Source organism: Paenibacillus sp. sgz302190, from assembly GCF_059820445.1.
The window spans coordinates 1-57,671 of record NZ_JBZYAO010000013.1; the positions used below are offsets into that span (position 1 = coordinate 1).

At 53.1% G+C, this 57,671-nt stretch carries 51 protein-coding genes (1 of these 51 running past the window's edge); 31 read left to right on the top strand and 20 right to left on the bottom strand.

Annotated features, from left to right (window positions below; translation table 11 throughout):
* The first annotated feature begins 883 nt into the window (after positions 1 to 883).
* Positions 884 to 1,228: a hypothetical protein gene (locus tag AC6RNO_RS15940; RefSeq protein WP_474684040.1), complete on the top strand. Its 345-nt coding sequence runs from the start codon at positions 884 to 886 to the stop codon at positions 1,226 to 1,228.
* 550 nt (positions 1,229 to 1,778) lie between these two features.
* Here AC6RNO_RS15940 and AC6RNO_RS15945 read toward each other — a convergent pair.
* Entirely contained in the window at positions 1,779 to 2,189 is a 411-nt protein-coding gene (locus AC6RNO_RS15945; protein ID WP_474684116.1) for a DUF2621 domain-containing protein, read from the bottom strand.
* Positions 2,190 to 2,325: 136 nt separating this feature from the next.
* On the opposite strand from AC6RNO_RS15945, the gene AC6RNO_RS15950 reads away from it, so the two are divergent.
* Positions 2,326 to 3,453 carry a deoxyribonuclease IV gene (locus AC6RNO_RS15950; protein WP_474684041.1) on the top strand — a complete coding sequence of 376 codons (1,128 nt, stop codon included), beginning with the start codon at positions 2,326 to 2,328 and terminating at the stop codon, positions 3,451 to 3,453.
* A gap of 53 nt (positions 3,454 to 3,506) precedes the next feature.
* Entirely contained in the window at positions 3,507 to 4,406 is a 900-nt protein-coding gene (purU, locus tag AC6RNO_RS15955) for a formyltetrahydrofolate deformylase (protein ID WP_497106021.1), read from the top strand.
* Positions 4,407 to 4,484: 78 nt separating this feature from the next.
* On the opposite strand, the gene AC6RNO_RS15960 is transcribed toward purU, so the two are convergent.
* The 3 genes from AC6RNO_RS15960 to AC6RNO_RS15970 form a co-directional block, all read right to left on the bottom strand.
* A complete protein-coding gene (locus AC6RNO_RS15960) occupies positions 4,485 to 5,720 on the bottom strand; it encodes a DUF1501 domain-containing protein (RefSeq protein WP_488434376.1) in 1,236 nt (411 codons plus the stop codon).
* 18 nt (positions 5,721 to 5,738) lie between these two features.
* Positions 5,739 to 7,043, bottom strand: a complete 1,305-nt coding sequence (locus AC6RNO_RS15965; RefSeq protein WP_474684044.1) for a DUF1800 domain-containing protein — start codon at positions 7,041 to 7,043, stop codon at positions 5,739 to 5,741.
* A gap of 131 nt (positions 7,044 to 7,174) precedes the next feature.
* The gene (locus tag AC6RNO_RS15970; protein ID WP_474684045.1) at positions 7,175 to 7,762 is read right to left on the bottom strand and encodes a TetR family transcriptional regulator; all 588 of its coding nucleotides are present in this window, start codon (positions 7,760 to 7,762) and stop codon (positions 7,175 to 7,177) included.
* A gap of 281 nt (positions 7,763 to 8,043) precedes the next feature.
* Between AC6RNO_RS15970 and AC6RNO_RS15975 the strand changes: the two genes are divergently transcribed.
* The 8 genes from AC6RNO_RS15975 to AC6RNO_RS16010 all read left to right on the top strand — a co-directional run bounded on the left by AC6RNO_RS15975 (position 8,044) and on the right by AC6RNO_RS16010 (position 19,446).
* Complete coding sequence (locus tag AC6RNO_RS15975) at positions 8,044 to 8,922, top strand: NmrA family NAD(P)-binding protein (RefSeq protein WP_497106022.1); 879 nt, start codon at positions 8,044 to 8,046, stop codon at positions 8,920 to 8,922.
* A 364-nt stretch (positions 8,923 to 9,286) separates the two neighbouring features.
* Positions 9,287 to 11,308 carry a transketolase gene (gene tkt / locus AC6RNO_RS15980; RefSeq protein ID WP_474684047.1) on the top strand — a complete coding sequence of 674 codons (2,022 nt, stop codon included), beginning with the start codon at positions 9,287 to 9,289 and terminating at the stop codon, positions 11,306 to 11,308.
* A gap of 67 nt (positions 11,309 to 11,375) precedes the next feature.
* The gene (gene ppnP / locus AC6RNO_RS15985; RefSeq protein ID WP_474684048.1) at positions 11,376 to 11,693 is read left to right on the top strand and encodes a pyrimidine/purine nucleoside phosphorylase; all 318 of its coding nucleotides are present in this window, start codon (positions 11,376 to 11,378) and stop codon (positions 11,691 to 11,693) included.
* A 270-nt stretch (positions 11,694 to 11,963) separates the two neighbouring features.
* Complete coding sequence (locus AC6RNO_RS15990) at positions 11,964 to 12,836, top strand: ABC transporter permease subunit (RefSeq protein ID WP_497106122.1); 873 nt, start codon at positions 11,964 to 11,966, stop codon at positions 12,834 to 12,836.
* Positions 12,836 to 13,723 carry a carbohydrate ABC transporter permease gene (locus tag AC6RNO_RS15995; protein WP_474684049.1) on the top strand — a complete coding sequence of 296 codons (888 nt, stop codon included), beginning with the start codon at positions 12,836 to 12,838 and terminating at the stop codon, positions 13,721 to 13,723. Before AC6RNO_RS15990 ends, AC6RNO_RS15995 begins: the two co-directional genes overlap by 1 nt.
* A gap of 32 nt (positions 13,724 to 13,755) precedes the next feature.
* A complete protein-coding gene (locus AC6RNO_RS16000; RefSeq protein WP_497106023.1) occupies positions 13,756 to 15,294 on the top strand; it encodes an extracellular solute-binding protein in 1,539 nt (512 codons plus the stop codon).
* Between the two features lie 81 nt (positions 15,295 to 15,375).
* Entirely contained in the window at positions 15,376 to 17,703 is a 2,328-nt protein-coding gene (locus AC6RNO_RS16005) for a helix-turn-helix domain-containing protein (protein WP_497106024.1), read from the top strand.
* A 27-nt stretch (positions 17,704 to 17,730) separates the two neighbouring features.
* Positions 17,731 to 19,446, top strand: coding sequence for a glycoside hydrolase family 2 TIM barrel-domain containing protein (locus AC6RNO_RS16010; protein ID WP_497106025.1), 1,716 nt, complete (start codon positions 17,731 to 17,733; stop codon positions 19,444 to 19,446).
* Positions 19,447 to 19,494: 48 nt separating this feature from the next.
* On the opposite strand, the gene AC6RNO_RS16015 is transcribed toward AC6RNO_RS16010, so the two are convergent.
* Complete coding sequence (locus AC6RNO_RS16015) at positions 19,495 to 20,787, bottom strand: NAD(P)-binding domain-containing protein (RefSeq protein ID WP_497106026.1); 1,293 nt, start codon at positions 20,785 to 20,787, stop codon at positions 19,495 to 19,497.
* Between the two features lie 136 nt (positions 20,788 to 20,923).
* Here AC6RNO_RS16015 and AC6RNO_RS16020 point away from each other — a divergent pair, with 136 nt between their 5' ends.
* From AC6RNO_RS16020 to AC6RNO_RS16030, 3 genes are all read left to right on the top strand, one after another.
* Positions 20,924 to 22,279, top strand: coding sequence for a glucose-6-phosphate isomerase (locus AC6RNO_RS16020; RefSeq protein ID WP_497106027.1), 1,356 nt, complete (start codon positions 20,924 to 20,926; stop codon positions 22,277 to 22,279).
* A 157-nt stretch (positions 22,280 to 22,436) separates the two neighbouring features.
* Positions 22,437 to 23,075, top strand: a complete 639-nt coding sequence (locus AC6RNO_RS16025; RefSeq protein ID WP_474684055.1) for a YigZ family protein — start codon at positions 22,437 to 22,439, stop codon at positions 23,073 to 23,075.
* A gap of 66 nt (positions 23,076 to 23,141) precedes the next feature.
* Positions 23,142 to 23,780 (top strand): TetR family transcriptional regulator, encoded by a 639-nt coding sequence (locus AC6RNO_RS16030; protein ID WP_497106028.1) that lies wholly within the window; start codon positions 23,142 to 23,144, stop codon positions 23,778 to 23,780.
* Between the two features lie 1,009 nt (positions 23,781 to 24,789).
* Here AC6RNO_RS16030 and AC6RNO_RS16035 read toward each other — a convergent pair.
* Positions 24,790 to 25,305, bottom strand: a complete 516-nt coding sequence (locus AC6RNO_RS16035; RefSeq protein ID WP_497106029.1) for a YfiT family bacillithiol transferase — start codon at positions 25,303 to 25,305, stop codon at positions 24,790 to 24,792.
* A 249-nt stretch (positions 25,306 to 25,554) separates the two neighbouring features.
* On the opposite strand from AC6RNO_RS16035, the gene AC6RNO_RS16040 reads away from it, so the two are divergent.
* The 4 genes from AC6RNO_RS16040 to AC6RNO_RS16055 all read left to right on the top strand — a co-directional run bounded on the left by AC6RNO_RS16040 (position 25,555) and on the right by AC6RNO_RS16055 (position 27,196).
* Positions 25,555 to 26,124, top strand: a complete 570-nt coding sequence (locus AC6RNO_RS16040) for a DJ-1/PfpI family protein (RefSeq protein ID WP_497106030.1) — start codon at positions 25,555 to 25,557, stop codon at positions 26,122 to 26,124.
* Positions 26,125 to 26,196: 72 nt separating this feature from the next.
* Entirely contained in the window at positions 26,197 to 26,364 is a 168-nt protein-coding gene (locus AC6RNO_RS16045) for a helix-turn-helix domain-containing protein (protein ID WP_497106031.1), read from the top strand.
* Between the two features lie 123 nt (positions 26,365 to 26,487).
* Positions 26,488 to 26,712: a DUF1128 domain-containing protein gene (locus AC6RNO_RS16050; protein WP_474684064.1), complete on the top strand. Its 225-nt coding sequence runs from the start codon at positions 26,488 to 26,490 to the stop codon at positions 26,710 to 26,712.
* A gap of 190 nt (positions 26,713 to 26,902) precedes the next feature.
* On the top strand, positions 26,903 to 27,196 hold the full coding sequence (locus AC6RNO_RS16055) for a hypothetical protein (protein WP_474684065.1): 294 nt from the start codon (positions 26,903 to 26,905) through the stop codon (positions 27,194 to 27,196).
* A 222-nt stretch (positions 27,197 to 27,418) separates the two neighbouring features.
* Here the strand turns inward: AC6RNO_RS16055 and AC6RNO_RS16060 are convergent, their stop codons facing one another.
* Positions 27,419 to 27,874, bottom strand: a complete 456-nt coding sequence (locus tag AC6RNO_RS16060; RefSeq protein WP_497106032.1) for a hypothetical protein — start codon at positions 27,872 to 27,874, stop codon at positions 27,419 to 27,421.
* A gap of 320 nt (positions 27,875 to 28,194) precedes the next feature.
* On the opposite strand from AC6RNO_RS16060, the gene AC6RNO_RS16065 reads away from it, so the two are divergent.
* A complete protein-coding gene (locus AC6RNO_RS16065) occupies positions 28,195 to 28,437 on the top strand; it encodes a spore germination protein (RefSeq protein ID WP_474684067.1) in 243 nt (80 codons plus the stop codon).
* An 11-nt stretch (positions 28,438 to 28,448) separates the two neighbouring features.
* Positions 28,449 to 28,715: a hypothetical protein gene (locus AC6RNO_RS16070; RefSeq protein ID WP_497106033.1), complete on the top strand. Its 267-nt coding sequence runs from the start codon at positions 28,449 to 28,451 to the stop codon at positions 28,713 to 28,715.
* A 107-nt stretch (positions 28,716 to 28,822) separates the two neighbouring features.
* On the opposite strand, the gene AC6RNO_RS16075 is transcribed toward AC6RNO_RS16070, so the two are convergent.
* The 8 genes from AC6RNO_RS16075 to AC6RNO_RS16110 all read right to left on the bottom strand — a co-directional run bounded on the left by AC6RNO_RS16075 (position 28,823) and on the right by AC6RNO_RS16110 (position 34,818).
* On the bottom strand, positions 28,823 to 29,170 hold the full coding sequence (locus AC6RNO_RS16075) for a hypothetical protein (RefSeq protein ID WP_474684069.1): 348 nt from the start codon (positions 29,168 to 29,170) through the stop codon (positions 28,823 to 28,825).
* A gap of 3 nt (positions 29,171 to 29,173) precedes the next feature.
* Positions 29,174 to 30,577 (bottom strand): hypothetical protein, encoded by a 1,404-nt coding sequence (locus AC6RNO_RS16080; RefSeq protein WP_497106034.1) that lies wholly within the window; start codon positions 30,575 to 30,577, stop codon positions 29,174 to 29,176.
* A gap of 5 nt (positions 30,578 to 30,582) precedes the next feature.
* A complete protein-coding gene (locus AC6RNO_RS16085) occupies positions 30,583 to 30,801 on the bottom strand; it encodes a hypothetical protein (protein ID WP_474684071.1) in 219 nt (72 codons plus the stop codon).
* Between the two features lie 107 nt (positions 30,802 to 30,908).
* Complete coding sequence (locus AC6RNO_RS16090; RefSeq protein ID WP_497106035.1) at positions 30,909 to 31,355, bottom strand: Hsp20 family protein; 447 nt, start codon at positions 31,353 to 31,355, stop codon at positions 30,909 to 30,911.
* 134 nt (positions 31,356 to 31,489) lie between these two features.
* Positions 31,490 to 31,783 carry a small, acid-soluble spore protein, alpha/beta type gene (locus AC6RNO_RS16095; protein WP_497106123.1) on the bottom strand — a complete coding sequence of 98 codons (294 nt, stop codon included), beginning with the start codon at positions 31,781 to 31,783 and terminating at the stop codon, positions 31,490 to 31,492.
* Positions 31,784 to 31,931: 148 nt separating this feature from the next.
* Positions 31,932 to 33,359 (bottom strand): glycan biosynthesis hexose transferase WsfD, encoded by a 1,428-nt coding sequence (wsfD, locus tag AC6RNO_RS16100; RefSeq protein WP_474684073.1) that lies wholly within the window; start codon positions 33,357 to 33,359, stop codon positions 31,932 to 31,934.
* A gap of 2 nt (positions 33,360 to 33,361) precedes the next feature.
* Positions 33,362 to 33,811 carry a GtrA family protein gene (locus tag AC6RNO_RS16105; protein WP_488434391.1) on the bottom strand — a complete coding sequence of 150 codons (450 nt, stop codon included), beginning with the start codon at positions 33,809 to 33,811 and terminating at the stop codon, positions 33,362 to 33,364.
* Positions 33,808 to 34,818, bottom strand: coding sequence for a glycosyltransferase (locus AC6RNO_RS16110; RefSeq protein ID WP_497106036.1), 1,011 nt, complete (start codon positions 34,816 to 34,818; stop codon positions 33,808 to 33,810). Before AC6RNO_RS16110 ends, AC6RNO_RS16105 begins: the two co-directional genes overlap by 4 nt.
* 271 nt (positions 34,819 to 35,089) lie before the next feature.
* Here AC6RNO_RS16110 and AC6RNO_RS16115 point away from each other — a divergent pair, with 271 nt between their 5' ends.
* Positions 35,090 to 36,349: a mannosyltransferase family protein gene (locus AC6RNO_RS16115; RefSeq protein WP_497106037.1), complete on the top strand. Its 1,260-nt coding sequence runs from the start codon at positions 35,090 to 35,092 to the stop codon at positions 36,347 to 36,349.
* A 56-nt stretch (positions 36,350 to 36,405) separates the two neighbouring features.
* Here AC6RNO_RS16115 and AC6RNO_RS16120 read toward each other — a convergent pair whose 3' ends face one another.
* Positions 36,406 to 36,510 (bottom strand): YjcZ family sporulation protein, encoded by a 105-nt coding sequence (locus AC6RNO_RS16120; protein WP_474684077.1) that lies wholly within the window; start codon positions 36,508 to 36,510, stop codon positions 36,406 to 36,408.
* A gap of 170 nt (positions 36,511 to 36,680) precedes the next feature.
* On the opposite strand from AC6RNO_RS16120, the gene ytfJ reads away from it, so the two are divergent.
* Entirely contained in the window at positions 36,681 to 37,085 is a 405-nt protein-coding gene (ytfJ, locus tag AC6RNO_RS16125; RefSeq protein ID WP_474684078.1) for a GerW family sporulation protein, read from the top strand.
* Here the strand turns inward: ytfJ and ppk1 are convergent.
* The 3 genes from ppk1 to AC6RNO_RS16140 all read right to left on the bottom strand — a co-directional run bounded on the left by ppk1 (position 37,079) and on the right by AC6RNO_RS16140 (position 40,135).
* Entirely contained in the window at positions 37,079 to 39,202 is a 2,124-nt protein-coding gene (ppk1, locus tag AC6RNO_RS16130; protein WP_474684079.1) for a polyphosphate kinase 1, read from the bottom strand. The genes ytfJ and ppk1 overlap by 7 nt on opposite strands.
* 207 nt (positions 39,203 to 39,409) lie before the next feature.
* Positions 39,410 to 39,814, bottom strand: a complete 405-nt coding sequence (locus tag AC6RNO_RS16135) for a glycine zipper domain-containing protein (protein WP_474684080.1) — start codon at positions 39,812 to 39,814, stop codon at positions 39,410 to 39,412.
* Between the two features lie 111 nt (positions 39,815 to 39,925).
* Entirely contained in the window at positions 39,926 to 40,135 is a 210-nt protein-coding gene (locus tag AC6RNO_RS16140) for a hypothetical protein (protein ID WP_474684081.1), read from the bottom strand.
* A gap of 170 nt (positions 40,136 to 40,305) precedes the next feature.
* Between AC6RNO_RS16140 and AC6RNO_RS16145 the strand changes: the two genes are divergently transcribed.
* The 3 genes from AC6RNO_RS16145 to AC6RNO_RS16155 are packed head-to-tail and all read left to right on the top strand — an operon-like array spanning position 40,306 to position 45,521.
* Positions 40,306 to 44,976: an HAD-IC family P-type ATPase gene (locus AC6RNO_RS16145; protein ID WP_497106038.1), complete on the top strand. Its 4,671-nt coding sequence runs from the start codon at positions 40,306 to 40,308 to the stop codon at positions 44,974 to 44,976.
* Positions 44,977 to 45,019: 43 nt separating this feature from the next.
* Positions 45,020 to 45,283: a DUF5132 domain-containing protein gene (locus tag AC6RNO_RS16150; protein WP_474684083.1), complete on the top strand. Its 264-nt coding sequence runs from the start codon at positions 45,020 to 45,022 to the stop codon at positions 45,281 to 45,283.
* A gap of 13 nt (positions 45,284 to 45,296) precedes the next feature.
* On the top strand, positions 45,297 to 45,521 hold the full coding sequence (locus AC6RNO_RS16155) for a hypothetical protein (RefSeq protein WP_474684084.1): 225 nt from the start codon (positions 45,297 to 45,299) through the stop codon (positions 45,519 to 45,521).
* Positions 45,522 to 45,575: 54 nt separating this feature from the next.
* On the opposite strand, the gene AC6RNO_RS16160 is transcribed toward AC6RNO_RS16155, so the two are convergent.
* Complete coding sequence (locus tag AC6RNO_RS16160) at positions 45,576 to 45,713, bottom strand: hypothetical protein (RefSeq protein ID WP_474684085.1); 138 nt, start codon at positions 45,711 to 45,713, stop codon at positions 45,576 to 45,578.
* A 165-nt stretch (positions 45,714 to 45,878) separates the two neighbouring features.
* On the opposite strand from AC6RNO_RS16160, the gene AC6RNO_RS16165 reads away from it, so the two are divergent.
* The 6 genes from AC6RNO_RS16165 to AC6RNO_RS16190 form a co-directional block, all read left to right on the top strand.
* On the top strand, positions 45,879 to 48,986 hold the full coding sequence (locus AC6RNO_RS16165; protein WP_497106039.1) for an ATP-binding protein: 3,108 nt from the start codon (positions 45,879 to 45,881) through the stop codon (positions 48,984 to 48,986).
* Positions 48,961 to 50,082 (top strand): response regulator, encoded by a 1,122-nt coding sequence (locus tag AC6RNO_RS16170; protein WP_474684087.1) that lies wholly within the window; start codon positions 48,961 to 48,963, stop codon positions 50,080 to 50,082. The genes AC6RNO_RS16165 and AC6RNO_RS16170 overlap by 26 nt, the downstream gene beginning before the upstream one ends.
* A 1,137-nt stretch (positions 50,083 to 51,219) precedes the next feature.
* A complete protein-coding gene (locus AC6RNO_RS16175; protein WP_497106040.1) occupies positions 51,220 to 55,821 on the top strand; it encodes an S-layer homology domain-containing protein in 4,602 nt (1,533 codons plus the stop codon).
* A 467-nt stretch (positions 55,822 to 56,288) separates the two neighbouring features.
* On the top strand, positions 56,289 to 56,891 hold the full coding sequence (locus AC6RNO_RS16180) for a TetR/AcrR family transcriptional regulator (protein ID WP_474684089.1): 603 nt from the start codon (positions 56,289 to 56,291) through the stop codon (positions 56,889 to 56,891).
* 106 nt (positions 56,892 to 56,997) lie between these two features.
* Positions 56,998 to 57,552 (top strand): hypothetical protein, encoded by a 555-nt coding sequence (locus tag AC6RNO_RS16185; protein ID WP_488434398.1) that lies wholly within the window; start codon positions 56,998 to 57,000, stop codon positions 57,550 to 57,552.
* Between the two features lie 3 nt (positions 57,553 to 57,555).
* Positions 57,556 to 57,671: the start of a GNAT family N-acetyltransferase gene (locus AC6RNO_RS16190; RefSeq protein WP_497106041.1), read on the top strand. It continues 523 nt past the right edge of the window; 116 of the gene's 639 nt are visible here — the first part of the coding sequence; it begins with the start codon at positions 57,556 to 57,558; its stop codon lies off the right edge, out of view.

The window sequence follows — 57,671 nt, forward strand, 5'->3', positions numbered from 1 at the left end:
TCGAAGTGAGGAGCCGTATGCGTGAATTGCGCACGTACGGATCTGAGAGGGGTATGGGGCACAATCCGAGAAGGAAAGGCCCCGCCTACTCGACCAGGCTTTTCCTGTTAATATGGTCCATTTTGGCAAAAAGCCTGCGAAAGTGCAGGAATTTTCGACGAAAATGAATCGGAGGCCGTGTGTCCGGCAAAAAGCCTGCACAATTGCAGGAATTTTTCGCTGACAGCGTATCGACGAGCAAAAAACTGCACTTTTGCAGGTTTTTGCTCGTTTCCAAGTAAATGTGTGACCTTCCAGCGTGAGAGTATTAACAGTCTGACTCGGTTTTCTGCGCGTTACCTGGCAGATGTGCTGCTGGCTCCGGCGTGTGACTTTCTCAAGCAGCTTGGAAAGTGCAGGCTGTTTCGAGGAAACCGACTTGTTGGAGGAAAAGCCTGTGATTGTTGTGCAGGAATTCCTGAGCAAATGGAACTGAGCCCGACTGGGCCCCGCGCATGAGCGGAGAAGCCTGCAGATTTGCAGGAACATTTCAAGGCATGCGGATCGGGGAGGAGCAAAAAGCCGCACTTTCGCAGGCTTTCTGTGGACAACCGGTTTATGCGTAAGAGATGCCTCCCGCCACGAAAGCGGGATCTCCTCAGCTTTCGGAACTGCGCCGAAGGGATATGAAAATTTTAAACTTTCCTTTCCATCTGAAATCCTGAATAGTTAAGAAAAGGAATATTGTATGCTATGCTAACTAGGGGATATTGATCAGCAATTAGTATGGAGGTAAGTTTTTCTGTTTACAATTGATAATCGAAGTATTAAACGTGAAACTAAGAGTTCAATTGTAAAAAGCGTTACAGGTAAGGATAATGCATTTGTTTTTGATCAGTATAAGTTGAAAATATGGAATCTAATTGATCATGTTCCTAATCTTTCGGTGCATGATTTAGGCCATTGGATTCTTTTTCATGAACGATGGTTGAAAAGCCTTGCACATGGGGATAGGACAACTTACTATGCTCCCGGTACAATCTTAATGGCGGATCTTGGTGCTACAAATTTTGGTCATGAACCTCAGTTTGAGCATCCATGTGTCGTGCTCATCATTGATTTTAATAGTATTTTAGTTGCTCCTTGTAGCTCGAAAAAATACGGTCGAGGATACCCCAATGTTATTGATGCAACACCAGCTGACGGGTTTCAAGTAAACACTGGAATTCAAATGAGAAACTTTCGCTAGGTTGATAAAAAACGTGTAACCAATAATATGGGCTCGATAACCATTCCTTTACTTTTGAGTGAATTAGAGGACTATGTGCTGAATTTGTTTCCGAGCTATAGTAGAAATTTACAGGCTGACAGGCTGATCCAACTACTTAAGAGCCTTTCAGAGCAAAGTGGAGTAGAAGCAATGATTCAAGAAGCAGCCGCAGCAGCTGGTGTTGATCTTTCAAAGCTCTAGATTATGTAGATATATGTTGCGTATGCAGTACATACGTGATATAGCATTAATAATAGGAATAATGGATTCAATTGCATATATGTTTATTCACCGCAAGGTGAAATCACGTGTTGAGAAAAGCTTCTGTGAAAACGGGGCTTTTTTCGTTTTTATAAAGTTTTTTGCTAGTGGGCCTGCTTTCGATCTAATATGCCCAGTTGTGTTTCCTTATACAGAGGACATTTTGTTTTTGCCTTTGCTAAGCTGCAGATGGCCCTGGACAGCTAGTACCGGCGCAAAAAGCTGCTCCCTGAAGCCGATTCGGGCTTGGCGGGGAACAGCTTTTCGCTTAATTCAACAGATGTTTGTATGCGCTGTAGTCGATCTGATGTTTATCCAGGAAGTTGGTCAGGCTCCGGTAATCTCTGCGCGGAGTTGCCAATATGTATCCTTTGATGCAGTGGTCGCGCGTCACTTCCTTGGCTTGCTCCTCCAAAGCGACTTCGCCGATCTTGGCGGCGATGGAATGCTTGGCGATATCGCGGAACGCCGTGGGCACAGGGGAGACCAGTTGGTCGAGGAATGCTTTCGAATCGTCGGTCCACAGGTGGCGGGAAGATTCGACGTAATGATTTTGCCAGTCGAGCTTGGATTTGCCGTCTTCTTTGGGCAGCACCTTCAAAAACTTGCGGAACATGAAATACCCGCCCACCGACATGAAAAACAGCAGAACGAATACCCAGAAAATAATAAACCACATAAACGCGGAGTTGTTCACGATACTTTTCACCTCTGTTACGAGTCGTAGCTATATAAATTATATATCATTTCTAGATTTCTTGCGACTTTCTTAGTAAAATAGACAAGAACTAACCAAAAGCAAAGGAGCAAGAAACATGCCGAAAATCGGGTCGCACGTTTCGTTCTCGGATAAAGGACTGCTGAATGCCGCTGAGGAAGCCGTTACCTACGGTTCTTCCACATTTATGATTTACACGGGTGCACCGCAAAATACACGGCGCAAGCCGATAGAATCGCAATACATCGAAGAGGGCAAGGCATTGATGGACAAGCACGGGATTGACGAAATCATCGTGCACGCTCCGTACATCATCAATTTGGGATCATATAAAGAAGATACTTTTGATCTCGCGGTGAATTTCCTGCAGGAAGAAATCCGCAGAACCGACTATTTGGGAGTGCGCAATATCGTTCTGCACCCCGGCGCTTATACGGACAAGGATGCCGAATACGGCATAAACCGCATTGCGGAAGGGTTGAACATGGTTCTTGAAGGGACCAAAGAGACGAAAGTGAATATCGCTTTGGAGACGATGGCGGGCAAAGGCTCGGAAATCGGCAGAAGCTTTGAGGAAATTGCCGCAATTATCGAAAAGGTGCAGGATAACGGCCGTCTGACCGTATGTCTGGACACCTGCCACGTGCACGATGCCGGATACGATATCATCAACGATCTGGACGGGGTTTTGGAGCAATTTGACCGCACCGTCGGTCTGGACCGCATTGCGGTTATTCATTTGAACGACAGCAAAAATCCGCGCGGCGCTTCGAAAGACCGCCATGCCCCTGTAGGGTCGGGCTGGATCGGTTATGAGGCCATGAGCAGAGTTGTAAATCACGAGAAGCTCAAATCACGGCCGATGATTCTGGAGACGCCGTGGATCGGGAAGGAAGACAAAACGCAGCGTCCGATGTACGAAGCCGAGATTGCGCTGCTGTCAGGCAATTTGAGCGGGCGTTTCGGGGGCGAGTTCCTGGATCATGTGGAGCGCATCGATCATTTGCTGACGAAGAAAGACATTCATCACCGCGATTATATTTTAAAAACATGGGATCTGCTCAAAACGGATGCCAAAGCGAAAAAAGCGGACGGCCGCGAGCCGATGGAACGCTTGTACGATTTGCTTCATGAGGAGGGGTTATTCCCTGAACTCAGCGAAGAACAAATCAACCAAAGGCTGACTGTTTGGTTGGCCGGCAAAGAGGCGCTGAAGCAAGCTTAATCCAAGCCGCAAACAACACAGCACAAGCGCCGCTTTTACTTGAGGAGGATAAGATGGAACGGGTAACAGGCAATTCCTTGACAAAACCAGCAGCAGAACAAAACAATCGGGCCAGGATGCTTATCTCTTGTCCGGATCAGCCGGGCATCGTGGCTGCGGTATCGCAGTTTTTGTTCGAGCACGGCGCAAACATCGTGCAATCGGATCAATATACGATGGACCCGGAAGGCGGGCTGTTCTTTATCCGGATCGAATTCGACCTTCCGGAGATCGAGCGGAAAGTCGGCGGCTTTCGGCAGGATTTTGCCGCGGTGGCCGACAAGTTTCAAATGGATTGGAATTTGAGCTTGGCGAGCAGAAAGAAGCGCATCGCCATTTTCGTTTCGAAGGAGGACCACTGTCTGCTTGAGCTGCTGTGGCATTGGCGTTCGGGTGATCTCGACGTCGAGATTGCGATGGTGGTCAGCAACCACCCGGATACGAAAGCTACGGTGGAATCGTTCGGCATTCCGTTCCACCACATCCCGGTGACCGCCGACACGAAGCAGCAGGCCGAAGAGCAGCAGCTCTCCGTACTTGGCGACAATGTGGACGCGATTATTTTGGCCAGATACATGCAGATCATCTCGCCGTCCTTTATCCGGCATTACGCCGACAGAATCATCAATATCCACCATTCGTTCCTTCCGGCGTTTATCGGCGGCAAGCCGTACGATCGCGCGCATAACCGCGGCGTGAAAATTATCGGGGCGACGGCACACTACGTGACGGAGGAACTCGATGGCGGACCGATCATCGAGCAGGACGTCCAGCGCGTCAGCCACCGCGACAACGTGGAGGATCTGAAAAGAATCGGTCGCCAGATCGAGCGCAGCGTTTTGGCCAGAGCCGTCGCTTGGCATGTCGAAGACCGCATCATCGTGCACAACAACAAAACGGTCGTGTTCTCCTAAATATCTATTTTTCCAGCCACAAAAAGAGGCTGATCCCGGCGCGAATCGGGGTCAGCCTTTTTGCCGTCAGCGAACGGATCAGATGAAGGGGATTTTTTCGTAGGATTTGAAAAGAACGCCCTGTGCATCCCCCTTGAGCCAGGAATCGATCAGCGTGTAGTAGATGGACCGGAAATCCACGGAGTATATAAGGTCCCCGTTGTCAAGCTTGCTGAGGCTCGGATAGGAGCCGTACAAGCCGCCTTTGACGCTGCCTCCAAGCACGAATACGGGAGCCGCCGTGCCGTGATCCGTCCCGCCGCTGCTGTTTTCCTTGAGGCGCCGTCCGAATTCGGAAAAAACCATAACGACGACATCGTTTTGCAACTGATGCAGCTGCAGATCTTTGTAAAAAGCGCTCAAGGTGCCGTCCAGATCACTCAAAGTCCGGTTATGCTGCTGCGCCTCGTTCGCATGATCGTCAAACCCGCCCAGCTCGGCATAGTAAACGCGAGTGCCGGATTTGCCGGAAATCAGCTTGGCGATCAACTGCATGCGCTGGGCGAATTTGGAGTCCGGATAGGCCGTCAGCGGCTGATACTTGCTGGTCATGGCCTCGATCGCCTCGGCGTATTCAAAGGCGCTCCTGCCTCTTTGGGCGGAGACGCGGAGATATTCCGGCTTGCCGGGAGCATTGTAAATGTCCTTCAAAATTTGCTCGAGCTTGCCGTTCTCCGCGGCACTCTGCTTCGGATTGAAGGCGCGGAACTGCCCTAGCGATTGGACGACCGGCACATCGTAGTTTTGGGTGTACAGCGCTTTGTTCGCCCTATCCCCGATCTGAATCGCCGGAAGGGGAGCGGACGGCTTGGACAAATCCACATAGCGGCCCAGCCACCCGCTAATGTACTGTTTCGCGGGCTCGGCGGTCTGCCAGATGTCCATGGAGCGAAAATGCGAGCGGTTCGGGTTCGGATAGCCTACGCCCTGAATGATTGCCAGCTTGCCTTCCTGATACATTCGATGCATCTCCTCCAGCTTCGGATGGAAGCCTAGCTGGTTGTCGATGGCGAGCACCTGGCTTTGCTTGAAGCTTAACTTAGGCCGGGTATCGTAATATTCGCCCGCCCCGTAGGGAATCAGCGTATTCAGGCCGTCGTTACCCCCCGAGAGCTGGACCACGACCAGTACGGGATTTTTGACTTCAGGCTTGGAGGCCGCCGAGTTCGCATAAAGGATGGAATCGGCATCCGCGCTCAGAAAGGCGCCGCCGAAGCTGAGGGTGGCCAGCAGACCGGTCCCTTTTTTCAAAAATTGTCTTCTCGTCAGTTTCACTTTAAGCTACCTCCCTTCCTATTTGAGCTGGGCTTCGGGACACATGAGCAGCAGCTGCAGCAGCTTTCGTTTGGCATGTTCCTTCAAATCGCCGGGATCCGGAGCCTCGCCCGCATAACGAAGCAGCCCTTTCAAGGAGACGTCGCTCAATTTGCCGATTCCCAAAAGGCGGCACCACGCTTTGATCATCGTTTCGGCCTGAACCGGCTCTTCCCACTGGGCGAAAAATTTCGCAGAAGCGCGAGCCGCGGCATACTCGGCAAACTGGAAGCGGGCCAAATAATAGTTGGTCGTCAGCCATTCGGCATGCCCGGGCCATCCGGCTACATTCGGCGGAGCGTACAATTCCTGCCCCATTTCCTTGATCGCATATGCAAAATGAATATCCGTAGAAAGCGAGAGGGTTTTGATAATAGAGGTCATGTATTCGGGAGGGGATTTGACCAGCGACATCATTGTGGAATCATGGTAAAACTCATCGGACGTCAGCAGAAATTTCATCGTTTCTCCGATATTTTTCGCTTTGGTCAGGTGGGAAGCAAGCTTATGGACCCACGCATCCGAAGGATTTTCCACGGCGAACGCCTGCAGCAGCTTGCGGGCCAGAAAAGCGTACAACGCTTTTTGTTTCAGCAGAACGTCGATCACCTCGACAAGGCCCAGGTTGCCGGTTTCGCCGAGATACGTTTTCGTGCCGCTGTCGAAATGTTTGGCGTCAAAGACAACCTTGAAAGTTTCGGCATTGTAGCTCCAGCCGGTAAGAGCGCGGGCTCCTTCGCGAACGTCCTGTTCGGTATAATTGCCGATTCCCAGTGTGAACAATTCCATAAGCTCGCGCGAATAGTTTTCGTTGGGGTTTCCTTTTTTGTTATAGCCCGCATCGAGCCAAAGCATCATGGCCGGATCTTTGCTGACGGCAATAAGCAGGTCGCGGATGGGGCCGAGGGCGTGGGTGCGGAGTGTCTCGATTTGCTGCAGCATAAGCGGCATGCTTTGGACTTTGTAAAACGATGTGGCAAAATGCCCATGCCAAAACAACGTCATTTTTTCGATCAGGGGAGCTGTGGAATTCATCATCCGGTACAGCCAGTACACAATCTGGTCGTCCAGCAGCTTTGCTTGCAGCGTTCCGTCGCCCGATTTCAACTCATTGATGGCGGACAGAGGGGCTGCCGCGGAGACCAGCGGTTTGCCGGCGATAAGCCGCTTTACGGTTTCCTCCTTGCCGAAGGACAAGCAGGCTTCGATGGCTGCCGGGTTAACGCTAAATGCGGTGCGGTTTAACAAATGAATCACTTCACGTTCCGTCCAGGCGGTCGGCACGATGGGCACCTCCTAAGGCACATTTAGGGTATCTATAGTAATTAGACGCGTGGGCGATACGTTTTGTTTCGAAAATTGACGAAAAATTTGGCTCTTTTTTCCGAAAATGAAGTTCTATCTTCATTGAGGGGCTATGCCATTACGGGTGCCAATCCCGCCGCCACAATCACCAACACGTCTCGCACCATCTCTTCAGCCAAGCGATTTTGAGGACTTCGACTCCACTGTACGGCTGTCCCCAATATGCCCCAACTTATGACGAGGGCTGTGGATTCAACCATCTCTTGTGAGACGGAATCATTCGACTCTTCACTCAACCATTTGAACAGAAGCTGATAAAGTTCTTTTTGCATCGCGATTTCAAACAGCGGTTCATACTGACTGTTCTCCGGAGTCCGAGTCATGTACTGCCTGGTAAGGGCAAGAAACTCGAAAACGGTTAAAATGAGGGTTCGCAAGCTACCCATATTTGATATTGAAGAATTAGGCAATGTTTCCGCCAATTTTCTTTGGAATTTTTCCCTCATCCAACACTCAAGGAAAGCATATTTATCTTCGAAGTGTGCATAAAACGTGGCGCGATTCACTGTCGCTCGATCAGTAATGTCTTGCACTGAAATGGAGTAGATATTCTTCTTTTGTTCAAGCAGTTCCATAAAGGATCGTATTAACAACTGACGCGTGCGTTTCACGCGGGGATCGTTTTGGTTTACCGGCATGTTCAACCTCGCTCCTCAAATTAGGAATACTCAGGATTCCCCTTCGGACATGAAATCAAGATATATTTGTTACTCAAAGTCAACAAAAAGGCAAAGATGTTGTCTATACAACGATAACGGCCGTTTGCTGATTGCTCGGATCGCTCGAACTGTTTATCATTCATTATACAGTATAGTTTACACGAAATTGTTGTTTAAACAACACTGTATTGTTTCTAAATTGGCCGTTCGAACGAGTTCATTTAATTCCAGCAAAACACAAGAAAGGATGATTGGTTTTCATGATGGTCATAACCACTCCCACCGGCCAGATCGGCCGCCAGGTCCTTGACATTGTCCTTGATAGCGCAGAGGCAATTCGCTTGATCGCGCGCGATCCCTCCCGTCTTTGCCCGCACGTGCGCGAGCGCGTCGAGGTCGTGCAGGGGTCGCATGACGACATCGATGTCGTCACCAAGGCGTTTGCAGGCGCTGACTCCGTATTTTGGGTGGTGCCCCCGAACCCACGCGCCAAGAGCGTCCAGGACCATGTTCTGAACTTCATCCGGCCGGTGTGCGAAGCGATCAACAGCCAGGGCGTCAAGCGCGTCATCGGTGTCTCGAGCCTGGGCCGCGGGATATCCAAGAACGCCGGACAGATCTCAGCGATATTCGCCATGGACGATCTGATCGAGAGCACGGGCGTGAGCTACCGCTCGCTGTGCATGCCGGGATTTATGGAGAATATGCTCTGGCAGGTCGAGCCGATCAAACGCCAGGGGATGTTCTTCTATCCGATGTCCGGGGATCGCAAGGTCCCGCACTGCGCTACCCGCGACATCGCCGCCGTCGCCGCCAAGCTGCTGCTCGATCACTCCTGGAGCGGGCAAGATAGCATCCCGGTATGCGGTCCCGAGAACCTGTCCTTCAACGACATGGCACAGATCATGTCCGAGGTGCTGGAGAGGCCGATTCGCTTTCAGCAGGTCCCCGGCGAGGCCTACAAGGCCACGATGGTGCAGCATGGGATGACCGAATCGTGGGCGCAGGGGCTGATCGATATGGCGGCCGCGGTCGACCGGGGCATATACGACGCCGAGATTCGCACCCCGCAGTCCGTTACCCCCACCAGCTTTCGCCAATGGTGCGAAGAAGTGCTCAAACCAGTCGTTCTGGCTTGAGCGCCGTCTCGGCGGAGCATGCATTCATTCGCAATGGGGGCGGAACGATCCGATGGGAACCTCTCGCATCCTTCGTTGCAATGCTGCGAAATATATGGCGTCTATAGCGTGAAATAAAAAATTAATGAGCGGATCCCAAAATATCTAGGGGGTCCGCTTTATATTTTCTTGGAACAAATCTGCCCGTAAGCTTAACTCCGCTGCCAGTCTGCAATATTATTTTCATCTGACGCCAGAAGATTTTAACGGTTTATTGTGGCAATGCCTCAAAGCAAATGGTACAATAATTCAAGTGAGAAGACTGACTTGTATGTACAAGTAGGGGAAACAAGCAGAAAGAACCACATATAGGAGGGAAACTTTGATGACAGTAACGAACCAAAACATCGACCAGCTTGCTGTAAACACGATCCGCACACTCGGTATCGATGCGATTGAAAAGTCGAAATCCGGACATCCCGGCATGGTGATGGGCGCCGCACCGATGGCCTACGTGCTGTGGACCCAGCATATGAAGCACAATCCGGCGAATCCGAAATGGGTCAACCGCGACCGCTTCGTTTTGTCCGCGGGACACGGCTCCATGCTGCTCTACAGCCTGCTTCACCTGTGCGGGTATGACCTGTCGATCGACGATATTAAAAATTTCCGCCAATGGGGAAGCAAAACTCCAGGGCATCCCGAGTACGGCCATACGGCCGGCGTAGACGCTACGACGGGTCCTCTCGGACAAGGCATCGGCATGGCTGTCGGTATGGCTATGGCTGAAGCTCACCTGAGAGAAACTTACAATAAAGATAATTTCCCTGTCATCGATCACTATACATATGCGATTTGCGGCGACGGGGACATGATGGAAGGCGTATCTTCCGAAGCGGTATCCCTGGCCGGGCACCTGAAGCTCGGCAAGCTGATCATGCTCTACGATTCCAACGACATTTCGCTGGACGGCGAGCTGAACATGGCTTTCTCCGAAAACGTGCAAAAGCGCTTTGAAGCTTACGGCTGGCAAGTGCTGCGCGTCGAAGAGGAAAACAATTTGGCCGCGATTTCCAAAGCGCTGGAAGAAGCGAAAGCGGACACGACCCGTCCGACATTGATCGAAGTGAAGACGACAATCGGCTTCGGCAGCCCGAACAAAGGCGGCAAAGGCGGACATGCGGGTCCTCACGGTTCCCCGCTCGGAACGGAAGAAGCCAAGCTGACCAAGCAAGCGTACGGCTGGCCTGAAGAGCCGGACTTCCTCGTGCCGGACGAAGTCAGAGCGCACTACGCGAAAGTTAAAGAAAACGGAAGCAAAGCCGAACAAGCTTGGAGCGCGCTGCTTGCTGACTACGTCAAAGCTTATCCTGAGCTTGGCGCTCAGTTCAATATGGCTGTCGGCGGCGAGCTGCCTGCAGGCTGGGATGCGGAGCTTCCCGTATATACGACGGAAGACAAGCCTCTGGCGACCCGCGCGGCTTCCGGCAACGCGATCAATGCGATTGCAGGCAAGCTGCCGCAATTGATCGGCGGTTCGGCCGACCTCGCCAGCTCGAACAACACGATGATCAAAGGCGAAGCCAACTACAGCGCCAGCAGCTATGCGGGCCGCAACCTGTGGTTCGGCGTGCGCGAATTCGGCATGGGCACGGCGATGAACGGCATGGCGCTGCACGGCGGTCTGAAAGTGTACGGAGCGACTTTCTTCGTATTCTCCGACTACCTGCGCGCATCGATCCGCCTCGCTGCCCTGATGAAGCTGCCTGTCGTCTACGTCCTGACGCACGACAGCATCGCCGTCGGCGAAGACGGACCGACGCACGAACCGATCGAGCAGCTTCCTGCGCTGCGCATTATCCCTGGCATCACCGTTCTGCGTCCGGCGGATGCGAACGAAACTTCCCAAGCGTGGCGCTATGCGCTGGCCCAGCAGGAAGGTCCGGTCGCGCTGGTACTGACTCGTCAGAACCTGCCGATTCTGGAAGGCTCCGCAGAACTGGCGAAAGCGAACATCGACAAAGGCGCTTACGTCATCGCCGATGCGGCTAACGGCAAGCCTGACGCGCAAATTTTGGCGACCGGCTCCGAAGTTCAGCTGGCTGTGGCCGCTCAGAAGCAGCTGCAGGCGGAAGGCATCCACGTCCGCGTCGTCAGCATGCCGAGCCTGGAGCTGTTCGACAAACAGCCGCAAGCTTACAAAGATTCCGTCATCCTGCCTGACGTGAAAAAACGTCTCGCCGTCGAGATGGCTTACCCGCTCGGCTGGGAAAAATACGTAGGCGACCAAGGCTCGATCCTCGGCATCAGCACGTTCGGCGCTTCTGCGCCTGGAGATAAAGTTCTGAAAGAATACGGCTTCTCCGTCGAGAATGTCGTAGCCAGAGTCAAAGCGCTGTTGGCTTAAGCAAAGCTGCAGCAGCCGACCGCTCATGGGATTATTTACACGTATCGTATAGGGGGAACCGCTACCGATGTCCAGCTTTGAAAATGTAACTGTACTTACGAAAGCCAACGTTTATTTCGACGGCAAAGTAACAAGCCGCACCGTCGTATTTGCCGACGGAACGAAAAAAACACTCGGCATTTTGCTCCCGGGGGAGTATGAGTTCGGCACCGACACGAAAGAAATTATGGAAATTCAAGCCGGCGAGCTGAACGTTCTGCTTCCGGGCAGCAGCGAATGGATTTCCATCAGCGGACAAGGCGAGTTCACCGTTCCGGCGAATGCCAAATTCAAGCTCGACGTGAAAACCGTCAGCGACTATATTTGCTCTTACATTAGCGAGTAAGCTGAAAGGGCAAGCAGCAAAAGACCTTCCGGTCTCCGAAGTGGATTGTTCCACGGACGAGACCGGGAGGTCTTTTTTTAATTGCCCCCGCCGGGGGCGGATGGTGGCTTTGCTGCAATAAAGTGCAAAGCCGCTCAAAGCGCGCGGCAAGATTTTTTTAATGCATTCAAGCGGCGCTTCCCCTATAGTCAAGTTGAATTTTCCCCTGCGAACAGATGCAGTTGTAGAAGAAAGGAGTGTGGGGATGTGAAGGCCGCGATAAAGCAGGATATGTTTTTATACTTATTGGTTGCGCCGGGGCTTCTGTATTTTCTCGTATTTAAATATGTGCCGATGTGGGGGGTACTGATCTCGTTTCAAAATTATTCGCCATACACGGGCTTCTGGCATAGCGAATGGGTCGGTTTCGAACATTTCGCGAGGCTGTTTGCCAGCCCGGATTTTTACAAAATGCTGCGGAATACGATGGCGATCAATGCGCTGAGCCTGCTGTTCTTTTTTCCGATTCCGATCATCCTGTCGCTAATGCTCAATGAGGCCCAAAAGGAATGGTACAAGAAAACGATTCAATCGATCGTCTATTTGCCCCATTTCCTGTCGTGGGTCATTATCGCCGGGATGAGCTTTCTGCTGCTTTCCCAGTCGGAAGGGGTCGTCAATCAACTGCTTGAATTCCTTGGCTTTGCGCGGGTGGACTTTTTGACCGAGCCCCGGTATTTCTGGGCGCTGCTTACGCTGCAGTCCATCTGGAAGGAAGTCGGCTGGGGGACGGTCATCTTCCTGGCGGCCATGGCCGGAGTAGACACCCAGTTGTACGAGGCAGCCAAGCTGGACGGAGCGGGACGCCTCAGGCAGATGTGGCACATCACGCTTCCGGCAATCAGGAACGTCATCGTCATCCTGCTGATCCTGCGGATCGGCCATATTATGGACGTCGGCTTCGAGCAGGTTTACCTCATGATGAACGGCGCCGTCTCCGAGGTCGCAGAAGTATTTGACACTTACGTGTACCGGGTGGGCATCTTGCAGGGGCAGTTCAGCTACAGCACTGCGATCGGTTTGTTCAAATCAATCGTCGGCCTCGTGCTGGTCATTATCGCGAACAAGCTTTCGAAAAAATTCGGCGAGGAGGGCGTGTACTGATGAAAATAACCGCTGCGAAAAGTCTCTTCGACCGCGTGTTCGATACGGTGAACACCGTTATGCTGCTGCTGATCGGCATCGCCTGCTTGTTCCCCTTTTACTATGTGCTTGTCATCTCGTTTGCTACGCCGGAGGAATACCGGCAGGGAGGACTGCTGCTGTTTCCCAAAACGTGGACGCTCGCTTCCTACGAATACCTGCTCTCTACCAATACGTTCCTCCGGGCGACGGGAGTCAGCGCGTTCCTGGCGGTCGTCGGCACGGCCTGCAGCCTTGTCGTTACTTCCTCGCTCTCTTACGGTCTGTCGAGAAAAAGGTTGAAAGGCAGAAAAATACTCATGCTGCTCATTTTGCTGACGACACTGTTCAATCCGGGGATTATTCCGGGATATTTGGTGGTCAAGGATTTGGGGCTGATCAACAGCATCTGGTCGTTAATTATACCGGTGCTGACAAGCGGCTGGTATGTACTGCTGATGAAAGGATTTTTCGATTCCATCCCGGCCAGCCTGGAGGAAGCGGCGCGGATCGACGGCTGCAACGACCTGACGGTGTGGATCAAAGTGATTTTGCCGCTGTCGCTGCCGTCGCTGGCCGCCTTCGGCTTGTTCTATGCGGTAGCTTACTGGAACACATTTTTCACAGCTGTGCTTTACATCAACAAGCCCGAGCAGTGGCCGCTGCAAATTTTGCTGCAAAATATGCTGATCGATTCATCCACATCGATGGGCGCGGGGGCCGTCGCCGACTCGGCGGTGCAATCGATCCCCTCGCAGACGAAAAAGATGGCGGCTGTCATCATTTCGACACTGCCGATATTGCTGGTATATCCATTCCTGCAAAAGCATTTTGCCAAAGGAGCCATGGTTGGCTCGGTCAAGGAATGAGACATATAATGAACAATAGGGAGGCCGAACGTATGAAAAAGAAAAAGAGAACAGGGGCGCGCTTGACGTTCCCGCTCGCCGCGCTGCTTGGCGTGACGCTTGTGACTGCCGGCTGCGGCAGCGGGGCAGGAGGAACTGCGGATACGAACAAAGACGCGGAGCAGAACAAGCCGACGGAAATCAGCATCATGTCCATTTTTTACCAAAAGGAACCGCCCGCACCCGACAATGCGATCCTCAAAGAAGTGGAAAAGCGTACGAATACGAAGCTGAACATTACGTGGATCACACCGAACAATTTCAACGAAAAAGTGAACGTGACTCTCGCTTCCGGCGATTTGCCCGATTTGATGCTCGTCACGGATACTGGCAATGCGGCGTTCCGCAATATGGCCAAGCAGGGGGCGTTCTGGGATTTGACCGACTTGATCAAGGAGTATCCGAATTTTAAAAAATTTCCGGATATTACGTTCCGGAACAACCTGATCGACGGCAAGCTGTACGGTGTGCCGCGGGTCCGGCCGACGGAAGGCAACGCCCAGCCGCTCATTCGCACGGATTGGCTGAAGCAGCTCAATCTGAAGGCGCCGGAAACGATGGACGAGCTCTACAGCGTGATGAAAGCGTTTAAGGAAAAAGCTCCCGACGGCCAGGCCGGCACCGTCGGCTTGAGCGGGTTTGTCAACCAGGCCGATATGGGCCAGTTGAGCTTCGTTCAGGACGTATTTAACGGCAGCAGCGGTAAGTATAAGGCCGTTAACGGCAAGCTGGTCGACGTCACGTTCGATCCCGGCATGCGCAAGTCGCTGGAATGGCTGAAGAAAGCTTACGACGAAAAGCTGATTCCACAGGATTTCGGTTTGCTCAAACTCGATCAGGCGAAGGATTTGATGTTCGCGGGCAAGGCCGGCATCTTCGCCGATAAACCGAACCAGATTCCGGGCATGCTGCGGGAAATTAAAAAATCCGGGAAAACCGATGCGGATTTGGAGTGGATTCCCGTTTTGAGCGGGCCGAACGGCAAGTATGCGAGCAAAGGTAACGGGCATTTCGGGATGTTCGTCATTAGCAAAAAAGTACCGCAGGACAAGGTGAAAAAACTGCTGGCGTTCCTTGACTACGGCGCTTCGGATGAAGGGCACGAATTGGCCAACTACGGTATCGAGGGCGTTGATTTTACGAAAAAAGACGGCGCCTATGTCCTGACGGAAAAAGCGGGCAAAGATCCGAGCTTTCAGTTCATGCAAAACATTTTCATGAAATTCGATAAATATGCGAACCTCGGGACGGGCCTTTCGGCTGATAAACTGCAGGCGGAGAAAAAGCTGATCGATCAAGCCGCCGATGTGAGCATCGCCAGCCCAATCTCCGGGCTTTCGTCCGAGACGGCTTCCAAACTGGGCAGCGATTACGACAAGAAAATTCAGGATTTGAAAACCAAAGTGATTATGGGCAAAACGTCCCTTGAAGAGTGGGATACATTCGTAGAAGGATTGAAAACGGACAGCAATTATATGAAAATATTAGATGAGTACAACCAAGCTTATCAGGAGCGCACCAAAGCCAAATAATGGGGGGAACTGCCCTTACAGCTCTGCATAGAGGCTGTGGGGGCATCTGCATACTTGCGGTTGGGTGCCGGAGGTGGATTCATGAGACAGAGACTGCGGGAACGGCTTAAGCAGCCGGATTCGGCCGAAAAAGGCCAATATTTTCGAAGGAGTCTGGTTCTTGTCCTGCTGATCACAAGCATTCCTTCGCTTTTTATCGCTGCTAGCAACTATGCAATCGGGATTAATCAAGTGGAGAAGGAAGTGTTTAAATCCCATCAATACAAAATCGAGCAATACTCGGAGATTATGAACAAGCAGTTCGATCAAATTTCGATGGTGATGAGCCGATGGTCGAACAACCCGCTTTTTGGCGATTATTTGGACCAGTACGAGTTTATCGAGCATATCGATGACATGCAGAAGCTGATGCAATCGATGCTCGTGGTAGGCGGTTCCAACGTTCTGGTCGATGAAGCCGACCTGTTCCTGAACCGGCAGCAGGCATTGGTTACGGCAGCAGGGATCGATTATTTGAGCGACGACGGATTGAAGCGGTATCAAACTTTGCTGCAAAAAAAGGAAGGCTTGTTTCTGACTTACGGGCTTCCGTCGGGCAACGGGCGGCGAACGTTCCCCGTATCGATCATTTTCAAGCTGCCGTGGCATTCGGAGCAGCCCTTCGGCGCTTTTGTATTGAATTTGAACCGGGACGAGCTTGAGCGGACCATCGGCTACATGCAGTCCAGCAGCGATAAAGGGACGACATTCCTGATGCAGCAATCGGGCGACTGGGTGCTGGAGCCCAAAGAGACAGTGCTGGATTTCTCGTTAGCCTTGAAGCAGCAGGTGCTGGACAAAGGGCACGACGTCAAGTCGTTTCCTTTCAAATGGAGCGGCGAGACGTACATCGTATCGTTCGGAGATGTAACCCGGGCAGGTTGGATCTATGTGACCGCCAGCCCGTTATCCGAGCTGACGAAGCCCGTTCTGCTCACCTCCAGATGGATCCTCGCCTGCAGCTTGGCGGGCCTGACGGCGGCGCTGCTGCTCGCCTGGCTCGCTTCGCGCCGGCTGTATCGGCCGATCGGACGGCTCGTTGCGCTTTTTGGCGCAGGCAAGGAAGGGGCGAAGGGCGAAGCCAAGCACGAGATTGAGTTTATCGAGCAGCAGTGGGCTTCGCTTACCCGCGAAAGAAGCACGCTGCAGGAACGCTTGCAGCAAGCGGTACCTTCGCTTCGGGAAGGCTTTTTGCTGCAGCTCGCGCAAGGGCATTTGTACGCGACGAACGAGGCCGGCCTGCGTCAGCGGATGGAGCACTTGGGCTGGGAAACGGAAGGACGCCGATTTACCGTGCTGCTGATTCAGCTTTCGGGATTTCACGAAGGGCCGGGCAAATTCATGGAACAGGACAGGCAGCTCGTCTCATTTGCCGCAGCCAATATTGCCCAGGAGCTGTCGGCGGGAAGGCTGATGCAGGCGCATGCGATTAATTTTCAGGATTTATCCGTCGGGTTGTTGTGCATTGCGGACCCGGGGACGGATACCGGAGCATCCCGAAAAATGCTGCACGAGTTGTCGCAGGAATTCATTGCCGTTCTGAGCAAAATATTGCGCATGCATGTAACAGTGATCGTCTGCCCATGGATCGGGCAGGTGAGCCGGGTTCCGCTGCTGCTGGAAGAGGCTCGGCAGGCGTCGCGTTTTCGCGGGCTGCAGGAAGTTCATCAAGTCATTGACCTGGAGGCGTACGAACCTCCTTATCCGTCCAGCGTGCAGTATCCTTTTGCCCAGGAAAAGCAGTTTTTGCATGTGATGCGGCTTGGACTGGAGGAGGAAGCGTATGCTTCCTTCTCGGTCTTTATGGACGAAGCGGAACGGCTCAGCGACAGCGAAGTGCTCGTTCAGCAGGCGATTTTGCAACTGCTTGGGAGTACGAGACATATGCTCATCGAGCTTGGCTTTACCCGGCTTCCGCTGTTTAACGAAGTTCAGCTGTATGAGGAAATGTTTGGGCTTCGCGATCCGGCCGCGCTCAAAAAGTGGTTCCGCCAAAAAGTGATCGCCCCCTATCTGGAGGAATTCGGCAAGGTCCAAAACATCAGCTCCAGAAGGTTGGTCGAGCAGGCCGCCGAGATGTTGGGCACTCGCTATATGCACGATATTTCTCTGGAAGAATGCGCCGAGCAGTTTCATACGAGTCCGTACACGCTCAGCCGTTCCTTCAAGCAGGTTCTCGGGATCAATTATGTCGATTACATCATGAAGCTGCGGATGGACAAAGCGAAAGAACTGCTGACGACGACGCAAATGCAGATCAATGAAATTGCCGAGCGGGTTGGTTATCAGCATTCGTATTTCAATAAAATTTTTAAAGGGGAGACACAACTGACTCCGACGCAGTACCGCAACCAGTTTCGAGAAAAATAAGCAGTTTGCAGGAGGAGGCCGCCTATCATGATTCGTTTGTTTCAAACACATAAGGTTCGCCGCATCGCGGAGTTGGACGGGACGTGGGATTTTACGCCGGTTGAAGGGGATTTTACCGATACCGCTTTCCTGTCATATGGTTATCAATTGATCGTCCCCGGTTGTTGGGAGACGCATCCCCATTTTGCAACGTACCGGGGAGTCGGGGCTTACCGGAAAAAAGTGACGCTTGACCGCAGCGCCAACCTGCGGTTCGAGTTCAAAGGGGTCAGCCATACGGCCCGGATTTATTGGGACGGCGTGCAAATTGCCGAGCATTATAATGCGTATACCGCTTTCGAAGCTTTCGTACGCGGTGTGGAAGCCGGCGAACACGAACTGGTCGTGGTTGCCGACAATTCGTTCGGCGAAGCGTCCTCTCTGCATGTGCCGAACGACTATTATACATACGGAGGCCTCATCCGTCCCGCCATTATGGAAGAGGTTCCCGATGTCCGGATCGGGCGAATCGCTTTTACGCCGAGCCGGGATGCCGGCGACAGCGAGAGTGGCGGCGGCTGGAAGGCGGACATCCGCGTTGCGCTATGCAACACGGGGACCGAGGCGGCCGAAGTGATGCTGCGCGGCACGCTGGCCGGGCAGGAATTCGACCTCGGGTCGGCCGTGATGGAAGCGGGAGCTGCAGTTGTGTGGGGCGGCGAGTATGCGTGCCCCCGGGCGGAGGCTTGGTCTCCTGGCGCGCCACGCCTTTATGAGCTGGACGTGAAGCTGTATGCTCAAGGTCATGCCGAGCCTTTGGACGATCTGATCGAACGGGTCGGATTCCGCACGGTTACGGTGGAACAGGGAAGCATACGGATTAACGGGGAAGCCGTCGTGTTCAAAGGGTTTAACCGGCACGAGGATCATCCGCTGGTCGGAGCGGCGTTTCCGGTTGCCCTTATGGCCCAGGATCTCGATCTGATGGCCGACATGGGAGCGAACGCCGTGCGTACCAGTCATTATCCGAACGATGAGCGGTTTCTCGATCTGTGCGACGAAAGAGGCTTTCTCGTATGGGAGGAAAATCATGCGCGGGGATTCAACCTGGAGCAAATGCGCAACCCGAATTTCGTCCGGCAGTGCGGGCAGGTTAACCGGGAAATGGTGGAGCAGCACCGCAATCATCCGTCGATTGCGATCTGGGCGATTTTGAATGAGTGCGCGAGCGATACGGAGGAAGGCAGGGAACACTACAAAAGGCAGTTCGCACAAATCCGTGCTCTTGACGCCAGCCGTCCCCTGACATTCGCTTCGCATCACCGGGACAAGGAGCTGTGCTTCGATCTGGCGGATATCGTCTCGTTTAACTTGTACCCGGGCTGGTACGGAGATGAAGACCCCGGCGAGCTATGCGACCAGGCTAGAGGCTGGGCCAATGCGGCCGGCGGCTCAGGCAAGCCGATGATCATGAGCGAATTCGGCGGAGACGGGCATTACGGCCACCGCAATCCGACGCGGGTGCGCGGCACGGAAGAGCGGCAGGCCGATATTATCGCAGCGAATCTGGCGGCGTATACATCCCGGCCTTATCTTTCCGGGATGTTCATTTGGCAGTTCTGCGACTGCCGGGTGACCGAAGGCACCGGCTGGCTGCTGGCGCGGGCCGGCACGCAGAACAGCAAAGGAATCGTCGACCGCTACCGCCGGCCGAAGCTGGCCTACTCCGTCGTGCAGCAATACTTCAAGCCGTCGCGGCAATAAAATAAAAAGCCAGCCTTCTATGCGAATAGATCGGCTGGCTGTTTGTTTTTACAAAGCTTTTTCGATGTTTCGCTCGATGTACTGCTCCAACTTGATTCGTACAAAAGGCGGCAGGCCGGACAGCATGCAGCCGTAGCTGAATTGGTCGCTGTCCGGTTTGGATTCGACGCGGATTACGCGCCCGGTAATCGGAGGCAGATCCGCTTCCCGCGGGAAGTGGATGACGATGAACATGTCCTGCGCGAGCGGGAAGCCGGACGCAATCTGCAGGCCGCTTTCCGACAGGTCGTACAGCGTTCCTTCGATGTTTTGTCCGGAGAAGGAGCCCTCCTGCTCCCACTGGTAGACGGACAGCATCAGCTTGATGTCCAGCTTCACGCGCGTGTTGCGCCGGCGTTCGTGTCCTGAAAGCGGGGAAGCCGGCTTCGCTTCGGCTGCCGCGGTTTCTTCGTGCGGTCTTGCGACCTGCTGCCGGATCCAGTCCTCGTAGCATTGAACGACCGCACACAAATCGTCTTCGCCGAGCCCTTTGCTGAGCCCCATCTGGAACAGCGCGGTGGCCGAGTGCAGCATCGGCGAAGGCAGTTGGAACTTGCCGGTCAGGTCGGAGGCCAGCAGCAAGTCTTTGAGCATCAGTTTCAGCGAAAACTGATTGCTGAAATCGCGGTCGATGATTTTGTCGCCCTTGAGTTCGGCCTGTCTGCTATTCGCCGCGCCGGCGCGAACGATTTCCAGGAACTGGGCAGGATTGACGCCTGCCTTGGTGGCGATGGCGAGGCCTTCCGCAAGGCCTGCCGCATTGATGCCCACCATCGTATTGTGGGCCAGCTTCGCATACGAGCCTGCGCCCGAAGGCCCGAGATGGAGGGCTTTGCTGCCGAGCGCCATGAACAGGTCGAAGTGCTCGTCGAACACTTCTTTGCTGCCGCCCACCATGAACGTCAGCGTGCCCGCCTCGGCGGCCGGCTTGCTGCCTGTAACCGGGGCGTCGAGGAAGTCGACGTAATGCGCGGCAAGCTCTTCGGCCAGCCGCTGGCTGGTCTGGGGAGCGACCGTGCTGGAATCGATAATCGTCAGCGCCGGATGAAGGCCGCTGAGCACACCTTGCTCGCTGTAAAACGTCTCCAGAAGAGCCGCGTCGTTGCTGATCATGGTGAAAAGAACATCCGAATCTTTGGCCGCGTCCGCAGGTGTCCGGGCCAGATCTGCGCCGAGACTGACAAGCTCGTCCGCTTTTTCGGCAGTCCGATTATATACCGTTACGGTATAACCTTTTCTAATCAGGTTTGCGGCCATAGGTTTCCCCATAGTCCCAAGTCCGATGAATCCAATACGCTTCATGACCATCACCTCAAGCTATATTTTATCAATCATTTTATCATGCGGAGCATGCCCTGTGAATGCCTGATCGACTTGCATTTGTACGAGCAAATAAGTATGCTAGGTAGAGGAAAAAAATAGAGTGGAGGAGAGAATAATGAGTACTAAACTTCATTTTGATTACAGCAAGGCGCTATCCTTTATTTCCCAGCATGAGGTCGACTATTTGGCCGCGCAGGTGAAAGTTGCTCACGAGCAGCTTCACAACGGGAGCGGAGCAGGTTCCGACTACCTGGGATGGGTGGATCTTCCGGAGAACTACGACCGCGAAGAGTTTGCCCGCATCGGAGCAGCCGCCAAACAAATCCAATCGGACTCGGATGCCCTCGTAGTAATCGGAATCGGAGGCTCCTACCTTGGCGCCCGCGCCGCGATCGAAATGCTGTCGCATTCTTTCTACAACATACTTCCAAAAGGCGCCCGCAAAACGCCTGAAATATATTTTGTCGGCAACAATATCAGCTCTACATACGTTACCCACCTGCTTCAGCTGCTGGAAGGCAAAGATTTCTCCGTCAACGTGATTTCCAAGTCCGGAACGACGACCGAGCCTGCCATTGCGTTCCGCATTTTCCGTGAAGCGCTGGAGAAAAAATACGGCAAGGAAGCGGCCCGCAAACGCATCTACGCAACGACCGATAAAGCGCGCGGCGCGCTGAAAACGCTGGCGACGGCGGAAGGCTACGAATCGTTCGTCATTCCCGACGACGTAGGCGGACGCTACTCCGTTCTGACAGCGGTAGGTCTTCTGCCGATCGCGACTGCAGGCATCGACATCGAAGCGATGATGAAAGGCGCGGCGGACGCGCGCAAGGAGTTCGCGAACCCGAACCTGAGCGAGAACTTGAGCTATCAGTATGCAGCTGTGCGCAACGCGCTGTACCGCAAAGGCAAAACGATCGAGATTCTCGTCAACTATGAGCCTGCACTGCATTTCGTTTCGGAATGGTGGAAGCAGCTGTTCGGCGAAAGCGAAGGCAAAGACAACAAAGGGGTTTACCCGGCTTCCGTTGATTTCTCCACGGACCTGCACTCCATGGGACAGTTCGTGCAGGAGGGCAACCGCATTTTGTTCGAAACGGTCATTCAGGTCGATCAGGTCGCTGAGCAAATTACGATCGGCACCGACAGCGAGGATTTGGACGGATTGAATTTCCTGAGCGGCAAAACGATGGATTTCGTCAACAAAAAAGCGTTCGAAGGCACCATGCTCGCCCATACGGACGGAGGCGTTCCGAATCTGATCGTGACGCTGCCGGACATTTCCCCGTATACATTCGGTTATATGGTTTACTTCTTTGAAAAAGCATGCGGTATCAGCGGCTATCTGCTTGGCGTCAATCCTTTTGACCAACCGGGCGTCGAAGCGTACAAAAAGAACATGTTCGCTTTGCTCGGCAAACCGGGCTATGAGCAGGAAAAAGCGGAGCTCGAAGCGCGCTTGCAAAAATAACGGACAAAAAACGATCAATCCTTAGGGATCGATCGTTTTTTTATAGGCGATTTACCAATATTTATGTAGTAAATTTTCTTTCCATATTGTAGAAGCAAACTGATGTGTGTAGAATGAAATGAAACAGATGTTTCCCTTCTACCAAGAAAGGTCGGCTATGTTAGCACATTTTAAAACTGTTGAGTCGTACGGATCGGCGGAAATTGTCATTAAAAAATCGCGTTTCATCGGACATGCCAAGCCGGTGGAATCGGAAGAAGAGGCCATCGAATTTATTGAAGCTGTCAAAAAGCAGCACGCCTCGGCCACGCACAACTGTTCGGCGTACATGATCGGAGAAAGGGATCAGATACAAAAGCAGTCTGATGACGGAGAACCGAGCGGCACGGCGGGCAAGCCGATTCTGGAAGTCATTAAGCATCAGGGGCTCAAAAATGTCGCGGTTGTCGTCACCCGTTATTTTGGCGGCATTATGCTCGGCGCGGGCGGACTTATCCGTGCGTATACGGATGGAGCCGTGGCGGGCATTGAAGCGGCGAAGCCGATCTACAAGGTCAACCACCGGAGGGTGCTGGTAGAGGTTGATTATACGTGGTACGGCAAGCTGGAGAACGAGCTGAGGAATCAGGGCATGCTGCTCGGGGAGATCGCTTTCACGGATAAAGTGTCTGTGACGTGCTTCCCGATCGCGGATCAGGCGGATTCTTTTATTGGTTGGCTCACGGATATAACGCAAGGTCAAGGTGTCATTCTTTCAGGAGAGAACGAGTACATTATACACAAGAGCCTGCCCTAAGGGGCGGGTTCTCGGATTCGGAGTACACACATAACCGCATACGGCTAAGGATTCGGAGGGATTGGAATGGCGAGGAAAGCAGTCGCGCAGGAGCTAAGCAGAGAAAGAATTCTGACGGAAGCGCGGGATTTATTCAATACTTACGGCTATCGTGCTTTAACGATGCGAAGCATCGCTAAAGCAATGGGCTACAGTCATGGAGCATTATATTATCATTTTAACGAAAAAGCGGAACTGTTCTATGCATTGATTAAAGACGACTTTTCCTTGCTGCTGCAGCGGCAGAGAGAGATGATTTTGCGCGAGCAGGGCTTCAGCGTGAATCTGCTTCAAAAGCTGATGCTGGAGTTTATTTGGTTCGGTCTTAACAATCCTAATCACTATGAAATGATGTTCATGATTCATGAGCCGGAGCTTCAGCAGTATTCCCGAACCGAACAAGCGCAATGCCTCGAAATGTTTGCGGTTGTCATCCGACAGGTGATGGCCGGCGAGCCTGGAGTGGAAAGCAGAAAGTATACGCTTCCCTGGAACTTGTTCATGTCCATGCACGGTCTTATTTCTTACAGCATTCAATTCGGGCAAAGCTATGAAGAAGTACGTAAGCTGGCCGAAGAGCATGTCCGGCTAATCTGCGTGAGCCTTGGTCTGGAAGGGCACGAACAGCGGCCGCACGTAACGCTGATCAGCCCCGAGTCGGCCTAACCCCGCGCCGGGCCGGGGCGGTCTCCGGGCTGCGATGCCAAGGAGACCTTCGCAAAGCTCGCGGGCAAAGAGGCATCGCAGGGCAAGCGTGCGAAGTCTAGCTGACCGCGGAGCTGACGAATGCTTGCCCGGTGGAAGCTGCGCGGCTATTTGGCAGGAGCAGTAAGCCAGCAAAAGTGAGACCGACGCAAAGCTCGCGGGCAAAGAGGCATCGCAGGGCAAGCGTGCGGTGTCTACCTGACCGCGGGACTGACGAATGCTTGCCAGGTGGAAGCTGCGCGGCTATTTGGCAGGAGCAGCAAGCCGGCAAAAGAGAGACCGACGCAAAGCTCGCGGGCAAAGAGGCATCGCAGGGCGTGCGCGCGGAGTCTAGCTGACCGCGGAGCTGACGAATGCTTGCCCGGTGGAAGCGGCACGATTATTTGGCCAGGAGTGAAAAGCCTGCAAAAGTGCAGCTTTTTGCTCCTTCGTATGCTCACCAAGAAATATTCCTGCAAAAGTGCAGGTTTTTCTCTAAAATTTGAGGCTTAGCCCTCTCACGATCGGAAATTCCTGCACAATTGCAGGAATTTCCTCCAAACGAGCCGTTTTCTTCGAAAAAGCCTGCACAATTGCAGGCTTTGCCGCGGCGGAGCCGTCTAGGAGCACGAAAATTGTGCTGTTGCGGAGCTTTTCGGCGTTTCTCAAGCATCGCAGCATGCGTCGGCGAGCCCGAGAGGCGCGCTCGGCACCCGTCCGAACGATGCCGAGCATCGATGTATGCGCAAGCGGAGCCGAACGGGCCGCGCGTCTCTACCGATGCCAAGCATCGCAGCATGCGTCGGCGAGCCCGAGGGGTGCGCTCGGCATCCGCCTGCGAACGATGCCGTGCATCGTTCGCAGGCGGCTTCGCGCCACAGTCGCGAAGCGATTGCATTTCCCTGCCATCCCTAATCGGGGGGCAGGCTGAAGGTTTACCGGAATAGGCTTCCCCATAAGTCATCGGACTTTGGGAAGCCCTTTCTTTTTTTCACATACGTTCCAGGAGTGAAGCGATTTGTGCGATATGATGTCGGCTGTGCCAGGCGTATCTTTGGGTGGCGACATCCAGGCTCATGAGGCCGTGGGTGGGGCTCGTAAATGTTTTTTGAAAGTCCGCAGGGGACAGCGAATGGAGCAGCTCTGCAAATCGGCTGTGAAGCGATTCCAGGAGAAGCAGCGACGGTTCGAGAGGCGCCTGATAGTCGCTTAATTCCGCCCACAAATCTTCCCGATACGAATTGGCCGTGGGATTATCCTCAGTGAGCGCTCGCTTGAAACGAATATAGGCATTCATGTCATTATCGGCCATATGATGGACAACTTGCCGAATGGTCCAACCGCCAGGGCGGTATGGCGTGTCCAACTGCACCGGAGTCAGGTGCTGCACGGTCCTTCTAAGCGCTGCCGGTATTTCGAGAATGTCCTCGATCCAGCGGCTGCGTTGTTCAGGGGTTGGGTTCCGCAAGGGCTCGAATTGCCCGATCGGATAACGGTGTGGCTCCATTAGCTCGCCTCTTTCCAACATGTAATTATTCCGCGCGCAGCTCCCGGTGAGCGGTGTTGCGCTGCATGACGGCGGTCGGTCGACCACATGCGGCCCACCCACCGGTGCAGCGTCGCAACGGGCGCCGGGAGAGGCGCGTTGGGTTTGGGCTTGTAGTTCGGCGTCTGTCTCATTATACTCTAACAAGCAGGCGGAGTCAGGTATTTTTTGGCATTCGTGCTGTTCACAAACAATACCAGGAGGATCACAATGGGGAAAATAATTTGTTTTATTTCACAGGATTTCGCCGATTTTGAAATTACTCTCGCTTTTCATAAACTGAAAAATGTCGGCAAAAGAGAAGTGCTGTCCATAGGGTATAGTGATGATTGCGTGGTTAGCGAATCCGGTTTATACTACAAGCCCAACATGACAGTCAAAGAAGCGCTGCAGCTGAAAGATATCGAAGGGCTGATCATTCCGGGGGGACCGATCAGAGATCAGCAGGATGTATTGACCGAACTCATCATCAAGCTTGATGAAGAAGAAAAAATGCTGGCTGCGGTATGCCACGGGCCGCAATATTTGGGAAGGGCAGGGGTGCTAAGGAGGAGGGCATTTACGACTTCCTGCTCTTTGGAAAGAATTCGCCAATTGGGCGTAGAAGACCCGTTTCCGCGCCAAAATTATGCCGATGAGCGTGTAGTCAGGGACGGGCATGTCATTACGGCCAAAGGACGCGCATTCGTCGATTTTTCTTTTGCGATTTTCGATTACCTGGGAATTTATAAGGACGATTCGGATAAGGAGCAATTGTATAAAGATATTATGGACAGATAAGGCGGACCCGCTAAGCCCGTAAAAGTGACGTGCGCTCGCTTAGGCAGTAAATTTGTCAAATAATTGACCCGCATGCGCATCACGAAAGCCAAAGAGCCGCTTATGGAGAACAAGCTGAACATTCAGCAAGTTGCCGAGCAGGTCGGCTATTACAGCACGCGCCATTTTACGAAATTGTTTACCGAGATTGTGGGCGTGTACCCTTCCGATTTTAAGAAAAGTATTTCATCCCAACTATAAAAAAGGGGGCTGCCCCGGTACCGCCGCAGGACTGTCCATTAGGACAATTTACAAAAATGCCGCACTCCATTACAATGAGGTACAGGAAGGGCAAATGCCTGGAGAAAGGATGAACCTGTGCCGATGGATTTGAGCAACTGGTCTGAAGATAATGTGGAATATATGTTTGAAGAAATTAAGAAAAAGCTCCGCATGGCAACCGGCGGGTCCATCAAAGCTTCGGCTTTGAAGCAGGATGCCTACGAGGATTTGAAGGATTTATACGATATGGTGATGAGCAAAGACAAATTCAGCATCAGCGAGATCGATGCGATTACATCGGAACTGGGCAAGCTGCGCAAAGCCTAGCAAGCTGCAGCGCACGGCTGCGGTCATTTGAACGGACTCTCTTCTTGAAGCGAAGGGGGGCCGTTTTTTGTGTTGAGCAGACTCCTGCGTATTTTGGATTTTGCCTCGGACAACTATCCAATCGCAAAGAATTGACGGGACGTACACTGTAGAGTAATGAATCCCTGTTTTCTGAAGGAGGTGCGCACTCATGTCAACTGCGATTCGCAAAAAAGATGTCCACAAATTGCTAGGAAAAGAGATTTTTGCGCTGAAAAAAGACGGAACTCAAGTTACAGGCAAATTGGTTCGAATCAGCGGCAATACTTTGTTTGTAGCTTCCCCGAAAGGGAAAAAGGGAGTTCAAACAAAAGCGGTTATTCCGCTTGTTTTGTTTGACCTTCTGGCTATCGGCACATCGCCATTCGGTTTCGGCGGCTTTGGCCCAGGTTTCGGCCCAGGCTTCGGCGGTTTCGGCGGTTTCCCAGGCCCATTCTTTTGGTAAGACCGCTGCTCCGCCGCATTTGTGAGTGAGCCAGCCCCAAATGCAGCGAAAAGACGCCGCCAAAACCACTTTTGCAAGTGGGGATGGAGGCGTCTTTTGCTGTGCATTAGGCAGAGCGTGCGGCCGGGCTGGTCAGAAACGCCTTCGCGGCGCGTTGGTTTCCCAAACTTGCTCGCCAGGGAGCCGTTGGTGATGTGTAGAAAATTTGCCGCAATTGGCGCGTCACCGGCAGCGCGCGGAATGTCGGCAATAGGCGGCAATTTTCTGAACAAACGTAGCGCTAGCAACGACAAATTCCTGCAAAGTGCAGGCTTTTCGCCGTGAAGGTGGGCTCAGATTCATTTTCACCGAAAATTCCTGCACAATCGCAGGCTTTTCCCCGAAAATGGCCGTTTGCCCTGAAAAAACCTGCACTTTTGCAGGCTGCCAGGAAACCCACACGCCGGAGCCGCGCACCATCTGCCTGGTTATGGTTGCGCGAGAAAAAACCTGCAAAAGTACAGTTTTTGCTCGGTTGATACGCTGACAACGACAAATTCCTGCAAATGTGCAGGCTTTTCGCCGCGAAGGTGGGTTCAGATTCATTTTCACCGAAAATTCCTGCACAATCGCAGGCTTTTCCCCGAAAATGGCCGTTTGCACTGAAAAAACCTGCACTTTTGCAGGCTTTTCGTCCAAACGGGCGCCCCCGCACGCGCTTCCCTCGTAAAAGCCTGCACGATTGCAGGCTGGCCCGGCTGGCAGCCGCTCCATAACCGGTCGTGCGGTCTCCCTCCGCCAAGCAACCGGTGGGGTCGCACCACCGCGACCTCGAAAGACAGATTCTCGCACAAAAAAGGATTGCGGAGTCACCAAATTTTTGCTGTGTTGGAGTTGTTCGACGGTGGTGCCGTTCCGGTTTTGTGATTTTCGGCACCTTTCCCGCCTGCGCCGAATAGGTTAACATACAGGATTCAGTGCCAGGGCGACAGGCCTGACGGCGGATAGGAGTGTGAAGCATGCCGAGTTCCATAGTGTTTAACATGATCAACGTCAACTCGCTGAATACGAATGCAACGATCGGAATCGGGGAGAATGCGCAATCAAGCTGGGATTCGCACAGCAAAAATAATGTTGCCACAGGCCAAAATTATGGAAATACGATCTTTGCCAACATAGCCAACTTTATTTTTGACAATGACTTTATCGACGCGCCGATCAATGATCAGGACTTCAAACCCGCAGTGACCAACCAGGTTTAGAGGTGATCGCGATGCTGAGACGAACGCCCGAATTGGACCGGCCCGTCATTCATTTCGACCAAATTCAGGTGAATTCCATTTCCAACGCTTCGGGTATTTTTGTCGGTACGAATACGCAGCTGTTATGGTCGGTCAGCAATAAAGAGAACAACGGGCTGGGTACTGTCAGCGGCGAGCAAAATCATGTGAATCATAATATCAATACGATATATGATAATGATGTGATCGATGCGCCTTATACGAAAGGCGATTTTTTGATCAGCCGGGGCTGCGGCTAGGAGTCTGGCGGGCGGAGTTGCTTACCTCCCGCATGAATTCCTCGGACAGACTCCTAAGAAACCGCACGATGTACAAAAACGGTTCCGTCAGTCAGACTTTCAGACCGTCACTTGACTTCCGCTTCGCTCGTTTCCTGCTCCTGCGCAGGCTCCTCCTCGCCGGGGGCGGAAAAGCCGGCTGCCTGCACGGAACCGGCAATCATATCTTGCAGCCACTCTGGAGCCTCCGAGCCCTCGATGTTCAGCATGTCGAGGAAGTCGGAGTCGTTCAGCAAGGAGCGTGTGCCGACGAGCTGATTGTGGTCTCCGGCGACAGAGCCGAAGCCTTGGACGGTTTTTTGCGTGCTCTCGAAAGCTGTGGGCCAGTTGTTGCCCATATTGATGCAGGACGCGCTCTCTACGGAGCCGATCCGGATCGAGCCGATAATGAAATTGGGCGACATGAAAGACGGCACGGGCTAAGCACCTCCTGTGTTCGGTTTAGGCTGGACTGTGTAGCGGTAACCGGTCGAAGTACGCTCGGGAGTGGAATGGTCCGCAGCCGCAGCATGGTCAGCAGCCGTAGAAGCGGCGGATGCACCGGCTTTGCCTCCGCCCGCGATAGCGCCGCTCGTGGCAGTTCCGCCGGCTTTGCCGCCTTCTGCGGACGCACCGCCGTGCACACCGGCTTTGCCGCCTTCTGCGGACGCACCGCCGTGCACGCCGGCTTTGCCGCCTTCTGCGGACGCGCCGCTGTGCACACCGGCTTTGCCGCCGCTCGTGGCAGTTCCGCCGGCTTTGCCGCCTTCTGCGGACGCACCGCCGTGCACACCGGCTTTGCCGCCTTCTGCGGACGCACCGCCGTGCACGCCGGCTTTGCCGCCTTCTGCGGACGCGCCGCTGTGCACACCGGCTTTGCCGCCGCTCGTGGCAGTTCCGCCGGCTTTGCCGCCTTCTGCGGACGCACCGCCGTGCACACCGGCTTTGCCGCCTTCTGCGGACGCACCGCCGTGCACGCCGGCTTTGCCGCCTTCTGCGGACGCGCCGCTGTGCACACCGGCTTTGCCGCCGCTCGTGGCAGTTCCGCCGGCTTTGCCGCCTTCTGCGGACGCACCGCCGTGCACACCGGCTTTGCCGCCTTCTGCGGACGCACCGCCGTGCACGCCGGCTTTGCCGCCTTCTGCGGACGCGCCGCTGTGCACACCGGCTTTGCCGCCGCTCGTGGCAGTTCCGCCGGCTTTGCCGCCTTCTGCGGACGCACCGCCGTGCACACCGGCTTTGCCGCCTTCTGCGGACGCACCGCCGTGCACGCCGGCTTTGCCGCCTTCTGCGGACGCGCCGCTGTGCACACCGGCTTTGCCGCCGCTCGTGGCAGTTCCGCCGGCTTTGCCGCCTTCTGCGGACGCACCGCCGTGCACACCGGCTTTGCCGCCTTCTGCGGACGCACCGCCGTGCACACCGGCTTTGCCGCCTTCTGCGGACGCATCGCCGTGTACACCGGCTTTGCCGCTGTCCGCGACAGCGCCGCCGTGTGCACCTGCTGTGCCGCCGCCCGCGATAGCGCCGCCGTGCGCTTTGTGATCCGTTTTGGCCCCAAAGTTGTTCCCGAGATTAAGCGAACCGCTTAATTCTTTTATATCCAGTTGATCCAGGCGAAATGTCAAATTTTCCAAAACAGGCTGATGAATATGCACGTTATCGATGCGGATTTCCGGCCTTTTTGCAGCCATGCTTGCAAGGTGCTCTTCCAGTTTTTGCAGCCGGGCTTCCAACTGCGCGATGACGGCGGAAGAAGCAGCGGCGCCGGCATCCGCCGCGGCAGGCTGCTGAGCGGGAACCGGCGGAGGAGGCGACGGCTTATCCCTGAAAAACCACCATCCCATAAAGCTCAGCCTTTGCGCTTGGGCGGAGGAACGTCGATAGTGTCCGAATCGAGGACAAGATGGTTGCCGCCGGTCACTACGTTGCCGTCCCCGGATACTTCGCCTAATCCATCGTTTGATTTTATGGCATGCTTGCGCCCTATAATTCGATTCTCTCCTTTGTTGATGCTGGACGTATTGGCGACGGAATCGATATGAATGGATTGAAACCGAATGCGTACCATGGAAAGTACCTCCTCCATTGTTCTGATATTATTATGTATATGGGGACAAACGGAGCATATTTCCCTTTTCTTCAAACGAATAAACGCCCGGCCGGAGCGGCCGAGCGTCAGGTGAATTTTATGGGAACCGGCGTTTCACCGGCTTCGGGCCCCGTCGGAATGCGGATGATCAGCAGGCCGTTATGATACTGGGCTTGCATGCGTTCGGTCAAGGCTGTGTCAGGCAGGCGAATCCGCCGTTCAAAAGCGCCGAAAAACCGTTCCGACAGCAGCATTTGTTCATCGATGACCTGATAAGGGCGGACAAGCGTTCCCCGGATGACGAGGAAATGCTCGCGGATGGAAAGCTGGACGTGTTCGGGGGATAATAGCCCGGGCACTTCGGCAACGACGACGACCTCACTGCCCGTCTCATACATATCGATTCTAGGTCCGGAAAGCGGGAGCAAACCGGCAATATCCTGCCAGAAATCAGGCCCCAGCACATCGCCGGCTTGTGCGTGAAGCCCTTTCCAGTCGGTTTTGGGAGCGCGGTTGCTGGGATTCGGCTTCAAGGGCATCACCTTCTGACTAAAATCTCGCAGCGAAACTGCTTGCTTCTAGCTTATGTGAGCCTGCGGCGGATTATGGCATTTAAGGAGTCTGACGGGCTAAGTTACTTTCACAGACTCCCGTCTGCCTCCGCCTCTTATCTTTGCGGCGGGCGCTGCTGCGAGAGCTGCTGCTGCGCCATGCGCACGAGTTCGCGCACCATGGCGCCCCCGATCGGGCCGCCGACCTTGCCGGCGTCCTCGGAGCGAAGCTGCCCGTTGTAGCCGGGCTGCAGCGGCACGCCAAGCGAGCGGGCTACTTCGTATTTGACCAGATCGGGCCGATCCGGGTTGACGTTGTAGCCCTGGGCTTTCATCACTTGCGCTTTGAGCTGGCTTAGGGCATGCTCCGATCCGGGCACGGCAGCCCGGTTGCTTCTTCTGCGAGCCATCATTTCATCACCTCACGGCTAGGAGTCAGTCCGACGGAGTTGCGTTTGTGCATACCCACTGAATAATGACTGCATATATGCCGCTCACGCTGCATGAATACCGTCATTTTGCATACATATACCTTCTACGCGGTTCATCGGACAGACTCTAGGATGCCCTGGCTTTGACGAAATTAACAGCCCGCTGTGCAAGCCATACGAGCGAGGCCGTCCACATGACGTCGAAGCAGACGTTGAACAGGAAGAGGTGCTTCTCCATGTCGGCTTCGCCGTCGCCGATAACCGGCACGAGAAAGGCGACCGCTCCGATCAAGCCTACGGCCATGAACACTTCGTACGCCGCTTTCGCCCCGCGCGCAGGCTCCCTCGCATACAGGGCGAAGATAACCGCATAATAAACCGCGGCAAATCCGCCCAAAAACCAGATCGAATGCGGCAGCGCCCGCTCTTTGATCACGCTCCACGTATCGAAGGCGGTCGAGACGCTTCCCGGGCGAAGTCCGGCGCTTTTCTCGTAATTGCCCAGATAGCCGATGTGAATGGTCATGGCTTTGCTAGCGGTTACTTCCAATTTGTCCCAGTATCTGCCCGGGTTCCGCAAATAAAACATCGCGATCTTCCCGTGACTGATGCGGGGATAAAACGATTGTTTCAGCGTGTCGCTCTGCTGGGGAATAGGCGTGTCCGGCATAAAATAATGCGTGCCCGCAAGGCGCGCGAGCGCGGGATCGAGGCCCAGCTCGTCCAAATCCCGCTCCGGCGACGGCGAGTCTTTCAAAATACCGTAAAACACCGATTGGTATTGGTTAACCGTTCGAAGCTCGCGGGGTGCCGTCGCATAAATCGCACACGACACGAGAAGCAGCAGGGCAGTCAGCGCGAAGCCGGTCTTTTTACGGCCTGCCGCGCCCAATAAGGGCAGCAGCCGGAGCGCCAGCAGCGCCAGGATGACTCCCGTCGGCGAGTTTTGGATTTTGGAGGCGGCAAGGAAGATCGCAGAAACGATAAAAAATACGAACCATGCGGTTCGCGGTTGTTGGCGTTCGGCCATATGCAAAGCGGCGGCAATCGTCAGCAGCAAAAACACGAGCGCCATCGGCTCCCCGAAGAAGGAGTTGAAGTAAGCCGTGTACCCGACATCGAAAAAGACAAGCAAAAACAAAACGGTGAACACGCATTTCGTCACAGGGGAGGCAAGCATCCGCAGCCTCAGCAGCAGAGCGAATGCGGTTAGCAGCAGCAAGCTGTAGAGGGCGCCGAGAAAGCGGATGTCGAAAACGTGCCAATCATACAGCAGCTTCGCGATCCATGATGCGGCGAACACCAGGATGATTTGCGACGAGACGTACCCGCCCGCGAAGGGCGCATCCATGGCATATTGCTTATGCATAAAAGCAAAGTAATGATCCTGTGGCGGTTCCGCAGCACTCAGGTAAGAAAGCCCTGCGGAACCCATGATGCGGAGAAAATCGCCATTGTCGGCAACGCCGAGAATCGGCTTCACAAACAGCAGAAAGCTGAGTATCCCGCTTGCTGCGAGCAATGCGAACGAATTCCATTTGTCGAACCTGCTCATTCCTAGCTCCTCGTAGGCAAGCTCCTTGATCCGGCCGTCCGGAACGTAAAATATTTATGCCCCGCATAATTTGCGATCGTGTAGAGGCCGTTCCCCGCCAAAATCGCCGCGTTATGCAGCAGTCCCGCGCTCAAGAAAGGAAGCAGCCTGGAAGCGGCTTCCGCCAGCAGCCAGCTGGCTCCGTAAGAAAGCCCGTAGCAGACCGCTATGACTACGGCGAATTTCCACCAGCTGCTCTTCACGCTTGCGTTCGAACGAAACGTAAACGTGCGATTCAGGACGTAGCTGACGACGGCCCCGACAGTGTTGCCGGTAAAGGTCGCAACCCAGTAATTTTGGTGCAGCAAGTTGTACAGCGCGAAGCTGGTCCCGAGTCCGATCAGCGTATTCAGCAAGCCGACGAGCAAAAAACGGGCAAAGCTGCCCGTGAGCCATGTGCGCATACGGTTCATGTCATTTGCCCGCCGATCTTGGCGCTAACGGATGGGGCTGCGGCAAGCTCCCGCGCATGTGCCGTCACCTCTTTTTCGATCACATAAAGAGGGCGGTGCTTCACCTCTTTATAAATTTTCCCAATGTATTCTCCGATTAAACCTAACGCCAGCAATTGCACGCCGCCGATGAACCATACGGACAAAACCAGCGAAGTCCAGCCTGTAACGTTGGCCCCCAGCAATTTGCCTATAATCGCGTAAAGCGCGGCGACGACGCTGAGCGCAAACAGAACGAAGCCCATCAAGGTGACAAATCGGATCGGCGTGACGCTGAACGAGGTGATGCCGTCAAACGCAAACGCGAGCATTTTTTTCAGTGGATATTTGGACTCCCCGGCAAAGCGCTCCTTGCGGTCGTAATATACTTTGGCGGACGGGAAGCCGAGCAGCGGCACGATCCCGCGCAGAAAGAGGTTCACTTCGCGAAACTTTTCCATTTCATCGAGCGTGCGTTTGCTCATAAGACGGAAATCGGCATGGTTGTAATGAATGTTCACGCCCATGCGGGTCATCAGCTTATAGAAGCCCTGCGCGGTAGCTCTCTTGAACCAGGTATCGGTCGTACGGCTTTGCCTGACTCCGTACACGATGTCGTACCCTTCGCGGTATTTGACGACAAACTCGCGAATGGCCTCCACGTCGTCCTGCAAGTCGGCATCGATGGAAACGACGCAGTCCGCGTAAGCTTTCGCTTTCATCAGCCCGGCCAGCAGCGCGTTTTGGTGCCCGGCGTTTCGGGCCAGCTTCAGTCCGGTAACGAACGGATTGGCCTCATGGAACCGCTCGATCAGCCCCCATGTTGTGTCTTTGCTGCCGTCATCGACAAGAAGCATCGTACTGGAGCTTGATATAAGGCCATCCTGGATCAAAGAATCCAGAACGCCGCTAAGCTGAAATACCGTTTCCGGCAGCACAGCCTCTTCGTTGTAGCAAGGAACAACAATTGTCAAAACAGGGTTAGCCACAGTTATTCGTCTCCATCCTGCAAGGAAAGTTGGTTGCATACGTTTTATGCCTCATTATAACGTAATCCTCACACAAATTTAATATTTAACGAAATTTAAACATTTTGCCCGTTTGTTTCGTCCATGAATGTAGACGAATGAAACCGGGAAAATGTTTCCATAACATTCCCCTCTTTACAAATCCTTAAATTGTTATTAATGTATTCTTCATGTAAATTTAAAGTGGTCAATTAGAAGAAGAAACCGACCCGCCCTGGAGGGAAGTGTAGAAATGAATGCGGAATTGTTCAAGAAGCCGCTGACGCTCAAGCTTGTTCTGTCCGTGGTGCTGCTTGTGCTTATTAGCCGCGCGCTGATGCTGTTTACGGGGTACGTAGGTTTGAATTTGTTCAACGATTATGCGGCTGTACCCACATATGTGCAAACCCCTCCCGGAAGCTTTTCCGAATGGAAAATGCAGTTGCCCGAAGAGCTGGAAAGCACGCGAAAGCTGCAGCTTGAAGATTTTATCAAGTTCGATACATATTCTTATTTAAAAATCGCCACCGAAGGCTATGACCAGGTTCGGATGGACGAGCCGCATACGGCGGCCAATTGGGTGTTTTTCCCGTTGTATCCGCTATTGATTTATTTGTTCGGCAAAATCATTTGGCTCGATCCGTCGATTGTCGGCATGGTGCTGTCCAACCTGTTTTTGCTTGCAGCGCTTATTTATGTGTACTTGATCGCCCTGCAACGCGGGTTAAGCGAGCGCCAGGCGGGAACCGTGCTTTTGCTTATATTGGTTTACCCTTCGTCGCTGTATTACTCGATTCCTTATACGGAGAGCTTGTTCCTGATGCTGTCGGCGGCAGCGATCTATCATGCGGGCAGCAAACAGTATGCGCTGGCGTTTTTGGCGGCAAGCTTGTCAACGGTGACAAGGGTGCCGGGCTTTATCAACCTCGCTTTTGTCATAGGCACCGTCTGCCTGGACGAAGGCTTCAAATGGACTTGGCGGTACGTCAGGTGGGCCGCGTACAGCTTGTTGTCGCTCGTTCCGATGGGATTGTACCTGCTTCATATGAAGCTGGTTACCGGCGATTGGCTGGCGCCTTTTCACGAGCAAAGCCTGCACTGGTTCCGCTATACGACGACGCCGTTTAAGAATTATTTCGGTTTTTTGAAAAACCCGTATTTCTCCACTCCGGACGGATGGGATAACGGACTGATCGCTTTTACGATATCGACGGCTGTATTTGTCGTATTTATCATCTATTTCCTCGTTCATCTCAAGAAGATGGTCCGCGATTGGAAGGAACTGCTGTTTTTTGGCTACGGCCTGCTGCTGATCGTCATTCCGTTTTCCAGCCAGCCGTTGTTCCTGGTCAGCGTAGTCCGCTACATCATGGTCAGCATTCCTTTTTACATCTATATCGTAAGCTTGACGAACAACCGCGAAAACGCCAGGCTGCTGTACGTGATGCTGTTTCTGATTTTGCATGTCATCATTACGATCGGGTTTTTCAACGGCTATTATTTCGTCATTTAATGATTTTATGTAAAAAAGCGGCTGGTACAGCTTACTTCGTACCGGCCGCTTCTATTTTACAGTCCAAAACCGAAAGTGCTGAGGACGATGACAAGCAGAATATATAATACAAGGATTACAGCCGTGCTGGTATGATGAAATGCTCCATATGCGCCACCCATGCCAATCCCTCCCTTCACACCACACTATATGTCGTTTGTCTATGCGCAGTATAGATAGATGTCCCGCTTTTTCAAAAAAACTTGGGATCATGTCCGAATCCGGCGCCGTTTATTCTTTTTCAATCATGACCACAATGACATCTAAGGACATAGCAGCGAAAGGTGATTGAATGACAGAGCACCCCTTGCAATCTTTTGTCACAACGGCAATGGATCATTTGAAAGAAATGGTCAATGTGAATACGACCATCGGAGAGCCGGTTGCAGCGCCCGACGGCACCTTTATTATACCGGTATGCAAAGTAAGCTACGGGTTTGCCGCGGGGGGAAGCGATTTGGGCAGGCGCAGCCCGGAATCCGCCGGAGTCATGCCGCCTTTTGGCGGCGGTACGGGCGGAGGCGTGTCCGTAACGCCGCTGGCTTTTTTGATCGTAGGCAAAATGGGCGTCCAAACGGTTTATCTGGACAACTCTCCCACCGTGTACGACAAAATTTTGGATATGGCTCCGCATCTTTTTGACAAATTGAACAATCTGATTCGGCAATCCGATGCGGGGGAAGAACATAGTCAGTGAACGAGGTCCGACTCGCTTTTGTAGGCGGAAGCAGCCAATGAGGTTATGTAGTCGTTCGGAATATGAACGGAGTTGTTTTTCCGGACTACTAGATCTCTGGCCTCAAACTGGCTGCGGCAGGGAGGCTGTTCATCATGCGCCATCGCGTACCGGCCGTCTGGCAGCAGCAGCCTGGCTTTCACATTATCGTTCAGCAGCAGCGACAAATATTGAATAACGGCGGACTTATGGTCTTCGTTCAGAAGGGGACACATGAGTTCGATGCGTTTATCCATGTTTCTGGTCATCCAGTCCGCACTGGACAGCCATATTTGCGGGGAGCCGGCATTTTCAAAATAAAAAATCCGCGAATGCTCCAGGAACCGGTCGACAATGCTGCGGACGGAAATATTGTCGCTTAGGCCGGGGATGCCCGGACGCAAGCAGCAGATGCCGCGGACGATCAGATCGATCCGGACGCCCGCCTGGGAAGCGGCATACAGTTCGTCGACGAGCTGTTTATTCGACAGCGCGTTCATTTTGGCGATTATTCTTGCAGGCTTGCCTTCGGCGGCGTGCTCCGCTTCGCGCTGAATGCAGTCCAGCAAGCGCTGCTTCAAATGCGTCGGGGCTACGCTGAGAAAATGCCACTGGTTCGGGGCGGAAAACCCCGTAATTTTGTTGAACAAATTGGATACGTCTTCGCCGATTTCCAGATCGGATGAGAACAGTCCGACATCCGTAAATATGTGCGCCGACACTTCGTTGTAATTCCCGGTGGCGACGTGGACGTAACGCCTGAGGGAATCCGCTTCCTTGCGCACGACCAAAATCATTTTGGCATGAATTTTCAGCCCGGGCAGGCCGTATACGACGTGGCACCCGGCTTTTTCCAGTTCTTTGGCCCATTCGATGTTCCGGGCTTCGTCAAACCGGGCTTTCAGCTCGACGACTACGGTCACCTGCTTGCCCGCCTCGGCGGCGCGGCTCAAAGACCGGATAATGCGTGAATTGCCGTTGACGCGGTATAAGGTCATTTTAATCGCCATGACGGAAGGATCGGCGGCGGACTGCCCGATAAAATCATTAACAGCGTCAAACGACTCGTACGGAAGAAACAAAAGAACGTCTCTTTTTTGCAGCACTGAAAAAAAGTTGTCCGTCTTCGTAAATTCCCGCGGATAGAGGGGTTCGAATCTCGAATACTGGAGATGCTCGAAACCTTGAATGGAATTGGAAAATGACATGAAATAGCTCAAATCAACCGGACCGTCGTTCGTAATCAGAAACTGGCTGTCGATTTCCAGTTCTTTTTTTAGCAGTTCCAATGCAAACGGGTCGAACCCTCTTTCGATTTCCAAACGAATCGGGGTGCCCCATTTTCTGGCGCGCAATACTTTTTCCACTTCATCGAGCAGATCCTCGGCTTCTTCCTCGTTCGGATCGAGATCGGCGTTGCGGGTCAAACGGAATGTATGGAAGGTGACCGGTGAATACGTCGTAAACAATGTATGAATGTGCTGCTTGATCAAATCTTCGAGTAAAACAAACTGCCGCACATGCTGGTCCTCCAGAGAAGGAACTTCAATGTAGCGTGGCAGATTGGGCGGAATTTCGACCAAGGCCACGTAAGTTTCCTTGTGCTGCGCATCGGAAGTCGGTTTCAGAACGACGGCCACATATACGCTTTTCGTGCGAATCAGCGGAAAGGGCCGGCTTTTATCGATAGCCAAGGGAGTCAGCACGGGAAATACTTTTTGAAAATAATAGGCTTCCATTTCCTTCTTTTGTTCGGGCTCCAGCTCGCGATAACCGGTAAAAACAAGACCTTCCTCCTCCAGCAGCCGGAGAATCCGCTCATTGGCCGCATATTGTTCGGCCACCAGCTGCTCGATCATGACGATGATTTTTTCCAGCAATTGCTGCGGCGTAAAGCCGGTGAAATCGGCCTCCTGGTTGCCCGCTCTGATTTTATCCATAATGCCGGCGACTCTAACACTTACAAATTCATCCAGATTGGTAGAAACGATCGATATGAACTTTGTCCGCTCGAGCAGCGGAGTGCGCTCGTCCTGGGCTTCCTGAAGAACACGCCTGTTAAACTGCAGCCAGCTAATTTCACGATTGATATAATCCACGGCGCGCCTCCATCTGCCTCATCGCTTTTTTCTGAATAACAGGAATCCGACTTTTTGAAACAATTGCCATGTAGCGCTGGGTCGAAACGTAACGGGGCCGGGCACATGTTCGTTATCGTTATAAGACATAGCCTCTTCTTCCTTTCGCTATTAAAGATAGGGAAAACTCGCTAATTGACAGTTAGCGAGTGTTGTTGAATTTCCGGGTTATTCGGGCTGCGCTGCCGGCTGTACGGCATTCGCAACGGTATCCGTTACCGATTCGGTGATATTGGAAACCGTATTGGAAACTCTATTCGTAATATTAGCGGCCAGACTGCTGTTGACAAGCGCATTGCCGGCCTGCGTTCCGAGCGTATGGCCCAAGGTGTTGCCAAGCAGTCCGCCGACAACCGACCCAAGGACTGTGCCGACTCCCGGCATCAGCGAAGTTCCAAGGATAGCCCCGTATTCGATGCCGGCCATAACGCCGAATGCGCCCGTCACATTGCCCGTCGTATGAACCATATAATCTTTTTTACCCAATTGGCCTCTCGTCAAGCTCATCGTGTCCTGTAATTGGGAAATACCTCCGGATATGAGCCCTCCCCATAAAGAACCGCCTTGAAACATACGGATCACTCCTTGTGTGTTTTATTTTGTTGCTACGGGATAGTAGTTCCCCATTGTACGATTTTTAAATCGTCGCCAAGCCGCCAAATGTTCTATTCAAGTTCATCCGAATTATGGGAGCGTGGAAGGCTCCGTATTGTTTTCGTCCTCATGCATGGCCGGCCGGAGCCCTGAGGCTCCGTCTTTGATTTGATCCCTGATTTCGAGCAGCACGCCTGCCCCTTTGACGGCCAGTTTGCGCGCGGCCTTCCGGGCTTCCGGGGACACGGCAAGCGCGACGGCAGCCGCGGCAAAGATGATGCCAAGCGGTGATTTGGCCACAATATCCTCTCCTTATATAAAGGTTGTACATAAAATAATTCCAAAATATGAAATATTTATACTTCATTCGAACATTTGGTCACGAAAAATCGATGCATATTTCAACTAACATTGCGAATAATAGCCAAATCACTTTTTTTGTGGTTAGCATGGATGAAGGAGAGTTATGGATGATAGCGTTACGAAATGACAACAGGTTTCTTCACATCCTGCCGGGGAGGATACGCATTGAAATTCGCGGGCTGCAGGGCAGCAAACGGACCGCGGAGCTGCTCGCAGCCAAATTATCGGCTTGCGTTGGCATTTATAAAGCGGAGCCTTGCACGATTACGGGCAGGATGCTGCTTCTGTATGATGCAAAGCAGATAACCGCGCAGCGCATTTTCGACCTGATCGGCGAAGTCGAAGAGCGGATCGGCGCTTCGGACCCGGAGGCCGAAGCGAAGGCTTTAGTCGCGGCCGCCGGGCCGGGAGAGGCGGAGCAGGAAGCCGCGGCTGCGCATGAGGCCGGGCCTGCCCGCGAGCCGCTGGCTCTTCCGGCGCCGCGAGGGCCCGGTACCGGCGAGCCCGCGGAAAAAGTGCCCATCGCCTTGGCGCTTTCCATGGGCGGTTTGGCCGTGCTGGGCATCAAGCAGGCTTTGTTCGGGCGTTCCGCCCTGGCCGGAAGCCCGGCGCCTTTTTATTTATCGGCGCTCGTCTCGGTCGTGACCGGCTACCCTTTTCTCAAACGGGGAGTTCAAGCCTATTCCGATAAGAGACAAATAAATTCGGATCTCCTTTTAGGCACAAGCGCTCTCGCCCTCGCGCTCATGCGCGAAAATTTGGTCGTGCTGGCAGGACTCAGCATTTTGCAATATGTGAACTGGAGGCGAAGCCGCTTCATATCGAACGGGCAGCAAGAGTCCGTGATGTCGCCGGAAATTCAAGCGTACAGCGAAAAGGCGGGCAAATTGGGGCTTGTCGCAGCCGGTTTGACTTTGGCCGTGACCCGCAGTCCGCTCCGCGCCATCGCCGTGCTTCTGGCCGCAAATCCGCGGGCGATGACCGTACCCGCGCAATACGCCTGGAATCAGGCAGAGCTTGTTTCGGGAGAAAGAGAATACGTAGTTCCGGAAAAGGGGTCGTTATCCCAACTGGCCAGAACGAAAACGATTTTATTCGAAGATTCGTCGCTTTTGTTTAACCGTCCTGAGTTGGAAGAAATCAGCTGCATCGCGGAGAAGGAGCAGGATGCGGATAAAGCGGTATGTTTGGCCGCTTCGCTGATGGAAAAAAGCAGCCATCCGTGGAAAGAAGATGTGCGCAGCAAGGCGAAACAAACTTGCCGGACGATCCGCACCGCTTTCCATGTGGAAGAAGAGAGACACGGAATAAAAGGCAAAGTCAATGATAGCCGGATTTTCATTGGCGGCTCCAAATATATGCAAGCGAACGGAATTGACTGCGATGCCTATGAGCTTAAAGCAAAAAGGCTTGCAAGAAAAGGCTTTGACGTTCTTTTTGTCGGGAAGCAGGGAAATGCCAAGAACGAATGTCTCGGCTTCATGGCCAGACACCGGCAATCGCCGGTCAACGAATACGGCTCCGCTGCCGCATCTTTCAGCGATAAAGGATGGTGGCTTGGACTGCTGAACAACAGCCTGCACATCGGCGATGACGAGATTTCCCGGTACCGGATGGATACGAGTTGGTCATCTCTGGAGCGGGGCGAAGTGATCGAACGGATCGCCGGACTTAAGCAGCAAGGGGAAGAAGTGCTGTTTGTCGCCGCTCAGGAGCAAACGCCGCTCAACCGGTTTTATAAAGAAGCCGGGGTGCCGTCGATTTCCATCCATGAGCTGCAGCGTGTCCGGGAAAGCGCTTGGTACGCCGTAAGAACGGATCAAACCGTAACCGAACATGCACAAATCGCCAAAAAATGGAACATTTTCGGCTCCGCTCTCGCTACGCTGGGCATGATCAGCGCGCCGGTCGCCAATTTGATCGGGGACGCTTTATCGCTCGTATTTATGTCCAGAACGAAAATCAGGAGCGAAGCCCTGCCGTCCCCGCCGCAAATGACGTTTAAGGACGAGGCAGCCGCCGCTTCCGAAGCTTGGGCCTGGCATCACCTCCCGAGCGAACGGGTCATCGGGGAGTTGCAGACGAACCTTCACAACGGACTGTCCCAGGATCAGGTTGCGGCGATGAGAAACCGGTATGGCCCGAATCGGCTTGACAGCAAAAAGCCTACGCCATGGCTCGTATCCTACTTGGGCCAATTCAAGGAGTTTACGACGCTGATTCTTCTTGGTACAAGTGTGCTGGCTCTGTTTACCGGCGGCCTTTTTGACGGGATCGCCATGGGGGCCATTTTGCTCGCCAATGCCGCAATCGGCACGATTCAGGAACGCAAAGCGGAAAAAGTGGTGGAAACGCTGAACCAGTTCCAGCCTCCGGCCTGCAAAGCAATCAGAGACGGCCGGCAAACGGAGCTGAACGCCGCCGAGCTGGTGCCAGGCGATATCGTTTGCCTGGAGGCGGGTGACCGCGTTCCCGCGGATATCCGCTTGATCAGCGCATGGAACATGCGCGTCAACGAAGCGGCTTTGACCGGGGAATCGCTTCCCGTCGAAAAGAGCGAGTCCGCTTTGCCTGAGGAATGCACCTTATCCGAGCGGAGCAATATGCTTTTCATGGGAACGGACGTGTGCGGTGGCAAGGGGATAGGCGTCGTCGTGCAGACGGGGATGAATAGCGAAATGGGCCATTTGGTGTCCCTGTTGAAACAGCAGGAAAAAGAAGTAACCCCGCTGCAGGAAAAAGTAACGTCGATCAGCAAAAAATTTGTGAAAGGCGCCCTTATCGCGGGAGGACTTGTCTTCGCAGCCGGCATTTTGCGCGGCATTCCCATTTCGCAAATGATGACAACTTCGATCACGCTTGCGGCATCAGCCATCCCACAAGGGCTTCCCGTGACGATAACGATCGCGCTAAGCGCGGGGATTTTCCGTATGGCGAAGAAAAACGCGTTGGTCCGCAAGCTTTCCTCTCTGGAAACGTTAGGAAGAACGACGGTCATTTGCACGGACAAGACAGGCACGTTAACCAAAAATGAAATGACGGTAAAAGCGATTTCCACCGTGGATCGCGGTTGGACGGTAACGGGCAACGGCTATGAACCGACGGGAGTGCTGCACGAGTTTGTTCCCGAGGTTGCCGCCGCAGCCGCGGAACAGAAGGGACAGGAACATTACGGAAGCCCGGTATCTCACCCTGATTTGAACCGGCTGCTGCAAATCGGCGTGCTGTGCAATAACAGCAAGCTTGAGCAGCATGACGGGCACTGGACGACCAAAGGGGACCCGACCGAAGGCGCACTTCTGACGCTCGCAGCCAAAAACGGGCTGTGGCTCAAAGATTTGACCCACTGGCACCGCGGGCACGAAATCCCGTTCGATTCCAAAACCGCAAAAATGAGCGTCGTGTGCAAAGATTCCCAGACGGAGCGGGAATGCTATCTTTTCTCCAAAGGGGCCGTCGAGACGATTCTCCGCCATTGCAACCGATACCAGAGGGACGGGGATGTACTGCCGTTATCCGAAGAACAGAAGCAGCACATTTTGCAGCAAAACGAAAAATTTTCGGCCGATGCGCTGCGCGTGCTTGCTTTTGCATACAGGCCTTTGGATGAGATCGACGGCGACGAGCCCATTGATGACGAGCGGGAGCTCATTTATGTCGGCATGGCCGGCATGATGGACCCTCCCAAGCCAGAAGTGGAGCGAAATATTCAGGAAGCTTTTGCGCTCGGGCTTAAGCCTGTAATGATTACCGGCGACCACCCGATCACCGCGATTTCGATTGCGAAGCAGCTTGGTATTTACAGCGATGCGCAGAGCGTCGTCACCGGCCATGAGCTTGACCGCATGTCGGACGAAGAGCTGCTTGGGATGGCGGATCAAGTGTCCATTTTTGCCCGGGTCACGCCTGAGCATAAGCTGCGCATCGTAACGGCTTTGCAAAAACGCGGATATATCGTCGCGATGACCGGCGACGGCGTCAACGATACGCCTGCTATCAAACAGGCCAACGTAGGCATCGCAATGGGGCGAACCGGGACGGAAGTTACGAAGGAAAGCGCGGATATGGTGCTGACGGAAGATCATTTCGGCACGATTGTCGAAGGGGTCAAAGAAGGCCGCACGATCATCGGCAATATTCGCAAAGCGCTCGGCTGTCTGCTGACCGGCAACCTGGCCGAGATTATCGTCACCAGCGCCGCCGTGATGGTCGGCCTGCCGATTCCTTTGGTTCCTATTCAAATTCTGCTCATGAATTTGCTGACCGACGCTCTGCCCGCGATGGTGCTGGCCGTGAATCCGGGCCATAAGAACAAGCAGCAACAAGTCGAATTCGTCGATAAGGAGCTGTACCGGAAATTGGTGACGAGAGGCTCGCTGCTCGGATTGGGCACGCTCGGTTTATTTGCCGCAAGCCTTGCGGTCGGCGCGCCTGTAGCGGTAGCTCAAAGCGTTGCCTTTGCGACGCTGATTTCGGGCCAACTGATCCAGACATTCTCATGGCGGCAGGAAGGCTCGGAAGAAACGATGCGCGATTGGACGAAGGACCGCTTCTTCGTCGGCGCTATATGCGTGTCGTGGCTGGCTCTGATAGGAGCGTTGTACATTCCGCCGCTGGCAGGGTTTTTCCATACCGCTCCTCTGCCGCTAGTCTACTGGATTCCCATCCTTGGCGTAGCCGGTTCGGTATCCCTCTTGTCCAAACCGGTTCTGGCCCTGATTTCAAAAACAAGGGCCATCCCGGCTCTCCCGGCGGCGGACGCTTACGCTGCGGCTTAAACAGCCGCAGTCTCACTCATGAACCCCATTAGGAGGAACGCAAATGATTCAGAAGAACATGGACAAAATCATTATCGGCGCTGCGCTTGCCGCAGCGGCAGCCGCTTTGCTGCCCATTGCCAAAGCGACGTTCCGCCCGCTTGCCGCACCCGGCATGCAAGGCGGCGCCGGTTTGCTGAACCGCGGCAGAGCGCTTATTGAATACGCGCGGCAGGAAGTGGAGGATATTATTGCCGAAGCTCAGTTCGAAAGAATGAAAAAGCAGCTTGACCGGGAAATTGCCCAGTATGACGATGCCGAAAAGTGAGGAGAACGGATGGATGACCGAGCAAAATATAGATAATCATTTGCGCGAAGCTTTGGCGCATCTGGAGTCGGCTTTAAACCAAAGCGTACGATGCGTGCTTGAGAACGATAACGCGAAAAAAGAAATAGGTTTGAAATGGGAGCAATTTCTTGGGGAGTTTATAGGACAAGTTAGGGAAAAAGGAAAGAAGTCGAGGTTAAATCTGCTCGGCTGGATTACGTTTCCGCGAATCCGCTAGCGAATTCACGCCTATGCAGCCTGAAGCAGGCAGTAGACCGCTTCAGGCTGAAGCTTATTTCAGGAAGCCTGATTTTTTCTTTCTTCGATTGACGGCATAGCGGACGATGAAAAAGAGTACCAATATGCTGACCCCAACGCCAACTTTCAGAAAACCTCCTAAAAACAGAACCGAATCTTTCAACATGCTCATGGACGATCACCTCCCCGAAACGATACATCCGTATTATGGATTACACCTGTAAAATTATTCGCGCCCATTGAGTACCTTCATGGCATAAGACCGAATATGTAGGATTTTGCCCGACACTGTCGAAATACTATTCGATCAAACTGCCTTTCATATAAGGGGAAAACAATGCGTAGAAAAACGGCTGTCGCCTTCATTATTTTTTGTGCTGCACTCATTCTTGTTGCGTTGAACTGGTTTTTGAACAACCGGCCGGCTGCCGGAAGCGTCCCCAAAGCGGAGAACGGAATCATGGATTTAACCGGGTGGAACTTTGCCGTCAGCGGGATCGTGCCCCTGGATGGCGAATGGGAGTATTACCGGGACCGCCTCCTGACGCCGGATGATTTTAAACCGGACGGCAGGGCGCCGGAGCTGACAGGCTACGTTCACGTTCCGGGCAAATGGGAGAACTACACTGTGCTCCAAGGGCGGAAGCCGTCCCCCTATGGGTACGCGACATTCCGGATGCATGTTAAACTGCCGGCCGAAGCCGGACGGAGCTTTGGAATCAGGCAGACGAATATAAAAACTGCCCATGTATTGTTCGTGAACGGCCGGGAGGTCGGCGCACGGGGCGTCCCGGGCACGAATCTGCAAGAGACGGTTTCCGTCAATGCGCCTTATGTCGGTTTTTTTTCGATTGACGGCAGCAGCGCCGATATCATTGTGCAGGTCGCCAACTTTCGATACTTCCAGGGAGGAATCACCCATTCTATTGTTCTGGGCTATCAGGCGGATATCCTGTATGCCCGGGAGTTTGCAGTGGCGAAGGACTTGTTCGCGGCGTCCTCTTTTCTGCTAATGGGCGCCTATTTCATAGCGCTGTTCTGGATGCGGAGAGGCGACCGTTCCTGGCTCTATTTTGGCCTGGGCTGTGTGTTGATGTGCGTGTTTACAGCGACGCACGGCGAGAAAATCACGACGCTGTTCTTGCCGGGAATTCCTTACGAGCTGTTTACAAAAATACAAGACTTTTCCGGCTTGGCGGGGGTATTGTTTTTGCTGCTGTATGCGATGCATTCTTTTCCCAATCTGTTCAAGAAAGCCGTGATGAAAGGGTTCGGGGCGGTGATCGCGGCGCTGATGCTCCTCGTTCTGTTAACCCCGGCATCGGTCTTTACTCCGTCAAGCATCGTGAGCTTCGCAGTGGCGTTTGCGGCAATTCTCTATGTCATATACGTGATGTTCGCCGGCGCCGTGCGGAGGATGGAAGGCTCGGTTTATATGCTGATCGGTGCATTGTCGCTGCTGGTCATGGTAGCGGTATCTTTAATGGAGTTTTTGGGAATGTCGGCGGCTTTTTCCGTTCAAATGACCGCATGGATGTGCTTTGTTGTGGCTCAAGTGATGTTATTATCCAAAAGGTTTATAAATGCGTTTGCTGCGGTTCAAAAGCTTTCGGAACGGCTGAGCTCCATGGACCGTTTGAAGGACGAATTTCTGGCCAATACGTCCCATGAGATGAAAACGCCGCTTCACGGGATCATCAACATTGCCCAATCGCTGATTGAGGGAGCGGCAGGCCGAATGACGCCGCAGCAGGAGCAGAACTTGGCGATGATTGTGGATACCGGCAAAAGGATGACCAATCTGGTCGGGGATTTGCTCGATTTTTCCAAATTGAAGAACGGAGAGCTTGTTTTGAACCGCCAAGCCGTTGCTTTGCGCCCGGTCGTGCGCGTGATCCTGGAGATGTTCCGCCATTTGGCCGGAGTCAAGCCGGTTCGGTTTATTGATCTTTTGAGCGACCGGCACTTGGTTTATGCCGATGAAGACAGGCTGACGCAAATTTTGAACAATCTGATCGGCAATGCGCTGAAATTTACGGCGGCTGGCGAGATTGCCGTCTCGGCGCGGGAGGAGAACGGCTGGCTGGCGATATCCGTCTCCGATACCGGCATCGGGATTCCGCGCGATAAGCTGGGGGCCATATTCGAATCGTTCGAACAGGCCGGGAGGGCGATTGCGAAAGAGTACGGAGGAACAGGACTTGGGCTCAGCATCGCCAAGCGGCTCGTGGAATTGCACGGCGGCAAGATTTGGGCGGAGTCCGAACCCGGGCAAGGCGCGGTACTGACGTTTACGGTGCCGCTTGCCGGCGGGGCGGCCTGGGAATCCGCCGAGACGGGGAAAGAAAGGGTGAACGCGCTGCGGGAAGCCGCTTCCCTGCAATCATTCCCGGCGGACACAGTCCGGCTGGAAGGCGGCGGAACGTTTACTGTTCTCGTTGTCGACGATGACGCCGCGAACCGGCAGGTGCTGCTCAACCTCTTGTCTGTAGAGAAGTATACGGTTATTGCCGTATCCAGCGGGATGGAAGCGCTGCGCCAGCTTGAGCTGAACTGGCGCATCGATCTGGCGGTTGTCGATCTGATGATGCCCGGCATGTCCGGGTATGAGGTGTGCCGGAGCATCCGCAAGGGATACTCGCTGTCTGAGCTCCCGGTGCTGCTGCTCACGGCCAGAAACCGGCCGGAGGAAATGATGGCGGCGTTCGACGCGGGAGTGAACGACTTTCTCGGCAAGCCTGTCGAGGCCGGCGAAATGAAGGCGCGCATCCGGACGCTGCTGAAGATGAAAATGTCGGCCAGCGAATCGATCAGCGCCGAGATGGCTTTCCTGCAGGCGCAGATCAAGCCTCATTTTCTGTACAATGCGCTGAATACGATCTCCGCATTCTCGCTGGACGATCCGCAGGCCGCGCGGGATTTGCTGGCCAGGCTCAGCCAATATTTGCGCGGCAGCTTTGATTTCAGAAATCTGGACCGGCTGGTGCCGCTGCGCAAGGAACTGGAGCTTGTGGAAGCTTACCTGTCCATCGAGAAGGCCCGTTACGGGGAGCGGCTGCGCGTCGTGTACGATATTGACGGCGATGCGGATTGCCTGCTGCCGCCGCTTGTCATTCAACCGCTGGTAGAAAATGCGGTGCAGCACGGCCTGGCCGGCCGCAAGCAGGGCGGTACGGTGGCCATCTCCGTTCGCGCTAGCGAACGCGATGTGGTCATAACGGTGGAGGACGACGGTATAGGGCTCAAGGATTCTCTTTCCGCGAAGCGACAGGCGGACAGCGAGGCGGCGAGCAGCGGCGTAGCCTTGACAAACATCCGCAAGCGTCTGCTTCGGATGTACGGCCGCGGCTTTGACATCGCAAGCAAGGCGGCCGGCGGTACGGCGGCAACAATTCGCATTCCGAAGGGGGAAAACATACATGATCAAAGTAATGGCGGTCGATGACGAGCTTCCGGCTTTGAAAATGGCCGAAAGCGTGCTGCGGACGTTCGACGACGTGAATATCTGCGGTCTTTTTCACGACCCTGAGGAGCTGTTGGAATGTCTGCTTACGGCTGAAGCGGACATGGTTTTCGTCGATATGAAGATGCCCGGCATGCATGGCCTGGAACTGGCCGAATTGATTCAGGAGCGCAGACCGGATGTCGCGATCGTTTTTGTGACGGCCTACGACTATTATGCGGTCGACGCCTTCGAGACGGAAGCGCTTGACTACGTGATGAAGCCGATGACGGCGGACCGGCTGCGCAAAACGCTGGATCGGTTCGCCAAGAAGCGGGGAACAGAGCTGCAGGGAGCGAAGCCGAAGGGCATGCTGGTCCGAAGCTTCGGGCGCTTTTGCGTGGAAACCGGGCAGGGTCGGAAGTTGAAATTCCGCAGGGCAAAGACCGAGGAACTGTTTGCGTTTCTTCTTCACTACCGGGGGCAGCCGGTTTCCATGGAGAACATCATGGATGCTCTGTGGGGGGACCGGGACGCCGAGCGGGCTCAGTCCATCCTGTATACGACGGCGTATCAGCTTCGCAAAGAGTTGGAAGCATTCGGGCTGTTCGAGGTGATTGAGCAGACTCGCGCCGGAGGGGGGCGCTATCGGTTATTGTGGACCCCGGACGTTTGGGATTGCGACGAATTTGAGAGCTTGTACCGGCGGTTCAAAGAAAGTAATGATATTGCCGATGCGCAAAGGGCGCTGGAGCTGTACCAGGCCGGTTATTTGACGGAGAACGGATACGATTGGGCGGAGGAGAAGCGGAGCGAGCTCGAATTGAGGTATGTCGAGCTGCTGGAGCGCATTGCCGACTGCGAGGCGCGGCGGCATCGGTTCGAGCTAGCCTTGCCGTATTTGCAAAAATGGGCGAATCTTCAGCCGTTCACGGAGCGGATTCACGCCAAAATTATCGCGCTGCACTTGCTGATGGGCAACAAGGAGGCGGCTGCGGCGTATGAAAAGAAGATGAAGGACTTGTTTGCCGGCGAATTGGGCGTTCCGCCGGATATCGATACAAGGGCTTTGGCTCTGAATCCCTTGGCTGTGTTTTAGTATGGAAGCGCGAGCGGCTCTCCCGTCTGCAGGACGGCGAGGGCCTTTTTGCTTTTGTTCAAACTCGGTTCAAAAACGATAAGTTATAATGTCGAACTGAGGCGTAACTCGCGAGACTGATTGTAGGTCTTTAGTCTGCATGGGAGGGTGCAGAGCTATGAAGGACAAAGATAGGAGTGCGGGTTGCGGTGAGCCTGGATGACAGACATATACCGAATCTGCGGAATATGGCGATGCCAGCCGGCAGTTTGTCCCCCTTTTAGCTCCAGTCTTTATTTCTTGTGAGAATCTTGTGAGAAGTCTTTGATACAATGCCTAGGAACAACGCACTATCTGGCAAGTTATGGAAACTCTAATTCGACATTTTTTTAACGAGTGAGATTTGTCCTAAAGCAGATAGTTACCGGAAGCTATATCTCCGAACAGGGAGGCGGGAGGGCGTATTGGGACTGAGGCATTCGAACAAGTAAGTTAACCGTTTATCAAATAATGCATCAGAAGGAGGAGAAAGGAAATTTGATGAAAAAGTGTATTGCGACCATTCGAGTGATCGTGTCATTGATGCTGCTATTTTCTTTGCTCAACTTGAACCAGGAAATGATTGTAAAAGCTGCCCCTGCAGTAACGGGAATCAAGTTTACCCAGTCAAGCTATTCGGTGGACTTGGGGGAATACAAGCCGCTTCAAGTTGTGACCGTACTTTCGGACGGTTCAACGGGTGAAGATGTAACGGCTTCCAGTACTTTTTCAGATGATAGGAGTAGCGGACAAATAAATGCTATGGTATTTGGTACCAGCGTGAAAGGAACGTGGCCAGGAACGACGCAGCTTACTGCGACTTACAACGGTTTCACGGCTAAAGCGGATGCAATAGTAAGTACAACATTAGTTCCGCCGAAAAACTTGCGATTTGCAAACGTTGGTATAGGAGTAACGGGGATCCAATTCGATGACATAGTAAGTGCTACAGGGTCAAGTCGCGGATATATGGTATATGTCAATGGAGTACAAGTTTATAAGGGTGCTTTATCCCAATCTAACTGCCCGAACGACTTTAAATGCACGATATACTATACCTTAAATCCGGCGACAAAGAATCCCACGCAAGATGTCTATGTCACGGCTTATGAGGTGCGGATGTCGAATAGTGATATTGAGTCGGCTGCATCGAATACGTTGAAATTGCCGATCCCGGTAAATGCTGCAGTCGATAAAACTTTTTACCAGATATCTGTTGGGGAAACGGCGCAAATCAATTGGAAAGGGCTGCAGTTATCTGAGAATTCGTATGTACAAGCGGATGACCCGGTCCTTGGCAACTTAGGCAATAAAAAGCCGACATACACACCTTCAGCGGATGGCGATACGTTTGACGACAGCATCATTAAGGTCGATCAAAACGGGTTGATCACAGGCGTGAAACCTGGGAATGCTACTGTATTGGTTAGCTATCCGGCCACTTATTATAAGTCGACATTGGTTACTGTTCGAGTGGTAGGCGCTCCGCTTCAAGCGCCTGTACTTTCTGCAGCGGCAGGCGACAAGCAGGTGCAACTAAGCTGGAATGCTGTAGACGGTGCAACGTCATATTGGGTTTATCGGGTTAATGAGACAGGACAGAAATCTGTAGACAAGCAAGGAAACGAGCTGGATCCAAGTCAATCGGCACAGGGAACAGTGGCGTCAAATACTTCATTGACAGCTGTTACGGATACGGGTTTGATTAATGGCAAGACGTATCATTATATGGCGATGGCTATTAGTAATGGTGTAGATCCAGGGGTTTCAAAAGTTGCAGCGGCAACGCCGCAAGAGGGAGCAAGCGCTCCAAGCGCCCCTGCGGAGCTTACGGCAACGGCCGGAGACAAGAAAGCGACGCTGTACTGGAAAGGGGTAGTAGGCGCGACTTCCTATAAGATTTATCAAGGGACAGAACCAGGGAAATATGGCAATGAGGCAGTAGCGACAACGCCAGATGGAACGACGACGATCGTGGAAGTAACCGGCTTGGACAACGGAACGAAATATTATTTCGTGGTGAAGGCGGTCAATGAAGACGGAAGCAGCGAGAATTCCAATGAAGCGAGCGCAATATTCCTTCTTCCGCCAGAGCTAGTAGCAACTCCGGTTCCGGGGTACGGACAAATCAGTCTGGAGTGGAATAGGGTAGCAGGCGCAACCTCCTACGAGATTTATCAACAAGAACCAGGGGGATATGTGAAAATAGCGTCAACGCCAGAATTGAGCTTTGATGTGAAAGATTTGACCAATGGAAACACCTACTACTTCGTGGTGAAAGCGGTCAATGCAGAAGGCAGCAGCGAGAATTCCAATAGTGCCGGCGGAACGGTGACGGCAGCAACTTCGCCCGCAGTAACAGCGTATTCGCCAGTCAACCATGCGGCGAATGTGCCGATCGACAGCGATTTGACGATTACTTTTAGCAGAGATGTGAAAGCGGCAGTCGGCAAAAAGATTTATATCCATAAATCAAGCGATGATAGTGTTGCTTATACACTTACTGCGAATGATATTACAAAAGTCAATGTGTCCGGCAAGAAAGTAACGATCAATCCGAACATGATGGTGCCTGACAGTGCAGGATATTTGGCATATAACACACAGTATTACGTGCAGATTGATGAGGGCGCGTTTACGGATGGAGCAATGGGAACACCCTACGCAGGCATAAACGATAAAACCGTGTGGAGCTTTACAACGGGAGCCGCAGTCCTTCTGGATACACCAACGGATGTAAAAACGAGCAACGTAACAACAAATAGCGTGACGATCAGTTGGAGTCCGGTAAAAGGTGCGGCGAAGTACATCGTGTATGTGGATGGCAAACCAACGTCCCCAGTTACAACGCCTAATGCGGTACTTACAGGTCTCACGCCGCCAGGATCGGAACACAAATTCAGCGTCGCAGCGGTGTCTGAAGATAATGTTCAATCGGAGCGTTCCGGTGAAGTGTCTGCAACACTGCTCTCGTTAGGCGTGCCTTACCTGGATTCAACCGAATACCAGCTTAACGTCGGCGAGAAGCATCAAACCGTCGTGAGCGTTGTTGACTCGGACAGCACGGTACACGATGTTACCTCCATGTTCACATTTACATCGAGTAACCCGACAGCAGCAACAGTAGACAGCGCTACTGGGCTTGTCACAGCCGTAGGCGGCGGACAAACGACGGTCATTCAAGCGGTATATACGGATGCGTCCGGAAACAAGACGACGCTCCAGGCTCATGTAACCGTTGCGGGCGATTTGGACCACTTGGTACTGGACATCCCGGACTATCCTATCAAAGGTAAAACGTACGATTGCATCGTAACTGCGGTATATGTTCCGCCGGCGAAGCCTGAGGATGTTACCGGAAAAGCAACCTACGAGTCCTCCGATCCGTCGGTGGTTACTGTAGATCAAACCGGACGCATTCAGATCAAAGGCAAAGGCACCGCAACGATCACTGTGAAGTATGGCGGGAAGACCGTTTCCAAAACGATTACAGTCGTTGATGCGCCATATGATATGACTCTTGCAGCGACGCCTAGCTCTGTAGTCGCGGATGGCAAATCGCAAGTAACCTTGCGCGCAACCGTGAAGTCAGCCATTACGGGAGAGGCTGTGAAGGGCGTTCCTGTCGTCTTCCATTTTGGTAACGGGACGTCGACCGATCAAACGGCTGCCACAGACGAACAAGGTGTGGCCATTCTCACCTTTACCGCACCGGCGTCGCATAGCACCAAGCCAATGACTGAAACAATCACGGCAACGGCCAAAGACCCTGTGTCCAACATTACGCAGTCTGAAAAGATAGATCTGAGTTACACACCGGCAGAAATTGCAGGGGTGGTAACGGATCACGAAGGCAAACCGGTCACAGACGCAACAGTTACCGTCGAGGGCATAAACGGATTTGTCGTTACGGTGAAAACGGGACCGGACGGTAAATATCGTATCCCGGTTACTGATGGAAACGTAGAGTACAAGGTGACGATTCAGACCTCGCTCAAGGTGAAAGACAAAACGGTAGCCGTAACGACTACGCAAAACGCTAAAGTCGGCGAATTGAACGGGACAGGTCAAACGTTCAAACCCGAAAATCGCATTAGCGGACAGCTAGGAGTCAACCATGGGAATTCGAACGGTACCGATCCGCAAGACCAAACGTTAGAAAAGATGTTTGGCGCAGGGAAAGTAAGTGCGGTGGTACGACCAGCCGGGGATGATAAAACAGACATTGCAACGGTCACGCTGGATAACAGCGGAAATTTCTCCGTAACTAATGTTCCGCAAGGCCAGTATAAAGTTACGTTTCTGATTGAGGCTGGGGACAAAACGTTAGTCGGTCCTTCGGTATCGGTTACGTTGACAGACAATGCCGGGCAGACGGGAGTCGTATACTCTTTGATCGACCCCTATGGCGTTGTAACGGATGCGGCCGGTAAGCCGGTGAGCGGTGTCAGCATGAACCTGTATTGGGCGGATACGCAGCTCAACAAAGATAAAGGTCGTACCCCTCATACATGGGTAGACCTTCCGACGCTGCCGAACTTTGAACCGAATCAAAACAAAAACCCGCAAGTAACGAATGCAGCCGGTGAATATGCATGGATGGTATTCCCGGAAGGAGATTATTACATTGTAGCGAAAAAACCAGGGTTCGACGATTACAGCACGGTATCAGCCAAGGTGAATCAACCGGCGGATGCCGGGTCCGACAGCTATATTAAGGACGGCATCATTCACGTCGGAAAAGACATCGTCAAATTAAACTTCACGATGAGTCAAACATCGACTTCCGGCGGAGGATCAAGCGGCGGTACGTCAAGCAGCGCGCAAAGTGGCGGCGGAGATGGAACTGCAAGTAACGTGCCTGGCGGATTAGCGGCCGGCGGTGCCACTTCCACCGGCGCAACATTGAGTTGGAACGCAGTAACCGGTGCAACTTCATATAACATCTATGACAATGGGAAGTTGATTGCTTCCGGCGTCAAAGGTACAACATATGAACTGACCGGGCTGCTTGCCGGATCGAATCATAAGTTTACAGTCACTTCCGTGGTCAATGGTTCCGAATCGCAACCATCCAAAGCCCTTGAGATGACTACAGCAAAAGAATCCGGTCATCATGAGAAGTATATCGAAGGATACCCGGATGGAACATTTGGTCCGGAGCGCAATGTGAGCCGTGAAGAACTTGCGATGATTCTATATCGCCTCTATCATTTGGCGGGTACGGCAGCATTAAACGACATTCATTACTCGGACGTAACAGCTGCGGATTGGAGTGCTCAAGCCATCGCAGCGGTGACGAAAGCAGGCTTCATGGATGGCTATCCCGATGGCTCATTTTTGCCTAAAAACCAAATTACAAGAGAAGAAATGGCGAGTGTTGCAGCGCGTCTGAAGCATTTGAAGGGAAGCGAAGCGAATGCATTCCCGGATACGGCGGATAGCTGGGCTCGTCAAGCCATTAATGCTGCAGCACAAGCGGGCATTATGAAAGGCTACGAGGATGGCGGATTCCGATCAAAAGCAAAAACGACACGTGCCGAAGTCGTCACCATAATGAATCGATTGACAGGCCGTGGTCCATTAGTAGGGGTTACGAATCCGACTTGGTCTGACGTTCCTCAAAATCACTGGGCGTTTGGACATGTCGAGGAAGCTTCCCGGGATCACGACTATATTCTGGGTGGCAACGAAGAGCATTTATCCACTCCGAACAAGTAAAACAAGGCTGCTCGGAAATGTTTAGAGACTGCCGGCAAAATGGGTTGAGGATTATATTCTCGGCCCATTTTGTTCTTATTATGGAACTTCTGACCTAATTCATCATATAGGGACTATGTTGAAATAGCTAAGGGGGATTTTTGGTGATCAATAGTCTAAATCCTTGGTGGATCATCGTGGGCATCATTTTGTTTGTTTGTGTCCTTCTGGGCGTTTTTAAGGCGCTTATACAGGATAGGCAGAAAACGTAGAATCCTATCGATCGTGCAGCGGATGCTGATGAAGGCCAAGCTGATCGACAACAGAAATTCCAAATAACAGACAGATAGCGTTAAGCGGGGCCGTCTGAAGGCAGGTATGATGCTGAAAGACGGCCCCACTTTTTGTTGTCAGAAGCGTTTGTTCACTAAAAAATTATTGACTGTCCGTGCGGTCAGTTATATAATGGCGGTGAAAGGAGGATACAAATGACAGCAAAAACAGTCGATAAGCGCATGGAAAAAGGCGAGCAGACGCGAACGCGCATTTTGCACGCGGCCATAACCATCATTGCCGAGAGCGGCATTAAAGAAGTATCCGCCGCCAAGCTGGCAACCGCCACAGGTGTGAGCAAAAGCAACATTTTCCACCATTTCAAGTCTATAGATGAAATACTAATGAGCGTGCTGCATATTATCTTCGACGATCTCCTTGCACCGATGTCTGCGGAATACCTGGACTTGGACAGATTTTTGGATACGTTGGGGCAATCCGCCGCCCATGTGCCGGAGCAGTATCGCAACATTTTCAAAGCTTTTTTCTCGTTTTACCACGAGGGGATGTTTCATCCCGAATATCAAAAAGCGCTGGCTTCATGCACGGACCAAATTACGGACCTCATTTGCAAACAGCTTGTCCGTTTGTCCCCCAAGCCCTTTACGGAAGAAGCGCTCAAGCCGGTGGCGACGCTGCTATTAACGCTGACGGACGGCATGGGCTTGCACTGCTTGCTGAACGGAAACGACGCCCGGTATGAAGAGGCATGGCGGATTCAGGTACAGTTGATCGGAAAGTTTTTATCAGAGCCGTGAGCCATTCTTATGTGGTAAAATACCCATCCAGGATGGGTATCTATGGATATAAAACTGACCGCATGTACGGTTAGTTTTATAAATTGAAAAATCGGAGGCAATCAAAATGAAAAACGTTGAAATTCCAAAATTTTTTCATGAAGTATTCGGGAAAAGGTCCACAGTATTGGAGCTTGTTTTAACTCTATTTTTTGGGGTGGGCATGAGCGCACTGCTGCTTGTATTCACACATGCGGAGTGGGAGGGGCTCGAAGCTTGGAAAATGATCGTCATCGTACTTCTGGCGCTCGATATTACCGGCGGAGTCATTGCCAATTTTACACTCTCTACGAATAATCATTACAAAGCCAGCCCGCGAGCGCGGATCGTATTTATTCTGATTCACGTGCAGCCGATTATTTTGGCTTGCGTGTTGTGGAATCATTTTGCCGTCTGCCTGATTGCTTGGGGATACACGATTGCCTCATCTTTTATAGTAAATGCGCTCATCAAGCATCCGGCCCAGCGAACGATCGCTTCCGTTTTTGCGGCCTCCGGGTTCTGCGGACTGCTGTTGTTTTTTGCATCCGTTCCGAAATTCGTGCTCGTCATATTGCTTTTGTTTATGTTCAAGGTCATTTACAGCTTTGCAGTCGATCATTATGCCGGGAGGGAAGTATAGACGATGGACATTCGGAACCGATCCGTCACCCGAGAAGTCATGCGTTTGGAAAAAAAGCATAAGCCCCAGGCATTGGACATATGGTCGCAAGCTTTTAGCCATGATCCCATGTTCCAATA

Bases quoted from the DNA above. Each gene is read 5' to 3' on its own strand.
- AC6RNO_RS15945 (WP_474684116.1), bottom strand. From the start codon at position 2,189: ATGTGGTTTATTATTTTCTGGGTATTCGTTCTGCTGTTTTTCATGTCG.
- AC6RNO_RS15950 (WP_474684041.1), top strand. From the start codon at position 2,326: ATGCCGAAAATCGGGTCGCACGTTTCGTTCTCGGATAAAGGACTGCTG.
- purU (WP_497106021.1), top strand. From the start codon at position 3,507: ATGGAACGGGTAACAGGCAATTCCTTGACAAAACCAGCAGCAGAACAA.
- AC6RNO_RS15970 (WP_474684045.1), bottom strand. From the start codon at position 7,762: ATGCCGGTAAACCAAAACGATCCCCGCGTGAAACGCACGCGTCAGTTG.
- AC6RNO_RS15975 (WP_497106022.1), top strand. From the start codon at position 8,044: ATGATGGTCATAACCACTCCCACCGGCCAGATCGGCCGCCAGGTCCTT.
- tkt (WP_474684047.1), top strand. From the start codon at position 9,287: ATGACAGTAACGAACCAAAACATCGACCAGCTTGCTGTAAACACGATC.
- ppnP (WP_474684048.1), top strand. From the start codon at position 11,376: ATGTCCAGCTTTGAAAATGTAACTGTACTTACGAAAGCCAACGTTTAT.
- AC6RNO_RS15990 (WP_497106122.1), top strand. From the start codon at position 11,964: ATGTTTTTATACTTATTGGTTGCGCCGGGGCTTCTGTATTTTCTCGTA.
- AC6RNO_RS15995 (WP_474684049.1), top strand. From the start codon at position 12,836: ATGAAAATAACCGCTGCGAAAAGTCTCTTCGACCGCGTGTTCGATACG.
- AC6RNO_RS16000 (WP_497106023.1), top strand. From the start codon at position 13,756: ATGAAAAAGAAAAAGAGAACAGGGGCGCGCTTGACGTTCCCGCTCGCC.
- AC6RNO_RS16005 (WP_497106024.1), top strand. From the start codon at position 15,376: ATGAGACAGAGACTGCGGGAACGGCTTAAGCAGCCGGATTCGGCCGAA.
- AC6RNO_RS16010 (WP_497106025.1), top strand. From the start codon at position 17,731: ATGATTCGTTTGTTTCAAACACATAAGGTTCGCCGCATCGCGGAGTTG.
- AC6RNO_RS16015 (WP_497106026.1), bottom strand. From the start codon at position 20,787: ATGAAGCGTATTGGATTCATCGGACTTGGGACTATGGGGAAACCTATG.
- AC6RNO_RS16020 (WP_497106027.1), top strand. From the start codon at position 20,924: ATGAGTACTAAACTTCATTTTGATTACAGCAAGGCGCTATCCTTTATT.
- AC6RNO_RS16025 (WP_474684055.1), top strand. From the start codon at position 22,437: ATGTTAGCACATTTTAAAACTGTTGAGTCGTACGGATCGGCGGAAATT.
- AC6RNO_RS16030 (WP_497106028.1), top strand. From the start codon at position 23,142: ATGGCGAGGAAAGCAGTCGCGCAGGAGCTAAGCAGAGAAAGAATTCTG.
- AC6RNO_RS16035 (WP_497106029.1), bottom strand. From the start codon at position 25,305: ATGGAGCCACACCGTTATCCGATCGGGCAATTCGAGCCCTTGCGGAAC.
- AC6RNO_RS16040 (WP_497106030.1), top strand. From the start codon at position 25,555: ATGGGGAAAATAATTTGTTTTATTTCACAGGATTTCGCCGATTTTGAA.
- AC6RNO_RS16045 (WP_497106031.1), top strand. From the start codon at position 26,197: ATGCGCATCACGAAAGCCAAAGAGCCGCTTATGGAGAACAAGCTGAAC.
- AC6RNO_RS16050 (WP_474684064.1), top strand. From the start codon at position 26,488: ATGGATTTGAGCAACTGGTCTGAAGATAATGTGGAATATATGTTTGAA.
- AC6RNO_RS16055 (WP_474684065.1), top strand. From the start codon at position 26,903: ATGTCAACTGCGATTCGCAAAAAAGATGTCCACAAATTGCTAGGAAAA.
- AC6RNO_RS16065 (WP_474684067.1), top strand. From the start codon at position 28,195: ATGCCGAGTTCCATAGTGTTTAACATGATCAACGTCAACTCGCTGAAT.
- AC6RNO_RS16070 (WP_497106033.1), top strand. From the start codon at position 28,449: ATGCTGAGACGAACGCCCGAATTGGACCGGCCCGTCATTCATTTCGAC.
- AC6RNO_RS16080 (WP_497106034.1), bottom strand. From the start codon at position 30,577: ATGGGATGGTGGTTTTTCAGGGATAAGCCGTCGCCTCCTCCGCCGGTT.
- AC6RNO_RS16085 (WP_474684071.1), bottom strand. From the start codon at position 30,801: ATGGTACGCATTCGGTTTCAATCCATTCATATCGATTCCGTCGCCAAT.
- AC6RNO_RS16095 (WP_497106123.1), bottom strand. From the start codon at position 31,783: ATGGCTCGCAGAAGAAGCAACCGGGCTGCCGTGCCCGGATCGGAGCAT.
- wsfD (WP_474684073.1), bottom strand. From the start codon at position 33,359: ATGAGCAGGTTCGACAAATGGAATTCGTTCGCATTGCTCGCAGCAAGC.
- AC6RNO_RS16105 (WP_488434391.1), bottom strand. From the start codon at position 33,811: ATGAACCGTATGCGCACATGGCTCACGGGCAGCTTTGCCCGTTTTTTG.
- AC6RNO_RS16115 (WP_497106037.1), top strand. From the start codon at position 35,090: ATGAATGCGGAATTGTTCAAGAAGCCGCTGACGCTCAAGCTTGTTCTG.
- AC6RNO_RS16120 (WP_474684077.1), bottom strand. From the start codon at position 36,510: ATGGGTGGCGCATATGGAGCATTTCATCATACCAGCACGGCTGTAATC.
- ytfJ (WP_474684078.1), top strand. From the start codon at position 36,681: ATGACAGAGCACCCCTTGCAATCTTTTGTCACAACGGCAATGGATCAT.
- AC6RNO_RS16135 (WP_474684080.1), bottom strand. From the start codon at position 39,814: ATGTTTCAAGGCGGTTCTTTATGGGGAGGGCTCATATCCGGAGGTATT.
- AC6RNO_RS16145 (WP_497106038.1), top strand. From the start codon at position 40,306: ATGATAGCGTTACGAAATGACAACAGGTTTCTTCACATCCTGCCGGGG.
- AC6RNO_RS16150 (WP_474684083.1), top strand. From the start codon at position 45,020: ATGATTCAGAAGAACATGGACAAAATCATTATCGGCGCTGCGCTTGCC.
- AC6RNO_RS16155 (WP_474684084.1), top strand. From the start codon at position 45,297: ATGACCGAGCAAAATATAGATAATCATTTGCGCGAAGCTTTGGCGCAT.
- AC6RNO_RS16160 (WP_474684085.1), bottom strand. From the start codon at position 45,713: ATGAGCATGTTGAAAGATTCGGTTCTGTTTTTAGGAGGTTTTCTGAAA.
- AC6RNO_RS16165 (WP_497106039.1), top strand. From the start codon at position 45,879: ATGCGTAGAAAAACGGCTGTCGCCTTCATTATTTTTTGTGCTGCACTC.
- AC6RNO_RS16170 (WP_474684087.1), top strand. From the start codon at position 48,961: ATGATCAAAGTAATGGCGGTCGATGACGAGCTTCCGGCTTTGAAAATG.
- AC6RNO_RS16175 (WP_497106040.1), top strand. From the start codon at position 51,220: ATGTCGAATAGTGATATTGAGTCGGCTGCATCGAATACGTTGAAATTG.
- AC6RNO_RS16180 (WP_474684089.1), top strand. From the start codon at position 56,289: ATGACAGCAAAAACAGTCGATAAGCGCATGGAAAAAGGCGAGCAGACG.
- AC6RNO_RS16185 (WP_488434398.1), top strand. From the start codon at position 56,998: ATGAAAAACGTTGAAATTCCAAAATTTTTTCATGAAGTATTCGGGAAA.